Origin of the sequence: Legionella qingyii, from assembly GCF_003990155.1 — a bacterium.
Lineage (GTDB): Bacteria > Pseudomonadota > Gammaproteobacteria > Legionellales > Legionellaceae > Legionella > Legionella qingyii.
In genome coordinates this window covers 1-57,671 of the sequence record NZ_RZGX01000002.1, presented here as the reverse complement: position 1 = coordinate 57,671, position 57,671 = coordinate 1, and the positions used below count along the sequence as shown (strand labels likewise).

Sequence of the window (57,671 nt, the reverse complement as noted above, 5' to 3'; positions counted from 1 at the left end):
GTCCTCCTACGGTTCCACCTGACATGGATACCGACATAGATGCTGGTTGAATAGTACCATTCCCGGGTTGGAGTTGGGTTGGCTCAGGAAGAGGTACCACTTTTGTATGGGCATTTGACCAGGAATAACCTCCGTTTATCCCCATATAAAAACCAGACCAGTTCGTAGGGGATAATTCCTTAATGCCAGATGTTCCTGCGATAGAAACCGAAGTAACACAGAGCAGGCTCAGCAGACTTAATGTTGGAAATTTTGGTACGTCGAATGAACCACGCTCCATGTTACTTATAATCATTGAATATCCTTTTCATAATTAGATTAATTCAGTTTTTGACAAACTTATCTAAAAATAATGGCTCTAATCAAAATATGCAATAGCAATTGCCAACCATAGGGAACTCCCTAAGGTTAAATGTTCATAAAAATCAAATGGGGTTAAATTGGAAGTCAAACTGCTTTGAAAAGAACCGAACACGGATTTATCCGCTGAGGCTCAAGCAAGTACTTTCTTGTTTGTTTAGTTAAATTTATTTACTATTTAGTGGCTCCAAGTTATCTCAAATGACTGAGATATGTATGGGAATTAATTTTTTAAGTCCCAATTATTAAGGATGATGATGAACAAGAAATTATTAGTTTTATTCGCAACCGGACTTTTTCTTAGCGGTTTTGCTTACTCCGAAGAAGATTTTGGGTATACGTTAAATGAATCGACAGAACAGGAAGAAAATGGCGTTTATCTATCGGATGAACAAAAACTTTTAGCCAAGGTAAATCAGGTTTATGCGAATTACAGTCAATTGCATCCAAATTGCGGCTATCAACCTAAACCTTCTATTCATTCCTATCCTCAACAAATGCATACGCTCACCAATCCTTATATACATGGTGCTAATGAGCTCAATGCGATTAATTTTAAAATTAGAAACTTTGTGCTCGATAGTCCTGTTCGTGATAACAATGATCCCTTTTGTGGTAAATTAAGCATAAAATGCGCCTCATTGGTGACCATTGTAAACTCCGCAAATTTTTATTGTGAACGGATTCACAATGGGGCAAGTTCGGATCCAGTTTTGTTAGCAGATCCAAGATACAACAATTATCTAGCCTACCAGACGATATATAACCTCTCTGTCATGCCTAGGGCCAAAAAGAATTTTGGCTTATTGAAACAGTTTTATAATTTAGACGCATTTCCACCCTATTCCAGCTCACAAATTCCCAATCCCAGTTACGAGTACAATGCTGTAGTATATTCCACATTCACATATCCTGCCCCAACAAATCCGCCGACTCCAAATTACTCCAATGGGAATTATGGTTTCTTGTTCCTTGGTTCAGCAGAAAATTTAGTATCAGTTTGCAAAACCATTCAATACCAAAATTTGTCACGAGAAAATGCTGCAGTTCGATTTAGTCAGTATTTTGGTATACCACCTGATTCACCGGATTCAGTAAGAACATTTACTTTTTTTAAGTTAAGAAATAATCCTCATATACCTGGTAAAAGGGATGGCAATATGTTTCGGCCATGCCCTGCTGATGGCAATATTGAGACAACTTCCTGCTCCGCTTCGGCTCTAGTGATTCCCCATAATTGCAATAATCCTCCACCCCCTTATGATGGCACAACGGTCAGCTCATTTTTGGCAAACCAGTTTTATTCTGCTTATTGTAATACGGTCCCAAATAGAAACTCAGGTATGCCAATCTATTTTCCATGGACAGGGCAAGGTTTTACCTATGATTGGTATCCATGGCATATAAGTTTAAAAAATGTTCAAGGATCTTCAGAGTATGTTCCGGCTACTAATAGTGGTAGCGCTAATATAGAAGTAGTAAATAATAAATCAATAGAGGACTTTTTATTAACATGTGATTTCAGCTAAGAATAACTATCGTTCTTATTATTGGATTGGCTGAAAATCAAATAGCCTATCTGATTTATAGTGCAAGGGATTACTCATAAAATGGTCGTGCCCAATCATCCTCGTGACACGTTATGGCCACTTTTGCTCGATGTGATAAAGAATCATCGAGCGATTGAGTATAATAGTGTTCTTTAAATAGATTATCAGATGTCATAATCGCTTCATCTTTCATCAAGATGGATTTAGCGTGTTGAGGATTTAATTGGAAAAAATATTCCATAAATTCTGGATGGAGCGCAACGAGTTCCTGAAGGGGTTTATTAAATGGATTATCGATCCCACTGTATTTATCATAAAACTGAAGGTAGATGCTAACATATTCCTGAAGCGCCAATTTTTCTTTATTATCGTCCAGTTTCTGTGTGTATTTATTTCTTAAAAGTGAGACAAGCTGACAGTAGATAGCATTGAAGGCGTGTATCACTTCTTGATTATCGCTAGAAATAGCTAAATAAAAAGGATTATTCACTACCTTATTTATTTTTAATTGTTATTTTTTTTATGCTGCAATAGGGCACAGCTAAGGCCACATGTTCTGCTTCTCGCTCCATCCGACCGGGGAGGTTGAGATTATTTTTACGATATGTTGCATGAATATCTACAGCAAAATTACTAAAAAGAGTGGGGAAACCAAAAATGACGGACTGTAATTATCAACACCTCGATACAAATCAGAGGTTGCTGGTGATGTTTTTATAACATTAGAAAACTGAATACTAGAAGGTGATTTTTCTTTCTCACTCTGGAAAAATTGGGGATATTTACTGTACATTAGGAATGACTTTATGATTAGGGTTTTGCGCAAAACAATAACATGCTTTCTTGTATTTGAGCAATCCAGGGCCTGCTTGATCTCTCAAAATACAAGATATACCAAACATGGCTTTCCCCAAGATTTCCAACTTGTGGCCAAGAGAATGAATGAATTCAAACCGGCTATTTCGCAGTCAGATCCTGGTTTGATTGGTTTGGCATTTCTTCAAAAATTTTATGTACTAAATAATTCATTTGTGCTGATTCGGCTTTCTTCCTAAACAGCATATTAACAAAATCTGCTGCTTCAGTCGGCCAATGGTTTTCAGAGTTTGGTTCATTATTATTTTCTTCATTGATAAGGTCATTATTTTCTTTTAAAAAGGCATTTACGGCGTCTTCATCGTACGCTACAAGGGCTCCAGAACGAATACTTGAAAAGCCTCCTTTGGGAATTACCTTGTATTCCTTTTTATCTGCGATATGTACGTATAGATTTTTAGTAGGGTTAAAGGCATACAATTCTTCAGGAGTAGGATTAGGAATAACAAAAAACTTTACTCCCCTTTTTTTCAATAACTGAGTTACCTGAAATAGTTCAAATCCGGAACCACGGATAAGCTCTAATGGCAAATAACCCAAAGATTTTGTTTGTCCTACTTGCGCTAAATCACTCATTTTGGGATGTGAAAAAAAATCATGGGTAGGTTGTGTGGGCGCAAACAGGGGCTTATCATTACTGACAGGTTGTTCATCGGGAGACTTAATGACTGTTGCATCAGAAGAAGTTGATTTATTTTGGTTCCCGGCGCTTATCTTTTTAAAAAGTTCCTTAAGTGATTTCATGATGATTAAATAAAGTCGAGTTTGCATAAATTATATGCAATATATCGGGATTCATCAAAGCAAGTAACCGGTAGGTTGAATCATTTAGAGCCAAAAACTTGTAGTGAAGTTATATTTTTTGAATTTAGCTATGTGTATAGAAGATTGATTATCCTTTCAGATTTTTGTTGGAATTACTCTATACTCTTAGATAAGTAAAATAGGAGGTCATAAAATATGGAATATGGACGACCTGAATCTGAAGCAATTGATGATGCTACCTTAAAAACTCTAAATTCATTATTAGAGCTGGAGATGGCGGGTGTTGTACGTTATACCCATTACTCCCTTATGGTCTTTGGCTATAATCGTATCCCTATTTGTAAATGGATGCGTGAGCAGGCTCAAGAAAGCTTAAACCATGCTCATTTAATCGGTGAGCTTATTACCCATTTTTCGCACCATCCCTCACTTAAAATTGGCAAATTATTAGAAACCCATGAACATAACATTGGGAATATTTTAGAAGAGGCTCTTGAGCATGAAAAGCAAGGTTTGCATTTGTATTATCAATTATTACAACATGCAGAAAGAAAATCGGTGTTAGTCGAAGAGTTTGCAAGAAAAATGATTCAGGAAGAAGAAATGCATATTGGCGAAATACAAAAAATGTTGATTCCTCCTGGGATATTGAAAACTTAGAATGTTTATCGAGATTAAGCGGTTCTTTTTATACTCCATCAAGTAGTGACCCAACTGTGTAACGTTGGGCCTAAAGAATCAACCTATCTTGTTCCAAGCAGATGGCTACGAAATGACTAACTTATGGAGGTGATGACTCATCGCGAGGGAGGGGGCGAAAGGTCTTGTTGTTCTTCCAACGCTAGAGCTAATTTCTTTTGATGAGCCCTTCTAAAGAACGATTGCAATGTACATGCATGGCGATAGATGCTCTTGGCTTCAAAATGACTAGGGTTTCCTTCTTGATCCATCTGCAAAAGATACCCTTTTTCTTTAGCTTCCTGTGCTTTCATAAACGATACAATACATTTATTAGTCAATTCAGAAAGTTCAAATACCGCAGCATTATGCCAAGGAGTACCTCCTTCAGGGTGATCTTCATGTAGCCATAAGCCAATTTTATCAGAAGCTACTGTTTTAGGGTGACATGATATGCGTAATGCGTCAGGTTCAATTATTGAGAGATATTCGCTAAGTGCGGCACTCATGCGAGCTACGCCACGAGCAATAATTTCAGCTTCTTTCTTAATTTTTGATCCTGACTTTTCCGGGTAACCCATCTTTAGTTCTGTTGTAAAAAACTGAATTTGCCCTCTGTATAAATTGATGCTATTTCTATCTTCATCATTTTGAGGTGTTTTTAGCCGTTGTCTGAAATGTTCTTCAGTTTCTGCATATTGGTTTAAGTCAACTTGCCCCGCTAAGTTGATAATTTTGATGTTCTTTAAATCGTTTTTTTCTATCATACCCTGTAATTTTGTGAGATAGTTTTCACGCTTTTCTTTTGAGTGAATATCGGGAAATACATCTGCAAATGCAAATCCATCCGTATAAATAACAACTTCAGCTCCAGGACCATAAACTGATTCTATTTTTTTACAGAGATTATTTAAGTGTTCTAAAGATAGGAGCTCAGCCATATCAGGAGAATCACTAAGAGTCTTTCCACGAACAGGAGCTTTTTCTGGAAACGCAGGGGCTACAATTCGTATTTTTTCTCCTTTGGTGACCATGCTATCAATTTTCTTGATTACTTTATCTGAAAACTCAGCGACACTATGATCGATTTTTTCATCTTCAGGAATTCTTCTATGTTCTGAAAGTAGATTCAAAATTTTATTTGTAATAAGAAGATACGGCATAAATACTCCAATCAAATTTTAAAACTTTCAATTCAATCCGCTGATTTTTAGGTTGATAAAAGAACAATAAATAACAACATAAAACAATAAGATTAAAATCGGATCGAGAATGTTACATTGTAAACATTAAGAAAACATTAAGAGCTATTGGGTTGGTTTGGGGGCAGTTTGTTCTTATATGAAATGAATTGATTAGCATTGTTTTCTGATTAAAGATGACGGCAACACAACCGAGATTTATGCTGGGGCGTATAGATAATTTGCCTAGCTTAATCCGAAACCATCTCTTCAGCATTAGTCTGTCGTATATTTGGTTTTATCCAAGACATTAAAGTCCTTTATTCATTGCTGGTTTTTAGGGGAGTTTATGAGCAACAAGATTTATCCTACACTTAAATAATCTATAAAAATCAGATGACTTTGCTGCACAATTCAGCTGCCAAAGGTAAAGAAAGGTGAGACGACGCCAATTCATTTAACTTTTTACAGTTAATTTGGTCACATTTTATTACTGGTAACTTATTATCCTGGCGTTGGCTTTGAACCACATTCATCGCATTTGTTGCTTGTAGTATTTCAGTAATTATACATGCCTCCCTCTGCGTCGGGACTTCAAGCACAGCGACTAAACCGCTATTTTGATTCAATTTCCAATTTTTTTTGCCGCTTAACTGTTCCAGATTGACGAGTAACTGTTGTTTCTCTGCCTCATGAAGGGGGAGGGCCAGAGAGAATCTTGCTTTTTCTTGAGTGTTTTTCTCCTTTTGGTTTTCTTCCGCTAAGCTACCCAGCTTCGTTCTGCACACCCGAATTGCCGCATAGTAAAAGTGAAAATAAGGATCTTGCATTGCGTATTTATCATCAGCAATACCTTCATAGGCGTTATCCAGCTTTTCTAATAATTCGGGTAGGGTGCCCTTAAGGTCAGTTAAATAGGGGCCATGATATTGTTGTGGTACAACAATCTCCCATTCATCGCCGTTCTGTACCCATTCAATGTCTAACTCCCTTATCAAAACATCTATAGGCACTCTATTGATTAAGTCCGTGAAGGCAAGCAGACTTTTTTTATTCAGCGTATCATACTCTTCTTCATAGGCCTTTTTTAGATGGATTCCAAATTTTTGGCGGTTCACTTCATAATAGGAATTGACTTGTTTACCCTGACGCTCCATCAATCGACGATGCATTTCTTGGTGGTAATTTTCATTTTTCTTATTGAACGTATTTTTATCTGCCACTAATTCTTCTTTAATACGTTGTTCTGGCCGGGACGCAGATTGGATAATTTTTGGCAATCCAGTATAAACAGGGCATTTGCCCCAAGGGATAACTCTGAATCCTTCCCTTTCTATTTTATGGTATTCGTGTATTTTCTTTAAATCATTAAACAATTCCCTTTTTTTTAGTGCCGCAGCAGAGAGTCTTTCGGAAATATATAAAGCGAAAATATCACACCCGGTATTCGTAAATTGCATTTGTATATCTGTGGTGTACAGTATGGCTTCAGGTTCATGTTTATGAATGATTGCCCCCACTTCAGCATTATACAATTGAGTATTAGAATCATCATGTCCCAATGTATCTACCCAAAAGACGTTTACTTGTCCGTGCTCATCATAATTCAACTGCCCATTAGCCACATGGTTACTCATTGAACCTCGCGGACTCATTATAAACTGGGTTTGAAACGGTTGTTTTGTCGCTTCAAAACGCATTTTTGCAAATTCAAGAAATGATTCGAGTTGTTCTTTGCCATAAAATACGGTGCAATCATGGTCAGATTGCTTTGCTGCCCTTCGTTCCTTTTTCAATGTCACGAGTAATGCTAGAGTTTCCCAGGTAGGACTACAATCAGCAGCCATGGTCCAGGGCGCAAAAGGCAGAGAGGCATTGAAGAGAGCAATTGCTTTTTCTATTTCCCCAGGTGAACTTTCTTTCCATTGGTGGTGAAAATGTTTTTTGATGGTTGGCATCAGTTTTGACTCGATATTATTGTCAATAACAACGTCAAAAAAAGTCAGGCCATCGCAGCCTCGCTTTGTTGGGTCAGCGCCATTTTCAATTAAAAGAAGCATCAACTCATTGAGATTTTTGATGTTCTTTTCACTAGCATTATTTAATTTTAAGGCTAAATGATTGAGTAATGGAATTAACTCAACAACTCCTAGATTACCAATAATACAATTTGGATCGGCTCCTCGTTCAAGCAACAAACGAACCATATCCATATCCATAGTTTTTACCAGGCCAATAGCACAAGCTAAAGATAAGGCTGACTGAAAGTGATTGCAATCATGAGAAGTATAATTAATATCAACACTTTGAACATCTAAGGCCAATTTTGCTAGCTTTAGAGCGACATCATTATAAGGCAATGCCACAATAAGCTGTAAAATGGTCTCTCCAGCACCATTGGCTGTATTAATAATTTTTTTATTATCAGGATGTTTCAATAGCATTTCTGCTACCATGTACTGTCTATACAATAAAGAAAAATGTACTGCTGTTGATTTGTGATATTTTGTACCCTGTCTTTGCTGGGGGTTGCGGTACGTATATAGCTCTGGTTGCGCATTGAGAATTTTTTCAACTTCTTCTAAATCACCGCAGCTTGTAGCTATGAGTAAGTCGTTCCCTTCATAAGACCTGCTAATTTTTTCTAAATCTTTAGAATACACTGCGGTTATTCCTTATATTAACGTCGATTATAGATAAGAAATTATCTCTGAAGAGTGCAATTTTTGAAAGGATGATGAGTAATTAAAGAAAAACCGGCCAAGCTTTACACCCAGCCTGTGTTCGCTAGATTGAACTTAATTTCATTGACGTTAAAGTTGGCTCTTCCAGCTTGGTTTCTTCTTTCTTTAAACTTAAGAGCTGTTTTCCTAATTCATCTTGTTTGACTTTATTGTTCCAAATAAGCAGATGAGTTTTGCTGGCTATTTCTTCTTTAATCGTAGCAATTTGTTTCGGAGTAAGTTCCTGTGTATGACGATAGTAAGCATAAAGCTGGGCGCATATTTCCTCGATTATTGCTTCCTCACTTAGGCCCTCACTCTCTGGTTTTAGGTGAAAATCGATCACCGAACACAGTGTGGCGCGTACATTGTTCATGTGAAACGCAGACATAAATGCACGATAATAAGAGTTGTTGCGAACAAATAAAGGAATGATTGGATTTTGCAAACTCCAGAAACCATCAAGTCTGATAACATGAATAGGTGTTTTATTCATCAATGCAAGCCTCGCTGCACCGGTGTAAACTCTAGGCGGTTCTTGATTTAATCGTGCAAAATTCCCTTGTGGGAATAGTGCGACGCAGCCATTTTCACTAAGTGCTTTACTTGCTTGCTCTAACGCGCCGGCATTAGCAGAGCGTCCATTCTCACTTTTAGTTGCTTTTGATTCTACCGGTATTGCTTTAAACATCTTCAGAAAAGAAGAAACGCCGGGTACAGAATTATAAGCATCTGTGGCAAAAAAACGTGGTGGTGTGCCTTTTATTTTTGAAGCAACAACAACTGCTTCCCAGCCCGTTCGATGTGGGCCTACTGCAATTATTTGTTTTTCTGTATTGGTAAGCTCTAAATCCCCGCCCTTCGTATGCATCATCCGCGTTATTAGCAATAAAAGGCCGGCTATTATACGAGCAAAACGATTATCATAGTTTAGGTGATTGTTAGACTCTGCGAATCGTGCAATCGCAAACGTTGCTATTGCAAGACCAGTAAGCAGGAACAATATGTTATAAGCACTTGATGCAGACTCATCATGATTAAGTTGCTCTAAATTGGAATACATGTTGATTACTCCTTGTAAAGACTAGATAGATTAAGCGCTAGCCATCCAAAATCTGTTATAGTACCTTTAAAATGGATGTTGTCAATTAAATACCCAAAAAGAAAGGCTGAAATGTCCCTGAGTTACAATTCATTGATTGGGGGGATGAGATTATGAATTTATCCTGGTTTATGTTATCACCCTGTCGTCAACATACCACAAGAAATGCCTGTGACCGTTTTTCTTAAAAGAGGTAAATCATTTCTTTTCATGGCCTCAATCTGGATAAGATTCAAAGGATGAATCAAGGTTGATCTTAATTGAATGCTTTCCCCAAGCCAGGGTTGATGAAAACAAAAATCACTCTCACCGGTTATTTGATAGAAGAAGAGGATAGTTGATTCCAATTCTGATTGAAAAGGCTTGAGATATTCATTGGAGCCAGTTAATTGGTACACGTATTGTTCCCAGATTGGAAGGTACACTTTGGAAAGAGTTACTCCTAATTGTTTTATAAAAGCAGCAAAAAGAGTATTTTCCTTGTAGAGAACCCTAAGCTTATTTTTTTCAAGGTCATTGAGCTCTGACCAAGCAGAACCAAGACCCCACCACGTTGGGAAAAGAAGCCGTGTTTGAGTCCAGCATAAGATCCAGGGGATAGCCCGAAGCTTTCTTTGATCTGGCCCTGATTTGCGTTTGGTTGGACGAGAGCCAATCTTTAGCTCTGTCAAGAAATGATAGGGCGAGGCCTGTTCAATTGTGGGCCAAAACCATTCGCTTTGGATCAGTGCTTTATATTTCTGACTAACTTGCGTGGCAAATAATACCAGCTCCTCAGGATAACCCTTATCAGTGTCGTTATCTTTATGTGAATAGATATCAAGAAATTTGTCAATCTGACTTTTGAGTATGGAACTCGAACCAAAGAGCCTTGCAACCATTTCCCCCTGAACAGTCACTTTATAATTAGTCATCATTTCCTTAGACCAGGAAGCAGTTTGTTCTTTGATATCCCCACCTCCACGTTCTATACTGCCCCCCGACCCATGAAAAAAAATAGGCCGAAGGTTTTTATTTTCTAGTGTAGACTGAATATTTTTTAAACTGTTCGCAATCATCAGTCGAGAGGGCAATACACCATTTTCTTTAGATGAGTCAGAATAACCCAGCATGACCTCATAATTTCCATCCCACTGTTTTAGATGCTTCTGTCTAATATCCTCAGTGATTGAATGATTTAAAATTGTATCCGCAGTGGTGAGCGCAAGTTGATTTTCAAACAAGGGCACAACGGGTAGGGCGTAGCTTTTAAAAACGTGTTTTACCAGGTTAATTCCATTTTTTATATCCTCAGCAGATTCAACCATACTGAGGATAAAACCGCGTATATAATTTTTGGGATCAGTCCCATGGGTTATAGAATAGACTTTTTCCAACATCTTGGTAATTGTTGTTTTTTTTATGCTCGTTAAACTCTCCTTTACAACGGCTGAATCTTCTCTGAGCTCGATGGGTATGACCAGAGTGGGATAGAGCTGAAAAATGCTGGAGATGATAGCGAATTGTTCGGGTTCGAAATTTAAAAACTTTAGGGTATTTATCTGTATTGCAGCTAATTCTTTTTTGAATGCAGATACTTTTTCATGATCCTTGGCTTGTATCTTTCTCAGACCACGCGCTTTTTTAGCAAGCTGATTGAGCTGATTCGCTAATATTCTGTTTTCATTCAATGCAGTTGAAAGTCTGACAATTTCCAGTACTTCTTTGATGCACTCTTGAATGTAGGCAATAAAACAAGATCGAGAAAGTTCGAGACTTCTAACCATGATTTTTTCATTAACACCTGAGTGCCCATCTTTATCACCTCCTACCCAAGTGCGTAATTGGATGGGAATACCTTTGGTTAAAAAGAAGTGATAAAGTTTCATGTTGAGGGCATTGAGGGCGAACTGATAGATGTATCGTGCCTCGTCTTCTACGCTTGGTTTTTCATGATTGGAAATATTAATTTGAAGTGAGATTTTAAGCATTTGATCAAGATGAGTTTCATTCATCAGATATGGGGATTTAAGAACATCGACAAGATAGTCCCGAATTGATTTAAACAGCTTTAAGAATTCATTTGTGCGCGCTTCTGTTGGATGTGCTGTTAAGACATAATGAATCCCTTGAGGTCTTTCAGAATAGAATTTTTCTTTTCTTTGATTGATACGAAAAATGCGGTAGGCGCTCTCACAGGCATTAATAAGTTCCATCATGAGAGAAAACCCATGCGCAATTTGACAAAGCTGATTTCTATCTAGTTTGGAAAGCTCAACTTGCAGACTGTGAAGGGCTTTTTTAAGTGCGATCGTTTCACTCCCAATCGTGTCTTGCATGGATAGTCGAATGTGCTCAATTCGTTCAAAGGTTTCTTTTCCATAGACTTCTGCAATAGATTTCCCTAAACGAGTAAGAGACCAGGAAACCATATGGCTTAATTCCCTTGGCAGATGTGAGACATTTTGTTTCATCCAAAACTCCGATTTCTAAAAGGGTGTCCGGAACGTCCATTTTGCGGATCTCCTTCCACTCGTGATCTAATCACGATTTAGTAGTCCTTAATATGAACTTCTTCAGTTGATTTTCAAATGGCTCAGGTTCAACCCAGTGAAGAAGATCTTTGTTCAATTGAATATATTTATACTGGAAAATACTTTGTTTTGCTAATTCTCTTGTAGCCTGACACAAGTGCTCTTATTAATTTTCAGGATTTGTATTTATTTTTAAATTATGTTTATCAATAAAAGAGGTTGCAATTTTTTCTGATAAAGCTTTTTCACAAAAATAGTTCAAAAGTAAATTAATTTTTTGTTCATCTGCTATGGACTTTGGGGAAATTGCATAAAGATTAATATCAGGTGACGACTCGTGAGGTAATACTTGAATTAGTTTCTCATTTTTTATTTCTTCATAAACTGAAAAATAAGGCGCCCACAAAAGCCCTACATTTGCAACAGCAGCCTGTTTTAAGACACCTGCATTATTGCTTTTAAAATTTCCCGAGACATGAATGATTTTTTTATTAAAAACCCATTTATTTTGCAGGCCATAAAGCGAATTAATCAAACAATTATGTTTTGGTAACTCGTCGATTGTCTGAGGAAGTCCATGTTGGGCAATATAACCTGGTGAGGCAAAGACATTTCTTTGGATCGAGAATAATTTTTTGCAAACCAATTTTGAATGCTTCAGATCTTCGAATGAAATAGCCAGATCAAAGGCAGAAGAATACAGCTCCTTTGTATCAGAGCCCACATTAATATCCAGATAAATCTTAGGATATTGTCGCATAAACTCAATACATAATGAGGTTAAATAGGGAATGGCCGGGGTAACGGTAAGATAGAGTTTAATTGTACCTTTTAATTCAACTTGATCAGGTGTTGCAATTTTCTTGATTAATTCTAATTGCTCGAAAAGCCGTAATGCCTTTTCATACAGCCGATGCCCTGATTCAGTCACAATCAATCGTGTTGTAGAGCGGATAAATAAGGTAACTTTTAGTTCTCCCTCCAACCAAGTTATTTGTTTGCTCAATTTAGAGGGTGATATATATAATTTTTGAGAGGCTTTTGAGAAGCTTTTACAATCAACTGTTGCAATAAAGCCTTTCAAACAAGATAACATATTCATATTTGAATTTTCTTAATTTAACTCTTTTTAAAGTGTATAGACCTATATGACTGTTTTGTAAATCTATATCAAATGATCCACTTATAGTGACAACTGCCATTACAAGTTGTGGGGGGGTGAAATTTAGAGGAGCTAATCCTCCAAGTTTAATAGCTCAGCCTGCATCTGCTCTATTTATATTCCAATGCCCCAACCTCCTTACTGAAGATGTCCCAAAAAATTAGTTCTTGAGGTATAAAATCATTGATGAAAACTTAATTCCCACATGGTTGGTAATCACGATTTTTCTGTTTACAATTCAAAGTCATATAATTATTTATCGCTACTGCGATTCTGATTATTTGTTCGCCTTACATCAAAACCATAAGGACATGGGAAAAATCAGATGAATAAAAAATTAAGTCCCCTGAGTTTACTTTGGATTTCAATTACCAGCATGGTGGGTTCAGGCTGGTTATTTGGTTCTTTATACTCCGCGCAATTTGCTGGCCCGGCAGCCATTATAGCTTGGCCACTTTCAGGTTTTTTACTACTATCTGTTGCCTTATCCTATGCCGAATTAGGTACGATGTTTCCCCAGTCCGATAGTCTGGCTTGCTTACCTTTATATACTCATGGACGTTTAACAAGCGCGATGATGAGCAGCATGACCTGGTTTTCCTTAGCCATCCTCCCAGTAATTGAAACTCAAGGCGTCATTCAATACGCCAGTAATTATATTCCCAACCTGGTAACCCATCATGGTGTGTACTATAGAAATACACCTTTAGGGTATGTACTGTCTTTAGTGGTGTTAATGAGTTTTGTATTGTTCAATTATTTCGGTATTGGTTTATTTGCCCGCATTAATGCAGCATTTACTGCTTGGAAGATAATCATTCCCGCGCTTACCATTGCATGCTTGGTAACCATGAGTTATCACCCAGATAATTTTTTTCAATATGGTGGTTTTATGCCCTATGGTTGGCAGGGGATTATGACCGCCATGTCAAGTGGCGGTGTACTGTTCTCCTTATTGGGATTTAGGCAAGTGATTATCATGATGGGGGAACTTGAAAAACCAGGGCAATACATTCCTCTGATTTTGTGTGGTTCATTATTTTTTACCACATTACTTTACACAGGATTACAATGGTCCTTTATTGGTAGTGTCAGTGAACATTCGCTCGCAAAGGGCTGGGTGAATTTATCGTTTATCGGCGACGCAGGACCATTTGCAGCTCTAGTTGCATTAGCCGGTATGCTTTGGTTAAGTGTTTTATTATACGTCGATGCGTTTATATCGCCCTATTCAACTGGTTTGGTTTATTCAACGACAGCATCTCATATGCTAAGCAGTATGGGCTCAGTTGTTTGCACACCAAAAATTCTTGCCAAACGAAATAAGTACCAAGTGCCCTGGGTTAGTTTAGGAGTAAATTTTTTACTCGCTGCTACAATGTCGCTTGTGCTACATGGATGGCAGGAAATGTCCGCTTTTCTCGTGGCAATATTAATGGTTAGCTACTCCATAGGACCGATAGCACTTGTTTGTTTACGCAAGCAATTACCAAACTATAAAAGGCCGTTTCGTTTGCAAGGTTGTAATCTTATTGCCTTTATCGGATTTTATGTTTGCACGGTTGGCGTTTATTGGGCGGGTTTCCACAGTGTGCGAAAGCTCTTGGTGATTACTATCCTGGGATTAGGGGGAACCATTCTTTATTGCTATATAAAAAACACACATCAAGAACTTGATAGCAAACATGCACTTTGGTTTATATTGTATCTTTTGGGTCTTGGTACTTTCTCTTATTTGGGTAATTATGGTGGCAAACATATCTTGCCTCAATATTGGGACTTAGTGTATTTATTTCTGTTTAGCCTGTTTTTATTTGGTTTCGCTATATTTTCTAGAAAGCCCAGTGCTTTTACCCAAAAATTGGTTATAGAAAATGCGTCCCAATCAGGAAAAAACTAAGACTAAAATCGACTCAGTAATTGTTTCATCGGTTTCAGAGGAACGTATGCTGATTATCTGATCTTGCTCTTAAAAAATGCACTCCGAATGGTCTCAAATTTTTAGATGTGTGTTTACGTATAAATCAGGGTGTTCAATCAAAGTGTGGTCGTCGGGCGAAGCGCCCGACCTTATATGCCTAAGGCTTTTGCCAAATTGGGGCCCCAGTATGTCTATTAAGGCAGGTAATATAAGTTTTTGTTCCTTTACGGTCTTTGGAAAAAATAAAAACATAATCACCTGCAATTTGCCATGATAATATTTTAGCGTGAAAAGGAACATTCCATAAACGGACTCCAGCATATGTGTATGCGGTAACATGATCTTGACTATCAAATGTCGAAATAACCATTACAGAATCAGGGGTTAACTTCATTCGCTCTTGTTGGAAATCATAATCTTCTGTCGGAGCAGCCGAAGCTTGAGTGATTAGGGCCGTGGAAAGTAGTAAGCCAAGCAACATCATTCGAAACAATTTCATATTAAAAACCTCTTGAATGTAAATAAAGGTATACGCTTTCTGATCAACTTTTACATCGGGCGTATAGGATAATTCGATTCAATTCGCGTATCGTAAGAATCCCGGCGGAAAATACAATTATTCTATATTTTTGTAAACTGTTTGAGATGCGAAGCTGGCCGTTTTAAATCGTTAAATAATTATTTGTTGCACTATTCCTAATTTCGAAACAATTACTTTCCAAATTTCTATATTCTCAAAAAAATCAAAATGAATAAAATATGGCACAATAGGGATCTATTTGAATAATAATATGAAAAATAGAACAAAGACACTAAATTTTCTTATTCGAGTGAAACAATTAAGTAGTGCCTCATCTGAGGATAAATAAATTTAGCTTTTCAGGCGTCAGATAAGTATGAAACTTTCCTAAGTTTCTCGGTTTATAAATACCCAATTTGATTTTAAAAGAGGGAATTATTATGTATCAGCCATATGAGTATGTTGTACCTTCCTCTGATCAAACAAAAGACAACAAATACAAAAAATTTGTGCGGAATATAACAGGAAATCCAAAAAATGGGGCGCCAGGCCCTTTTGACGAAAAATTAAATGCTTTTTATTCTGCTTCTGAGAGTAAAAGCTCAATACCATTTGGCACTCTTCCTGATTTGTTAAAAACAAATTTTATTGTAGGGGAAGATCATACTGATAATGCGCCTAAGAATTTTTTAATTCAAAATATGCACAAATTGAAAGAGGCAGGTTATACCACCTTATTCTTGGAACATTTGTATTACGATGACCAGCAAGAGCTTGACGATTATGATCCTGACTCTTCATGGAACGCAAAGAAACAGCAAAAGATGGAAACTCGTATATCTCGTTTAGACATATGCTTTAAACACTGTAATGCTCATGATCTGTATTGCCTATGCAATAAATGTAGTTATTCGACAAAGAATAGTTATTTAGAGTTGGTAAAGGCAGCCAAACACTGTGGTATACGTGTGGTAGGAATTGATACAGAATACACCTATTCCGAACAATATTCCAGAGTCCATATGGAGTATGTTGGTGCCCCAACAGCAAGGACTAAGGACACATTTCGCCTCAAAAGCATGAATTATACTGCCAGTGAAATTATAGAAAATGAAACAAAAGAGCATCCTGGAAAATGGTTTGCTTTAATTGGAGTCAATCACTGCTCTTCATCGGAAGGTGTGATAGCTGTACCGCAGTTAACAGGAGCAGCAACCGTAATTGTGCGCTCCAAAGAAAATCGGTATAAAGCAAAAGTTGAGTTCAATGGAGTGGAGTCCTTTCAAGAACCAATATCATTCGACGAGAAAGAAAAGCGAACTGTAAGTATTCCCTATGCTGTCCGAATTGAGGCTCCTGTTAATCGGTCTACACCTGTTATTCAAGGAACAGTAGGGAAGGCTAAGTATCTCCAAACTCAGTCAAACTTTAGTCAAGGGAAGAGGAACAGTGAGGAAGAGAAAGAACAGTTTATAAAGGAACTTCCTAGGCGCTGTGAAACTCAAATTAAGCGTTTAAATTCCTTAGCTAAAATATGTAACAATCCCGATGCTATGGAGAAAAAGAGAGTTCTGGAAGAAGCACAAAAAATCTTGAATGACGAGGAATTAAGCATAAGCCATAGATTAAGTGAATTTCGTACAATTATTAATGACAACAGAGCTATTTTGACAAAGCCTCATAGCACTATCCCCAAAGATATTATGAAAGGACTGCTGGTTTTTGTTGCGTCTATCCTTTTTGTAGTTCCTGGAATTTTGTTTGGTATACGTTTTTTTAGTCCCCATAGATTAACTACTACAGAGGAGCAAATAGTAAAACCATTAGATGAGTTGATGCCATAAGCAGAATATCCGTATGAGGTATTATTTTGAGCTTTTAATATCTGAATTCAACTCTAATCATTTGAGTAATGATCCATGAATCCACATGTTTTTTTAAATTTTTAGAGGAGCGGGGTGAAAAGGAGGCATTCCTACGCGAGCTGTCAAAATCTAAACCAAGCAGTCAAGCGCTCTTTCATCGATGGCTGAATGGAACGATACGAAAATTGCCAATTGAAGAAAGGCAACATGTGTTTCAATTCCTGACAAAACAGGACTTAGTCACGGTTTGCAAATCCAAATTTAAATGGAGTAGGTATTTTCATGAGTAGTTATTTCATCTGAGTCCTCTTTTGGTGATGGCAGGAATAACATTTGCTTGGAATGGGCTTGAGTATAAATTTTCGGAGCAGGGGGTAAGTATCGCCCAGGCATAGCAAAATACCGAGTAATTTCGGCAAAAAGCTTCTCGTTGCGTGTTGAGGATTCCTGCAATGATTGATTTGCCTCTTCATAAAGAACGATATTTAAACCTATATCTAGATTTTTCACGGCGCTGATTTCTATATAATTATCGTTCACAATTTTCGCAATTTCTTCGATTTTAAAGTTATTTTTTAATAAAATGTCTATCGCCTTCTGAATATTTGAGTGCGAAGAGCACTTATGTATGAAAAGACGCAGTTTATTAAGTGCTTTAAAAGAATTGAATATATTGTCTAATTGGTCTTTCAATTCCTCTTGCTGTAGGCTCTGTTGATTAAATTGATCAATAAGAGTGCTGAATTTGATATTATTTGTCTGAATAATTGCATCATACTCTTTCTTGTTCGGATCCATTAATTGACAAAACACATCATGCATTAAAAAAAGTAACTCTAATCTTTGAGTCAGAATAATAATCGTTTGGGGATCCATCAATTGCAGTTGTCGAATCGCGGTATCATTTGCGGTCTGACTTAAAGTTGACTGTGATAAAGCAGGAAGCACATTATACATAAAAGTTAAAGTGCCCCTATCCTTCACATATCTATTGAGTAATGCAATCATGGTGTGATAATAAGAAAAATACTTCTCATAGTTTTCAGGAAATTTCCCTTGCATGGCATTATTAAGGATATCATTAGTCCAATTAATAGATTGCTGTCGAAGAGCATTGTTCCAAGAGAAATGCGGAGCCAATTGTTTAGTCAATGCATTTAACTGAATAAGACAGTAAGATTGATTATTAAACAATTGCGCAAATTGAGGTAATTGTTGGTACCAAACTTTAGGATTCAACTGCAATTGTTTTTCTAGCTCCTGACGCATTACTTTGACTAGTTCAAGATCAGACTCATTGCTTTCTAACGCTAGTAACGCAGCAATATTTTGTTTGAGAAGTCCTATTTGTGTACATGCTATAGCCTGACTCTGCGTCAATTGTAACGGAATTATCTGCCCCAGCATTTGAAAGCGTATTTGCCAAAGGCCAGGAAGCTTAGGATAATGCTTTCTTAAAGCGGCAGTGAGTTGTTCATGACGTAAGATGAGACGAATACACGCATCAGTGTTGTACTCTTCAAACAACTTAAAATGTAACAGATCGAAAATAAAAGTGCTTTTGATATCCAGACTTTTGATGTTAGACAGCATCATTTTGAATCGTTGGTTTTCTTCGGTGCTTGCAGCAGAACGTAATTCGTTAAATTGATTAAGCCATATTTTCAGCGTTGTCTTTCTTGGTTGTCTATTTTCTTCTTCTGTATCTTGTTCCTTTTTCCTAACTATCTCATCGAGTGGTTGCTCTATCCATTTTTTTAAGTCCTCCGCTGTTTTCTGGTCTGTCTTTTGCTTTTTGGTTGGTGTTTCAAAGAGGGGGGCAGCTGTATTTTCGCGAACTGCATGTAATGCATTTTGAAAAATTGCTAAAGCTTGTTCAGGCTTCATTCTTTGCATTTTATTAGGATGAAGTGTACTTCTAAGTGTATCTGTTAATTGATCTTCGAGTGTTGGCTCAAAATCCATATCGCTGAAGATACCTGTAAAATCAGGACTTTCTGCATGTTCGAGTGCTTTTCTACCATCTCGATGTGGTGCTCCTGCTAGCTCAGCGATACTGACAAATAATGCATATAAATCACTTTGAATATCATAGTGCTTAGGTATTCCATTCATACTCGCAAGTAGCATATCTCTATCCCATACCATTCGATTGCCATAATTTTGTAAGGTCGAGTATTGCTCATCTTTCTTTATTGTTTTGGCTAAGCCCATGTCAATTACGGTGATTGTCCATTCACTATGCCCATCATCTTCATTTTTATTTAATTGAGCCATAATGTTTTCTGGCTTTAGATCACAATGAATTATAGTTCGACCTTCACGTTTTCCGACAGTAACTATTCGATGAATTTGTTTAGGAACCTCCTCTATCAAAGTGCAAGCAAGACTTAGAAACTCCTCACCAGAGAGTTGATCCACATAAAAATCAAGAGTACGTCCAGGAGCACGATTCATATGCAGGTAAGAAAATTGTTCAGTTTTAATTAAGCCATAGCGTATTCCCAAAGTCGGATGTTGACTTCCTAGATATTGTTCTTTATTCGCTACGCGAACCAACCAGTTCGGTTTGTTGGGTTTATCACTCAATGCATTTTGATTAGTATGCATTTGTTTTACTACATAAGAGCCTGATTCATCAAAAACACCTCTGTCTCCTTGAGGAATGATTGACTTGATAACTGGGAAAACGTTGCCAAAGCAGCCTTTATCATCAGAACTAGGTTCAAAAATATCTAAACGTCTAGGTGGTACAATAGAGCGTACTAATGGATCGGCAACGAATTGAAGAACTGGGAGAGTGAGTACATAACGTGATTCTTCCCCAGCTGTTGTCGGTAAAGAATAGACTTCATAAGCGTCTAATGACCCTGGATTAGCTCCATATACTGAATTTATAAGTGCAATAACAATAGGGATATTTTCAGATAAAGTTGGATTAATATAACGAATAGGGTTAGGCATAGCTTTACGCTCAAGAATACATATAAAAACAAGTGATGGTCATGATTATATCATAATGTTTTTATTTAATCTGTTTTGTCTATCTCTTTACCTTAAATTGATCAAAAAAAGACCTTGGATAAAAACTCTGAGAACTAAAGAGAACTTTATGCAAAGGAAAAAGGCGCTTGAGAAAATAAAAGTTAATGACGAAGAACATACGGATGTTGACACTCCAAAATACAACTGATTTTACATGCATAGGTTGGGCCTTGGGCCAACAATTTCTTATAAAATTATAAAAAAATCCGATGTACTCTGGCATGAGTCTTATGTTTGTCGGGCAAGGCCCGACGATTGGGTGGTATATGATAAGAGAAAAAAGCCTCAAATCGGTTTTGTGGCAGGGGCGACATTGTAATGCAGTGAGCAAATGTTACTAATTAGCTATTTTTTGTTATGAACTATTACTTATTTGTGCTCAAACGTTATCATAGAGTATGTTTCAGCTGTGTAATATGGTTCTTGATCCACTTTGTATTCTTTGGCTAACTCGGCTGCTGTTTTATGATCAATGCATTGTATTCCAAGTTTTTGGCATAGAAGAACGATCTCATTTGGTTCAAAAAATGTTTTGAAAGGAGATTTTTTAGTAGCAAACTCATCTAAAGTTTTTTCTAAACAGTTTTCTTTCGCAGATGAGTCTAATTGCTGTGCCCCTGTTTGCATCAGAGTATGCATGTAGTCGAAGGAAATGATTAAATGGCTAAACTTGCTTGATAACTCACGTAAAATTCTTATTACATCCTCTTTTTCGAGGTAGAATGTATTTCCTTCCCATAAAATTAAAGTTGGCTTTGTGAAATCAATGTCATTGTTTGTCAATTCGGCAATTAAATCACCCTTAACATAGTCCAGGCCGATATAAGTGGCATTTTTGTTAATATTTTGTTCGGAATAAATCTGTTCCTTACATTTTAAAATGTGCGGTTGATCTATTTCAAAAAAACGTGCTCCAAATTGCTGGGTATATTTCATTTTACGCACCGGCAGGGTATCAAAGCCGCTACCTAAAATGACGATCTGCTTTACATCTTTGTTTTTGACCGCATCTGATACGGTACGTCTAAAAAAACGGGTTCTAGTCGCTAATGGCAACCACATTCTTTTATCTAGCCTTTGTTCGGCTTCTTCTTTAACTTGCTCATTAGCAAAATTCTGCATTAGGGGATCTTTAAATAAATCCTTTTCTCTTGTACCCTGCTTTTGTGTTAATGTCGGCCAATTTTCTTTAGATTTAGACTCTTTTTTCCAATAATTTGCTAATAAGGAAGTGGTTGCAACATTATTCTCTTTTAAAATTTTTTCACGCATAAAAGCAAGTTCTCTTATTTTAATAGTTCATCTACAATTTGCCTCACACCTGAATAATAAGCGGCATGATCGGCATCTAAATATACAATATTATCGGTAACTTCTCTACTCATACGCAGCTGATCACTTAGGAGTAAGGCCTTATCATACCGGCAAACTAAAGAGCGTTTCGAAATACGAGTAAATTGTTTGCCAATATTGACTGTTTCGGTAAATGGCCGTAAGGGTTGAGGTTGTAATCGAGCCATCGCTTTTTGAGCATCCTTTAGGCTGCAACAGTTAAAAAGAATATTGGCTAAATCCGATGAGGATTGAAGGCGAATTTCTTGCAATGTTTCATCGATGATTAAAAAGGGTGTAAGGTTGTTCGATTCGGATTCTTGTGCTAATGAAAACAGCGATTTCTGGTCTTTCGGAACATAGGCTGCAACAAAAATTAGTTCACGAATCGCATCAGGAATAACCTCAGCAGCTGCCGCGATAACTAAACCAGCCATGCTATGGCCAACTAATGTAACCTGTTCGGGTTGTTGCTTAATTAATTCAACAACACTTTGCACGTAGTCATTAAAACAAATTGAGCTGCTTATTTGATTTTGTACGCCATGACCAGGCAAATTGGGCATGAGTACTTTATGTCCTTTCAAGGAAAGCTCTTTTGCAATAGGCCTCCAACACCAAGAGGCATGCCATGCACCGTGAATTAAGATAAATGTTTGAGCGCTTTGCATAGAATTCCTTAGCGGTATCAGGCTATTAATAATAATTTAATGTTCAATTGGTATAATAGAATTGTAGCGATAAATCTCCTAGGTTATAAATCACATTTTATCGCTACATTACACGTTCTCATCTGCCAATCAATCCTGAACATAGTCTTATTTGACTCCATTTATGGCCACAATTATTTATTACACAATTCATTTGTACCATTTAACAAGCTAACTGTATAATTTGCGCCTAATTGGTTATTTATAGAAGTTTATAAGCTATGTTAGACGGGTTTCAACAACAAGAATTAGAGAAAATTAAAAATGATCCTATGCTTATCAAGGATGCTCCTGAAGAGCTAAAGGCGAATGAAGAATTTATGCTAGAGGTAATACGATTAAGTGCTTTCGCAATGGCTCATGTCGCCCCTGAGCTACAAAATAAAAAAAGTTTCGTGCTAGCCGCTATTGCGCTCAATGGTTGGGCTTATAACTATACGTTAGATAAATGGAGAGACAATGAAAGTGTAACCCGTTTTGCAGTAAGAAAAGATCCCGTTTTTCTTTTTGCTGCTTCAGAGCGATTAATGGCCGATGAGGATTTTAAAACCAATGCACTGAAAATCAACAGCTGGTACCCATGGATAAGACTAAATAAATTTATAAAAAATAATTTTTTTGAAGGGCTTGGCGATACTTTTGCAATAATGTACGGGAATTATGGGATTTTAGAAAAATTGGATGGAAAAGAGTTCGATCCTAATATTTTGAAACATGGATTAATTGATATTACCCTGATCCCGCAATTATCTAACTTTCTAATTAATTACGGAGCACCTACGAAGCCGTGCTACGGCAATCCGTTCAGATATGCCGCAGATAATGAAAAAAGGAAGGATGCCACAATTATTAGAAACATATCCCTTGCTATAGGATTTGGTTTGCAATTTTTAAGATTCGCAATGGCCGCTGCTGCCACTGTAATGGTCCTTCCTATCGTTGCTTTGGTACATATGCTAAAATTTCCTTATACCTATTATTACCAACGCAATTTACTTCAGCTTGAGGGAGTAATCTACGATGCTAGAAACAATGAACCTGCCTCCGAAAAGACGACTTTAGCAGAGTTTATTTCAAGGACTAATTCCAGTTTAAATGATTTATGTGGTTATAAATCCTCGAATATCACCTCTTATTCTTATAAAAATACAGAAGTAGAAACATATGGTTCGGTGCATAGCTCTAGCCCGCTCTTGTTTTTTAAGCCGTTAAATAGTACGAAACCTTCTCAGGTTCGTGCTAAAGAAATAGCGACTGCACTTGAAATAGATGAACAATATGACCCTAATAATTCAAGGGCACGTGCTATTGGCCGATCATTTTACTAATCAATATAAATCAAGCAGTTGGGTCGTTTTGACCCAACAAACAATCTCGGAAAATTCTACAATCGCTCTAGGTAGGTCAAATCTCAGTCAACAAAGTACAAGATAATGCTATTTTGATTAATGATTGCGCTTCAGATTGCTAAAAAATCAGGCAACACCATGGATCCTGCAGTTAAATTACAACACGGGAAATTTTTAGACATATTTGACATGCTCATGGCTATAGAGTTTTCTAACCTGGAAGGAATAGTCATCGAAGATTTTAGTGTCTTTCAAAATAAATCGAAACTTGCTCGCTTAAAGGTTGTGCTAGCGATAAGCTAGTTAGTTTTCGTAGCAGGCTAGAAGCCTTTTCAAATATCACTTTGAATGTTGGGGGAAGTCCTGCTTCATCACCTCAACCAGAAAAAATGAGCTTTAAGTTCTTCAAACGACCAACATCTAGGCATGATGAACGCGATACCAATTTTTTCGGAACGAGGTACAGCTCGCCATATAATTAGAGTGTTGTATGAAATGCCGGTAATACAGGCGCTTTATGTATATGATATTGCAACCGAGAAGAGGCATGGCTGTTGGACGGCATTGATAGACCGGATTTAGGGGGCAGAGAATCTCAGTTAAGCTGCATGTTTGATTCTTCTTGCTTTTGTGGCATTTGAAAATCTTTCTGCTCCGGGAGACTCTTTAATTCTTCCGCCGACGGAAATAATGAACCGCCGGTAAACTCTTGTTTGCTACCATCTGGCCCTGGTTTATAAAGTTTTCCATCACCGTTGGAAAAAGCAATGACTTTATTGGTTTTTTCATCAACCATCAGAAAACTGTTTCCTTCTTTGGCGTGGTCTTGAAAAAATTCGGTCATATCCTTATCTGATTTAAAAGTCATACTTAAATTACCGTCTTTATCTTTCTTGGGAGGGTTTTGTTTGTACCAATCGTCTGAACCCAATTTTTTATCGAACGCTTTAAGAAGTTCATCAGTATTCTCGCTCTGAATTTTTGCAGATCGTTTCTGAGTCTCTGCCAACTGATCCAAAGCAGCACCTATTTTTTTGGCGGGATTTGTTACACTTCCAGACGGTGCTGATAAACTTGGACTATCCTCCATGTTCCTTTGTGCCTCTTGAGCAGATTGTACTTTCTTCTTGTTGTTTTCACAGATTTCTTTGTAGTCTCTATAGGCTTTTTTGCTTGCTTCATCGTTTTCTTCCTTGCTCGCTTTATACTTTTCATAGGTGCGCTCATGGTTTTCGATATACTCTTGGTGACGTTTGTCGTATTCTTCTTCGCTGATCTCTCCTTGTTGATACAGTTCACCATCTTCTTTATGTTTTTCTCTCAGAGCTTCCTGGGTTTTTAGACACTCTTCGTAAGCTTCATCTGATTTGGCATTGTTACTGTCATATGTATTTATATAAGCATCATAGGCAGCTTTATTGGCCGCTTCAAGCGCACTATGAAGTTTTTGAAGGTTGGTGGGCAACTTCATCGCTGTTTTTAATTTTTCTTCAAGCTCCCATTGTAATATTTCATATTCTGCTAAAGATTTTTTACGAAGCTCTTCGTCTTTTTCTAATGTCATGATTTATATCGAATGTGATTTACATGATAGAATTATAGACAATAATTTTGTGTAATACGTGCCTCAGATTGGTCTTATTTAAGTATTCATCGCGACATTAAATCAGGACTTTTATCGATAAAGTGGGCATCTGAACATGATTTTAGCAACAAAAAACTTGGCGAATGAGTAGAATTCAATTTGTTGGGTCAGAATGACCCAACCTACCTGCTAGGGCGTTGTAGGGGATAAGAGCTAAAGATTAAAAAGCCCGAAGACCCCTAACACTACTGTCTACGTTTTACATTGTATTCACTAGAGGTTGGGATGTCGGGGCATCATAATCATAAATGCCTCTATCTTTTAATGCGGTAGATGCTCCCCGTGTTAACATTACCACAGCAGATATTGGTAATAAGATAAGATCTATTATTACTTGACAAAAGTCTTGAACCATATAGTTTGTTGCATCAAAAGCCCAGGAGGATAGGGAATCAGAGCCAGTTATCTTGCCAATGTTTTCTACACCCACTAATATTGCAACCACTCCTAATACGATCGTCGGTATAGTTACAATTAGCATAGGATCAAATATAATCATTCCGAGGAAAGCTGCAGATATAAAGGTATGACGAGCACAATACATATACTCTGCAGGCGACTCATAAGGCTTGAAAAACATTTGTCCCCATGTATAAGGACTTTGTGGAACGAGAGTATCTGAGAGTAGATGATTCTTAATCGCTTTTTGTGAACCGGTCAGATACCCTATAGAAATTTTATTGAACACTTTTTTTCCTCATTATTTCTACACGGTGGGCCGTTTTACATTATTTTAAAACTCTTATCAAGACATTGTAGCGAGAGGTGGCGGAAGAATTTCCATCTTTTAGGGCGTCTGGTCTACACCTACATGTTCAACACCCCCGTATTTTTTGCTTCATCATGTTCAGGTCTTTTTTTAGGAGCTTGAAAAATGCTGTTTCTCGGTTTACTCAAAGTCAGTCTGGTAGGTAATTCTGTTTTAGAGCTGTCTAGTGTGGTGAAAATATTAGCGGCTCGAATCTGTGCAAATTCTTTAAACAATTGAGTATTAATAAAGACCATAGCCCTTTTTTCAACGAGAGGATATTCTTTCTTAAATTCGATAGCACCTCGTAGCATTAAGTTTAGAGTTTCTCTTTTATAAATACTAAAATAAATTTTTTTAATTGTATTGTGGCTCTCGTAGATCTGGACACATGCATGATTAAAATCAACGATAGCCTTGGGGATTTTATTATTTTTTCTGAGTCTTTTATATTGTTTTTTTGTGGGTACAATACTTTGTTCTGTGAGTATTTTCAAAGCATAGGCATAATTGATTTGTTCACTACCTGAGTATTTTTTAGGAGGAGCGTTTGGGGGTTGATTTCCTCGATGCAATAATAGTTGTCGAAGATGTTTTTCCAGTGTACGCAAAGTGGGTCTATGTTCTGGCTTTGGGGCTAAACATAATTGAATAAGACGGTTGATATCCGCTGAAGGCTTTAATACAGATCGCATCATAGAACCCAAAGCGTAAACATCCATACTTTTTTGGGCAGATATCGGCGTTTGTGACCAGCATTCTGGTGCAATTTGTGTATATTTTTTTCTTTTTGCTATGAGCTCTTCGTTAGTGTTTACAACAAAGATATCTGGGTTGAGTAGCCTATCTTTCTTTACAGAAATACCTCCATCAAGTAAATAACTTTTACCCGAGTTGATGTCATAATGGATATTATCCGCTTTTAGATCCAGAACAATATATCCCTTATTATGACAATCTTTTAATGCTTCAATTGCAGAAATAAAAAGTTTTATTTGTTGCCTTTTGTTCGTTAAACGCAGCGCCTCATAGGGTACGCCAACAATATAGGGAAGAACCAGGCGATAAGTATCCTCTCGTTCTATTAATTCAATATTTTGTTTCGGATAAAGAGTCTTGAAAAATTTATATTTATTATAAACTTCAATAAAATCAATATCATCCTTATTTTTAGGCTTTAGAACCACAAGTGAGCTATGACCCTCAGCAGATTTAAATTTTCGTGCTTTGGCGTATGTTCCTGAGCCAATGCTTTTTTCTGGATAATATTGTGTTTCCCCTTCACTTTCGTAACACGATTCCTCAGAGTTATCATCATCATGAAATTTATAATTTTTTGGCATAATCCTTGCCCTATCATCCCTGAATACCCTAAATCAATTTTGCTTATTTTATAGGGTAAAGTCCATTAAGTGATAAAAAAATTATTATTCAAATTAAAGCATTAATGAGCTATGAAGCTCTGGAACCCCACTGTCTTTTGGGGATTTATTTTGATTAAATAATGTTGCTCTATTTCCACTAACCACATGGATTTTCTTCAGAACACTCTCTAAAGAAGATGATCCAATGTCTTTAGTCATCGAGAAACATCCTCCTGCATAATGCATGACGGAATCATCACTACTGACTTTTGGAGGAATACCCGCATGCGCTTCATTTCCAGGAAATGATAAAGAATCCCCACAAATATGTGTTGCAAAATGTTTTTCGGGTTGTACGGCTAATGGAGCCCCAACACAGGTGTTAATCTCAATAGTCCTTTCATGCACATTGAGCGTTTTAGTTTTACTTACATGGCCGATCAATAAAGCATACTCGCGATCCTCAGGATTACTAAACTCATCAAGTGCGGAAGGAAAATTCATAAGATTAATTTTTTTAATTTTAGGTAAATCAAGTTCAGTCAGTGTTTCTTCCAGGGCTGCATAAAAAGTGCGTTCCATTGGATATAATAATTCTTGAATTGCAAATGCACCCAAACTCATTCCTTTAACCGTAAGTGTTCCTTCTTCGCCTAAACTGAGATCAGCAAGAAGAAATAATTGACGAAGATTATGCTTTAAACGGTTTTTATAAGCATCAATATAAAAAATACCTTTACCAAAGACAGGGCTATGAAAGGTTATTATATTAGAGTGAGAAGTATTTAAACCTGATAATGCATGGTCTTCACCATAAACAGAAGAAAGAATAGAATTAAATCCGGGTTGTTGAACTGCCATTGCTTGGCGCTCCGCAAAATGGATTGCCTCACCATCCGAACTTTCGAATCGGACGCAAGCTAATACATCATATTGTAAACTGAGACAATTCCGGAACTCTGGTGCTGCAAGATAACTTATTGATACAGGGTAGGGATGGGCGTTATTCCATTCATCAAATAGACTTCCTCTTTGTAAATTCATGCCATGAAGAATGGGAGAGAACTCTGCTCGCCTTCCATCTGAGAGAGGTAAAAAATAAGCTTGTGGTACAATTAAAGGACTTACTGCCGCTTCTTCCAATGATAAATACTCTTTATAGATTAAATCATCCTCAGTAGTGCCAATTGCTTCTAAGAATATTCTAGAGGATTTATATTTATCTTTTTTTTGCTGATATGCTTTAGCGAATTCCTCATTATGTTCACGTGGCATAATGAGTCGGCCATCAGAATAAGCGGCCTTAAATTTTTTGGTTACTAATCGAGACAAAAATCCAAGATAGTCCATTTCTTTATACAAATTACCAAGAGGTGAGTTTTCCTTCTGCTTTGCTGAAAAAAATCGTTTTAGGAGTTGATTGTGATCTTCAAGGATAAAAAATTTGTTTGAGTCCTGTAGTTGCTGAATTAAATTTAATTCATCTTCTTCAATGTTCATGGCACTGAGTTGAGTCTTTGTTAAGGAGCTTTGCATCACTGGAGCTAGAGGATGTTGGAGCGGTGAAAAGGGAAAAAATTTTTGTATGGTTTGAGGAATGCCTTTTATCATCCTAAGGTTTATCCCCATTTTTGTTCTTAACGATAAAACAGTATTAAATTTAGTGCGCATAAACTCTATCCTTGTTGTGTATAAAGTTGGGTTGTTATTTTAACACAGTGGAAATATTTTTATTAAATTTAAAAAATAAAAGCCTTGAACGAGTCAAGGCTTTAAGCAAAAATTGCAGTAATTAAATCACCATCGTCATTGTTGGATTTTCTTCTTCCATAACGCATTGTTTTAAGCTATTTTGGCAAATTAAATCTTTATTTTTCCTAATGGCACATTCAGTTAGATAATTCAAAGCACAAGGAACAATACCATTTTTTACCTGATCTAATGTTAGGGAGGGATCTTTTTCAAATAATGGAGCAAGACAGATTATTGCTTCTATATCCGAGAGATTTATTATGAGTACACCACCACTTTTTGCTGGCACTTCAATAGTAAAACCATCTTTATGAGCAGAAATACACGTATAATTTTGATGGGCCACTTCACTTGCCACATTCACCCATAGATCTCTTTCATAAAACGGTAAATCCACTAAAGCAGCTTGTTTTTTCAAAATGCTTTTATAATTCTCATACAATTCAGCTGCTTTCAAGTGTTTTATTTCTATGGGATCAGTACTTTGGCTGAAGTAGGTAGCAAAATCATCAAAAGCAATTACCTTATCAATTTCTAATTGCTGATAAATTTTCATCTTCTCCGCTGAGCTAATGGTGCGTTCAAATGTCGATGGCCCAATAACATCAAATCGTTTTGCTTGAGTTAAATCATCAAGGTGAACAATACCCGGTGTCTTCTGGTTGATAACAACGCATTGGTTAATAGGGGAAATAAGATGAGGCACGATTGTTTCGCATTGGTATGAAAACATAGAAGTACCACAATCTTCTCCCTCCATGTTAGTTGGATCATATTCTACATCCCAGGCTTGTAGGTCGCAGACCTTGTATACCGCGCCGATTAATGTAATGCCTGGAAAATTTGATTTTTTTGCTGCATCAAGCCCAAAACCCATGGCAACACTAGGACAATAGGTAAATGAATGGGCTATTTTTGTGTTTCCCTTTGTTAGAGAGTAACCATTAACATGCAAGTCCATGAGCTCCTTCTTCTCTGATGGACTTAAATCTTCAGCACAGGTAAGCCCTTTAGCTTTTAAAAAACGGGCTAAGCCAGGTCGCATTGCACTTATCCCTAATCCTGGGCGGTCCAAACAACCAAGGCAATGTTCCACTGATAGCCCTCTGTATATAATATTATCGGTTGCATCAAACAAGTTAATACTATGTTTTTGCTTAAAACTCTGTAAAGCTGAAACATTGTGAGGCTCATAAGCGGCCCCCCTGATTTGAATACTATTTCGGACAGATGCATGGGTAACGAATTTAAAAAAATTCCAGGCTTTCGCTCTCATCTTAAAAACCTCTTAAGTATAAATTTGCAATCTGAATATCTAAATTCAATCAAAATTAATACATAAACCAGACAAACCATACATATAGTATATAAAATGAACATTAAGAGAGAATTAAAGTGCGACTTATTTTTATGGGGGGATATAAATAAATTAATGGGAGCTAATAAATCCCCTTTGCAAGTAAACGAGTTACCTATGCCAAAAACAATTTTCATTGGGGGAATTAGTGCGACTAGCGGTTAACTCCTTGGTTATAATGACTACCCGGTAAAGTCTTTAGCCGTTTGTAGCGCGATATACGCCAAGTTCAGGTTTATAGAAATTTTCAATTAAATCAATATACTCGCGGGTTTTATTACCTAATCGAGATGTGGTGAGTGCGCTAAATTCTTTGTTGTTTAATGGTTCTGTATCCGGTTTATGTTCAAGAAGGTCTATTAAATGATGAGCAGCCTTTATTTTTTCTTCAGCGCTAGAGTCAAGTTTGAATCCAATTAGCTTGGTTTTAAAATATTTGGATGCCTCAACTTCTTCCTCCAGATCAGCTTCTCTTTAACTCTTTAATGAACTTGGGATGATAATAATCAGTATAATTGTTGTGTGAAAAATGCTCAAACAAAGGTGTTGTGAGAGAAACCGGTACGTTGTGATAACCATCCAGGTAAGTAAATTGATAGGTTCCTCCCTGTAATTTTTCTAATATCCCAGTCTTAATGCCATTCACTGATATGTATGCTGTTCTCAAGAATTATTATCCGTTGTCTGAGGAAAAGGTTTCATAGTAGACTTTCTTATTATTAATGATATGAATTTATGACGAATTATTTAGTTATTGCAGCGAGCAGCTCTATTGGGTAAGCAGACATTTTTTTTACTACATAATGAATTTAGTACTAATCCCCTAAAGCGAGCATCAATTGATAAAAAAGAAAATTATCATTTCGAGTCTGGGCAATACCATAGAATGGTTTGATTTTGGACTTTTTATTTTCATGGCGCCGATAATCGGTGCTAAATTTTTTCCGCAAGGACTGGCTGGCAATGCAACCATTGAGGCTTTAATCGTATTTGCAGCTGGTTTTCTTTGTCGACCATTAGGCGGTATTTTTTTTGGCTATTTCGGAGATACTCGCGGTCGTGCAAAAACATTAAGAATTTCTATCTTAATTATCACCATGTCAACTTTCTTAGTTGGTGTGATTCCGTCTTATGAAGCGATAGGATTAACTGCCCCAATCCTATTTATCTTACTTCGTTTGATACAAGGTGTATCTATTGGTGGCGAATACAGTGGAATAATGATCTATCTTGCTGAATCAGCACCGCATGGCAAACGTGGTTTTATTACCAGTTTTGCAGCAATAGGTGCGAATTTAGGTTTTTTATTAGCTACAGTCACATTGATGCTGCTTCATTTGTTTTTTACTGACGAAGCTATTACAAATTGGGCATGGAGGGTACCCTTTCTTCTTATAGGGTTACCTGGCTCATTAATCATTTACTATCGTTTTAAATTATCTGAAACACCCGTGTACTCTCAGTTGCAAAAAAATCATCGAATTGAGTCCATTCCATTTATTGCAGCTATTAAATTCGCGCCCTACCAATTGCTGAAAATTTTAGGTCTTACTTGTATGGGCTCAACATTTTATTATGTGTTTTTTGGATATATGCCCACTTATTTAGAACACTACATTGGATTTTCCTTCGCGGACGCGTTAACCATTGAGAGCTCAATGTTAATTGTAATGCTGTTTACTGTGCCTTTGTCTGGCATGTGCGGTGATTATTTTACCCGAAGAAAAATGCTGATAAGTACTTCAATAGCTATCATATTTTTGGTTTTACCCTGTTTTTATTTACTGCAGTTCAAATCCATATTATTAGCGCTATTATCTTTAGGTACAGCCACTATCCTAAGTTCTTTGGAACAAGGAAATACTCTAACAACTATTGTAGAAAACTGCCCTGAGAATGTTCGTTACAGTGGCATAGCCTTTTCTTATAACTTGGGGAATGCTTTATTCGGCGGCAGTACGCCGTTGGTTGTGGCTTTACTGACAGAAAAAATAGGCCTTACCCTACCGGCTTATTACCTGATTTTTATGTCAGGTATCACTTTAATTACCGCAACAACCTTACTCAGCAACAATCAGTCTCTAGGCCCTTTGCTCGACCCTAAGCGCTCTAGAATATAAATGGATTTGCAATAAATCCAACATAAAGCCAATGAAGGTTTTCGATGGGATTTGAATGGATACTTATCCCGCTTCCTTTTCAGATTTAGGCATAAACAGCAGAGGAATAATGAGCAATATGATGAGGATTATCAAAATAAATCTAAATTTATCCGCATAAATTTTTTTCGCATAATTTCGAATAATTTGAATCATTCTATTCCTTTAATTCTATAGTGCTAAGTGCATTTCACATCGATTAAATTTCTTTATCGGCTTGAGCACAGGAGCATTTTCCTTTGCTCATTTTTAGAATGTTTCTGAACATTCTAGTGTATAGAAACAGTAAAAACGGGTGCTATACTTTAATAATTAACTGGTTGCGATATTAAGTGAGAGGAAAGTAAATGGATTTTTTTAGGAGAAAAAAAGGATTGCTTTTCATCATCGCAGTACTCATTTTTTTAGGCTTAATTTTAATTCCAAAAAAATTAGCAAAACCTAAAATGCTCCCACAAACTAAAAACACAATTGGCTTAGAGTTGCCTCAACCAGTCTACTCTAGTCCAGTTTCAATTGAGGAGGCACTTAAAAAGCGTCGCTCAGTAAGGCAGTATAAAAATCAAGCGCTAACACTTCGGCAAATTTCTCAATTACTCTGGGCCGCGCAAGGAATAACTTCTGATATGGGCTTTCGAACAGCTCCTTCAGCAGGGGCTCTCTATCCATTGGAGATTTATTTAATTGCAAGGAATGTTAAAAATTTAACTTCTGGTGTTTATCATTATAAGCCCCAAAAACACACATTAACAAAACTAAAAGAAGGGGATGTTTCGTTACAATTAACAAAAGCTGCATTCGGACAGGAGGCAGTAAAATCAAGTGCTGCTAATATTGTGATAACGGCGGTTTTTTCTCGAACGGTAAAAAAATACGGTAAAATGGGCAAGCGTTTTGTATTCATGGAAGCAGGGCATGCCGCACAAAATATTTACCTGCAAACGGTGTCTTTAAATCTAGCAACTGTATCAATAGGTGCATTCGATAATATTCAAGTGAGAAAAGCTTTAGGATTTGTTGATGAAGAACCTTTGTATGTTTTACCAATAGGGGAGGAATTATAAATATGTGGGAAACACATATGCTTATAGTATTGATTGTTTCGGGCTTTTCGTAAGTCCTGTGAGATTTACTTACCTCATTTCAAGACAAGTTAGAAACCCCAAAAGTAAAGAATAACAATTACATCTTTATTTATTTTTAATCATCTTATAAAGCTCGGGTATCAGAAAAATGGGAAGTGCACAGAATAAAATGACCCCCCAGTGTATTATGGATAAAGGTACTGTATGTAACACGCGCTGCAATCCATGGGTATAAATGGCCATGATTTGTAACCCTAGCATGCTGAAAATAGCAATTAAAATCCATTTATTTGAGAGCCATCCTATTTCGGTAATTGGTTTATAGAAGCTTCTAAAATTTAGTGTATGGACATTCGACATAACGACCAGGGTTGTAAAAGCAATAGTATTGGCTAACGCATAGGACTGAGGTAAATAGAACTGATATAGCAAGAACGTTATGATACCGATATAAGAACCAAACAGAATGAGTAGGGTAAGTGACATTCGATCAAAAATTGGTTGATCAGCTTGCCGTGGTGGCCTATTCATCACACCCTTTTCGGCGCGTTCTACACTCAAAGAGAGTGCTGTTGCACTATCCGTAACCAAGTTTATCCAAAGAATTTGCACTGGAATTACAATCAATCCACCGCTTAGCATAAGATTAATAAGGATAGCTAATACTTCACCTAAATTTGAGGAAGCAAGATAAAGCACGAATTTTCGAATGTTTGCATATTGACGCCTACCTTCTTTTACAGCATCAATGATAGAGGCAAAATTATCATCTAATAAAACGATATCAGCGACACTTCGCGCAACATCCGTTCCTCTTATGCCCATAGCAATCCCAATATCAGCTTGTTTCAGTGCTGGTGCATCATTGACGCCATCTCCAGTCATGGCGACTAGTTGGCCTTGATTCTGTAAGAGTCTCACAATACGAAACTTATCCTCAGGCATTGTTCTTGCAAATAAAGCATTTTGCTGTAATAAATTCTTTAATGTTTTATCACTCATTATGTTTAATTCACTGCTTGTTATCACGTGATCTATGCTCAAGCCAATTTGATTGGCAATTGCTTTTGCCGTCACAGGCGAATCACCAGTTATCATAATGACTTTTATGCCTGCGTTTTTCGCGATTTCTAATGCTTTAGGTACTTCTTCTCTTGGAGGATCCACTAAACCAATAATTCCAAGAAACACTAAATGACTCTCCGCTTCATTCACTGATAAATGAAGTTGTTTTTGAGTGGTTTTCCTTGCTAAGGCTAAGGTGCGAAGCCCATTCTGAGCAAAATCAATATAAGCCGCTTCTATTTTATTTCGTGATTCAGTGTTTAGTTCGTACTCCTTATCTTCATGTACATAATAGTCACATAAAGGCAAAATAACTTCTGGTGCTCCTTTGATATGAATAATCTGACAATCTTCTGTTTCTTCAATGACCGTCATTCGTTTTCTGATAGAGTCGAATGTAAATTCATTGATAATGTGGCTTTGAGGGACTTCACTTAATCCTGATTTAGCGGCTGCCACAATCAAGGCTGCTTCATCTGGGGAACCAATGATTTTCCATTCCTCTCCTTCTTGAATGACTCGTGCATGATTGCATTTGCGTCCCGTATCCAACAATAGGATTAATCCGGGGATGGATTGAGGGTTTATCGCTTGGTCATCGACTACAAATGTTCCATGTGGATTATAACCAACCCCGGTGATCTCTATTATTTTTCCAAATAACCAAATATTTTGAACGTTCATCTCATTTTTAGTGAGTGTTCCTGTCTTATCTGTGCAAATGATAGATACAGCACCTAAGGTTTCTGCTGCTTGAAGATGGCGAAGCAAAGCCTTTTTTTTAGCCATGGCTCTGGCACCCAATGCAAGGGCGATAGTAACTACAGCAGGAAGTCCCTCTGGAATGGCAGACACAGCAAGAGATATTCCTGTCATTAACATCCGAATTAAATCCAGACCGGCCAATACTCCAATTAAAATAACGACAGCAGAAATGGTAAGCGCTAAAAAACCCAGTTGTTTGCCAATGACAGAAAGTTGCTTCTGAAGGGCAGTCTTTTCTTCGATAATGCTTTCTGTAAGCTCAGCTATGCGGCCAAATTCTGTATTCATACCAATAGCAACAACAAGGCCTTGTCCCTGTCCACTTATAATATGAGTTCCCATGAAGGCCATATTTTTTCTATCTGTAACCAAAGTTTCTTCGGGTAAACGTTCTGTTGTTTTGGTTATGGGCTCAGATTCACCAGTTAAAGTCGCTTCATTCATCATGAGGTCTACTACTGTTGTGAGTCGGATATCAGCAGGAACAATATTACCGGCATTCAATAGCACATAATCACCTGGAATCAGTGTTTTCACGTCAATAACTTGCTCTAGCCCATTACGGATAACACGACATTTTGTGGTAAGCATGTTTTTTAAATTTTTAATGGCAGTTTGAGCCTTCCATTCTTGGATAAATCCTAATAAACCATTAAAGAGGACGATAGCAAGAATAGCCATCGCATCAACAATATCACCTAAAAAGAAAGAGAGAAGCGTTGCTAATAGGAGAACCAGAATTAAAATATTAGTGAACTGACGTAGCAGTATGACATACCAGTTTGAAGATTCTACATCCTTGATTTCATTGACATCAAAATTTTTATGTTGCTTTGCAAGAACACTTTTTGTTTCTTCGATGGTTAAAGCATGCCATTGCTTCATCTTTCTCCTCAGACTCTATTCGCTTTTAATCCCACAAAAGTAATTTCAGACTTAAGACAGAGAAACTCTTAGTATGCATAGTATGCATCTGAAATTATTTTTGCGGCAAAATCGATAAATACAGTTCGTATTGACCATTGGCATTGGATAGTAAAAATTTTTGAGTTGTATTTATAGGCCAATTCATTGGTGCTGATTTTTGATTAGGCCTACTCCATTGCAAATGTAAATTCCCTTTTTCATTTTTTAGTTCAACACGAATCAAGCCAATAACATCATCTGGATTGAACGGTTTTGAGTCTTGATCCATCAGAGATACAATCAAAATAACTTTTTCTCCACTCCTGATGGGTTCAGACCATAAAAGAGTTGGCTGAAGAGTATTGATTTTTGATGATGGCAAATGAAGAGGAAATTCTGGGATTCGAATATATTGTGTTGGCTGTTTGATACGTAATACGCTTATATCAAAATATAAATCATCGCCAAGCAACTCTCCCTCTTTGATCATTTTTATTTGGTTTAAGATAAGCTTAGGAGAAAGTTCCTGATTATTAACTGCGAAAGCCATGGATGAGAAACAAAATACAACAACTACACACCAATGTGGCCATTTCATTTTCTGACTCCTTTCAATACTTTTTTGCAATGTCCTAATTTTTTGCAAGGACAGCTCATATTCAGTATGGCATAAACCAGTAATAATGCCTATCAAGCAATATAATCTAATTGGAAGTAATCGCATTATCCATATAAATCAGGACTTACTAAAAAACCCAATCTCTTCGTTAAAAAATGTTTCTAATTCGGTCATTTAGTTTATCTAAACTCCCTCATTAAAAAAATTTTTTGCCTCGACCTTGGAGTTTTTCATAAGTCCTGTAAATATAAAGGCAGATGTTAATTAAATACTCATATGTGTTCTGTTCGATTCGTACACATGTTTCCTCCTTAACCAAATGTTGGTGTGATCTTTCAATTGGTCTATACTCAGAATCATAAATGGATGAATATTTCACAAATTGATTAACATTGGATATTTGTGTGAAAAATACGGCGTTGATATGCACAAAAAATAATAGATTAGCTTCTTTAGTCGCACCGATATGTCAATCTTGCGACTACAAGGATTTGTGGGTTAAAAACGCCAGAGAAATTTCGAATACCATTGAAACGGAACCTATTAAGTTAATTATTCTTGATACAGCGTTACAAGAGCCATGTATCATTGATGTTCTATATATTTTATCCAATGTGAAGTGTGGAATACCTATCATTGTTCTTGGTGACTGTGAAGATAAAGTTCTTTTATCCATAAAAAGAATTGGTGAATTAAAAGAGTTATATATTTACACCTTGCAGTTAAATTCTTTTTCGGAAGAAGCATTCCGAGAAATCTTGCACCTCATTGATAAAAAGAGCCAAATCATTAATGAAGAGACAATTGCTTTGGCTTTAGAGAAAAAACAATTCTTTATGAATTATCAACCCAAAATTGAATTAAGCACTTATAAATTAGTCGGCGTCGAAGCCTTAATTCGATGGCAAAGGCCTAATCATGGCCTTGTGCAACCGGATTTATTTATCCCGATCGCAGAAAAAACCGGATTGATCATTCCCATGACCTACTGGGTGATTCAAGAAGTTTTTCGACAATATGCAGCATGGAAGAGAAAAGGCATTCAGTTAAAATTTGCTATCAATTTATCAGCGAATATATTAACTAATATAATTTTGCCAGACGAACTTGGTAAATTAATGAAAGAATATAAGGTCTGTCCAGAAGACATCTGCTTTGAAATTACCGAAGCGGCAGCGATGCATTGGCCTGATATCGTATTGGAAGTATTGACTCGCATTCGCTTAAAAGGATTTTCTCTTTCAATCGATGATTTTGGAACCGGTTATTCATCTTTAGTTGAGTTGCAACGATTGCCTTTCACAGAGCTTAAAATTGATAGGTCATTTATTGGTGATGTGGCGTATAATAAGTCCAATATGCATATTGTTGGTTCAATTATCGGTTTGGGAAAAAATATGAATCTAACCCTGATTGCTGAAGGTGTTGAAACAAAAGAGGCGGCTGATAAATTATTAGCCATGGGGTGCGAAAGTATACAGGGATATCTTGTTTCTAAGCCTTTATCGGAAAGTGAGTTCTTGAGTTGGTATCGAAACAAGATAGATAAAAATGGGGTTTTCACTGGATAAGGATCTGCTATGAGAGCCATTACTATGCAAGGATCAAAGCCAACCATTTTAATTGCGGATGATGACTTATCAACACGAATGTTGCTTAGAGCTACAATTTCACAATGGGATTATCCAGTAGTTGAGGCAAGTGATGGCAATGAGGCTTGGGAAATTCTAAAACATGATGATGGACCTCAAATTGCAACTGTAGATTGGATGATGCCCAAGATCGACGGTTTGGAACTATGTCGCCGCGCAAAACATTTACCCAAACCACCTTATATGATTCTGTTGACGAGTATTTCTGGGGCTTCTAATGTGGTGAATGCTTTGGATTCCGGGGCAGATGATTTTTTAACGAAGCCATTTAATTTTATCGAATTACGAAGCCGATTACATGTAGGACAACGAATCATCAATTATACGAATCGACTTAATGAACAAAAAGCCCATGACGGTCTATCAGAACATTTGCCAATTACACTTGACCGACTAAATGATATGAGCAAAAAAATTCTGGATGAATGGGGGCGGCTTCAAAATATACTGCATTTATTGGATGCCTTAGAAAAAGAAAATCATATTAAATTTAAAAATCAGATACTCGATATTTATGATCGCCAAAAAGAATTGATTGAAGAAATAAAAAGCTTGGAAACATTGTTGGGCCATAGATCTTCCAAACGTAAAACAACAGAAGTGAAAGCAAAAAAGACTAAAAAATTGGCTAAAAAATGAGGTTAATCTATTTGAACGGATTGTGCCATGACAACAAAAAAAGCGAATATCAACAAACATGATCTACTTCAAATTCTGAGATCAGTTCCAGATTTATATCTCATATTGAGTCCAAAGTTTGAAATTATAGATGCCAGTGATGCTTACATCAAAGCTACTATGGTTAATAGAAAAGATGTGATTGGAAGAAATCTCTTTGAGGTTTTCCCTGATAATCCGAACGATCTGAATGCGACTGGATCCCGAAATCTGCACAATTCATTAGAAAATGTTCTAAAAAATAAAGTGTCTGATGCGATGGCTGTGCAAAAATATGATATTCCCTGTGATAATCTAGATGCGAATAGCTTCGAGGTGCGTTATTGGAGCCCTATAAATACACCAGTCTTTGATGAGAATCAGCAAATAAAGTACATCATTCATCGAGTTGAAGATGTTACAGACTTTATTCATCTTAAAGAACTTGGAACGAAACAGAAAGAGCTTAATGACATATTGAAATCTCGTGCTGGAAAAATGGAGCAAGAGATTTATCAAAGAGCGCAAGAAATTCAAGAAACTAATAAAGAACTACGTTTGGCAAAGGAATTAGCAGAACAGGCCAATCAAGCAAAAAGTGCCTTTTTGGCGACCATGAGTCATGAAATTCGAACCCCTCTAAATGGTGTAATAGGGATGACTAGCTTGCTTGAAGATACCCCTTTATCTGAAGAGCAAATAGAGTATGTAAAATCCATTCGAATATCCGGGGAGACTTTGTTAAATCTCATTAATGATATTCTTGATTTTTCTAAAATTGAATCAGGTTATTTTGAGCTCGATTACGTAGACTTTGATATCAGGCAAGTGATTGAAGATACTTTAGAGATTGTGGCATACAAGGCTCATGCGAAAAATTTAGCAGTAGGAGCTTTAATTGATAAAGATGTTCCCTCTTGGGTTAATACAGATTCCTCTCGTTTAACTCAGATATTAATCAATTTATTAAGTAATGCCATCAAATTTACCCAGCAAGGACAAATTGAGGTAAACGTAACACGTAAAAAAAATAAAGATAAGAAATCTAAAGACTATATAACGTTACTATTTGAAGTAAAAGACACGGGACTTGGGATTGCTCCTGAGGTGATGGGGCGTCTTTTTAAATCATTTTCTCAAGGTGATCCCTCTGTTTCACGTAAATATGGAGGTACTGGTTTAGGTTTGGTTATATCCAAACGTTTGTCTGAATTTCTAGGGGGGGAGATTGGAGTAGAGAGTAGGCCCGGAAAAGGGAGTTGCTTTTGGTTTACTATAAAAGTTAAGGAAGTCGTTTCAAATTCACCCAAAGTTATGGAATATTTTCTCCCTCGACTCAAAGGAATGCATATGTTGGTTGTGGATGATAATGAAATCAATCGCAATATATTTAAAGCGCAATTGGAAGCATGGGGAATAAGTTGTGATGTTGTAAATGATGGTTTTGAGGCTCTTAACAAACTCACCTCTGTTAAAAATAAAGTGAATCCTTATCAAATGATATTGCTGGACTATAATATGCCTGGCATGGATGGCTTGGAGTTGGCTTCAAAAATTTTAGAAATAAAGGAATTTGCAGAAACACCTATGCTGTTAGCGACTTCTTTAGGATTGCCAATTGCGAGAGAGCGTTTAGATGAGCTGAATATTAGTGCATGTATATCTAAACCAGTCCGACAATCCAAATTATATGAGGTGATCATATCTGTATTGAAGAATACATCGAAGACCGAAAAACTTGAATCCGTAGTTAAGATGGATAAGCCAACCGTTATCGAGAAAAACGCCTCGATCTTGTTAGTTGAGGATCATTCAATAAATCAAAAAGTTGCGATACATGTATTTGAGCGCCTCGGTTATAAACGGATTGATCTGGCCAATAATGGTTTAGAAGCTTTAGCGGCGTTTAATACGAAAACGTACGATTTAATTTTTATGGACTGTCAAATGCCAGAAATGGACGGGTATACAGCAACGGGTAGAATTCGAAATATAGAACAATCTAAAGGATTAAATCGTGTACCAATAATTGCAATGACCGCTCATGCACTAAAAGGAGATAGAGAAGTATGCTTAAAAGCAGGCATGGATGATTATCTTGCAAAGCCTATAAGTCTTCCAGAGTTAGAGCGAATTATGCTTCGGTGGTTGGCCAATAAGCCATCAAAAATTTCTATGAATACATCAGCTAGTAATTATGATAATGGATTTGATATTGAACGTCTGCAACTTATATTTGGAGGTGATAACGCGGCAATCGAAGGATTTATTGATGTTTTTTTTGTGCAAGCAAAAATACTTTTAAATGATTTATTGGTTGTATTAGAAGCAAGAGATTATCTTTCCTCCAAAGAAACCTGTCATCGGTTAAAAGGTATGTGTGGGAATGCCGGTGCTATTAAGTTGTATCAGTTGTCTATAGAACAAGAGAAAATGATATTAAACAATCAGTGGTCAGAGGCAATTGCCTTGCATCAAGAATTGATTCTGAGCTTAGAGGCTCTAAAATTCAAAAAAAAACACAGTGAATGATCATAAGTGCAAAAAACGGAACCAGCATCAATCCGCTAACCGAGTTCGCTGCGGTTGATGCTAGCTTGAAAAAACTTCATTACAACAATGCTAACAATACATTGATGTGACGTGTTTTTTTAAGTTAATCGAACTAATATTATCTTAAATATCAGATGAATTGATATTTAAGAACTTATTGTTCAAGGAATTGCTCATTATGTTAGAAGAATTACTTTTTTTTACCATCTCATTATTGATTGGTTTACTAATTGGCATTGAACGAGAACGTGGCCACCCTGAAGGAAGGCAATTTATTGGAGTTAGAAATTTTACATTATTATCGATGCTGGGCACTTTGGTTGCTGTATTGCAACAGACGACTCTTACTATAGCAGTAAGTTTTTTTGTTATAGGTATTTTGTTGCTAAATTATTATCAATCGATTATTAATCAGAAAAAAAGCAATAGTATTGAAATTTTAACTCAAATTACAGCATGTTTCATTTTTTGTTTGGGTTATATGGTCCCAACATCTCCTTTTCTGGCAATTACATTGAGTGCGATTATTTTTCTTGTGCTCATTGAACGGCAACGGCTGCATATTTTGGCACGAGAAAAATTCAAACCTCATGAAATTGAAACAGTTATTATCTTGGTTATTTTTACTTTAGGGATTTTACCACTTCTTCCTGATCGCACATTTGATCCTTGGCATCTATTCAACCCCAAAGAGTTTGGCTTATTAATTGCAACAGTTGCAGCAATTCAATTAGGAGGTTATATCGCAATCCATTTATTTGGTGAGCGCCTAGGAATTCCACTGACAGGATTTTTGGGGGGATTAGTTTCAAGTACTGCTGTTTTTGCTCAATTGAATAATACATTAAAACGATATCCCGGATCCTGGAATGCTATTCTAGCTTCGGGACTGTTAGCCACGATTGCAATGTTAGTAGATGTACTCATTATCATTTTGGTTGCGTCCCCAGATTTATTTATTTTTATTATTTGGCCTATAGTAGCAATGATTTGTAGCGGAGGGCTGCTTGCAGTTATTTTGCTTCATTTTCAAAAAAAACGAGTAAGAGAGAGAATATTATTAGCTACTCCTCTCAATTTATTATCCATAGTCCGTACTTCTATTATTATCGGACTATTATTGCTAATTATTGCCATGGCGAAGCGAATTATTTTTGCTAAAGGCATTTTATTGATTTCATTTTTGGGTGGGCTTGTTGAAATTCACGGTGTTTCATTGGCAACAGCTTTGCTTTATTTAGCAAATCAAATCCATATAGATGATGCACGCTTCATGGTATACATCGCTATTTTTGCTAGTTATATATCAAAAATAACTTTAGTCTGGTGTTTCACGCCTGCTCGCTTTGCTTTTTACGCCTCTATGTTGTTACTTGGAATGTTAGCCTGTGGTGTTATCATCTATTGCATTGGTCTTTAATTCAAGTAATAAGCCCATTTTCTAATAACCTAGTTTAATACAGTCCAAATCCAAATGATAATTCTGTACTATCCGGCCGGACTCTCTGGTGCAATGAATTACGTAAGCAAGTTAACTGAATATATTTATGTCGTGGGCAAACATCTAAGAATAACCCGGAAGAAATTGTAAAGAGAGGCTGCAAGTTGGTTGTTTAATAAGTATCGATTGATTTTACTCATTTCCAGAATTAATCAATCGATACGTACCGCGTTGATTCAAAAACCTCCTCATTTATAGCGAGGATGTCAAAACTGTTCTTCTCTCTAAAGTAGAGTCAGAATTGTTCTCTTCACCCAACCCCGTTTCAAAAAATCTTAACCCAGCTTGCCTAATTTTAGAGTTATTAGGTTTGGGATAATTTTCTGATGCTGGTAATAGAGTATTATTTTGAACTGCATCAGAAGTATGGCTTTGACTCATTTTGTCTATCAGTGGCTCCATCTGTGTAGGATGTTGAGTCGATTTTTTGCTATTAAAAACGCTAGGCCAAGTAAAAGCTATCGATACGAATACTAAAATGACTGGAGACAATATTGCCATGGTAATGGTTAATGCAAGTTTTGCCCCTATTGCTTCTCCCATAGTTTCACCAACATGAATTCCGCTTCGTATTCCTCCGGCAACAGAATAAGCAAGAGAGTCACCTACCAAAGCACATAATTTGAGTATATTGATGGCCCCATACTTTATTTTTTGTGCTTTTGTTTGGCCTTCTTCCAGTGGTTGATATATTGATTCAAATTTTTCTTTGAGATCGACATACGTTTTCGGGTTAAAGACTTTATATACTTGTGAAAAAGTATTAACAACCATGGTTGTCGAAGTACATATCATAGCGATAACATGTGCTAAATGAGTATCCGGAGTAGCACCTAAAGCATTAAATAGCTTATTAACCCCTGATACAGTAGTAAACCAAGTGAGCGTCGCATAAACAGCTAAAAAGATTGTACTTACGAATCCTAATAAGACACATCGCAAAAGACCATAGGGTTTTTTATAATCCTCAATAAAAAGATTTTTAAATTTTGCATAATTTTCACGTATGCCTACAGCTTGAAACGAATAAAAAGAAATCGCTGCAATCAGGGCTAACCCAATCGTAACTGCCAAAACCAGAGGGTTGGCGGCGAGCATACCTGCCCCCAAAAAATTGAGAAGTCCTACGAGACCGGCATATCCAGAAATGCCGGCAGAAATACATGCCAACAAGGTCACGATACCAAAAAATAATTTCTGACCTCTATCGAAAACCGTTTTTTCTTTTATATTTTCCTCAAGGGTCTTAAACGTTTTTTGTTTTTGAGGCTGAAAGCCAGCGCTATCAAGCATGGCTTGCCCACGACTTAATAAGCAAACTATTCCATTACATAAGGAAAGTATTATCGCTAAGCCGAGGCTAATGCCAAAGGGAGCTCCTAAAGTACTTAATAATCCCAGGCAAAATACCATACAAAGGGCCATGGAGGTAACGACTTTGCCAATGACTAATGGCACTCCCTTTAAGAGCCTATTTCTATTTTGAGTTGGGGTTCTCGTAAATTCTTGGTTATTGCAAGAACAGGTGGCAATTTGTAAGACCTCTTGCTTAGATAATCTTTTTCCACCCGAAAGTATCTCTCCCCACTTAAATGTAAGGAAACTCCAAAAATGGTGGGAAAACGGACGTTCTAGAAGATCTGTTATTCGAAGATCCCCATTGAGAATGGCTTGTTGGACCTTTTGTGATTCTTTTTCAGTAAATTGATATTGGTTAAACGAAGCAATAATCCAATCTTTTTGAGTACGAAATTTTCTTCTTAAAACCATTATAACTTCAGGACGTTTATAATTAGTAAAATCGATTTGCTCTTGTTCTAATAAACTAACTACTTTTTCCATTACGATAAATCCCTTCTTAATGCAAAGCATGTAGCTTATTTATAATTTCACAAGAATTCCATTTAAATTTTTAAAAAATTAATTATCAAAGGTAGGATATCGAAATTATTTTGATTAGAAAGATTTGACATACTTTGCGAGTTACATTCTAATCGTATTTTTTTACATGATATGGACAATCATGGCATTTTTGAATTTTCTAAAACCAGCTCCTTTTCTTAATGAAATTCAGGATAAAACCGTTGTTAAACAACAATATCGTTATTGGCGTATTCGCACCTTTTATGCCATGTATATAGGGTATGTTTTGTTTTATTTTACGCGAAAAAGTTTTACCTTCGCCATGCCGGCATTACAAAGCTCCTTGGGAATGTCCAAAACTGAACTGGGAATGATTGCGAGCATTTTGAGTTTAAGTTATGGCATCAGCAAATTTTTGAGTGGGATTCTTGGCGATAAGTCAAATCCTCGTTATTTAATGGCGATTGGGCTAATTTTGACGGGTGTTGCCAATATTTTGTTTGGATTGTCTTCCACCTGGTGGTTATTCGCTATTTTTTGGGGATTGAATGGTTGGTTTCAAGGATGGGGGTGGCCAGGATGTACTAAATTATTAACACATTGGTATTCTCAATCCGAACGTGGGCGCTGGTGGAGTATTTGGAATACATCTCATAATGTTGGTGGTGCATTAATTCCATTGATTGTTGCTATGTGCGCGCAGTATTACGGCTGGCGTTCAGCGATGTTTGTGCCTGGGATCATCTGCATTTTAGGAGGAATTTTTTTAATTAATCGTTTAAGAGATACTCCGCAATCGCTTGGTTTACCTGCGATAGAGCAATATCGAGGGGATTTTTCTGGTTTATCCAATCATCACCAAGAAAAAACAGAACTCTCAGTCAAAGAAATTCTTTGGAATTATGTGTTAAGCAACCCATATATTTGGATACTGTCCATTTCTTATTTGTTTATTTATATTGTGCGAACGGCCATTAATGATTGGAGCATGCTGTACTTAACAGAAGTGAAGGAGTATTCCTTAATCACAGCAGGGAGTTGTGTCATATGGTTTGAGGTTGGTGGTTTTTTTGGAAGTCTGGCTGCCGGCTGGCTTTCTGATAAAATATTTCATGGTAAACGCAACCCAATCAATGTACTCTTTACTGCTGGTGTATTTGTCACTTTATTGCTATTTACGTTGACTAGGGGATATACACCATTCCTCGATTCTTTGTTTCTTTTTTTCTTTGGTTTTTTTATCTTTGGACCCCAAATGATGATTGGTATGGCGTGTGCGGAGTTGGCTCATAAAAAAGCAGCCGCGACTGCAACTGGCTTTGCCGGGTTTTTTGCGTATTGTTTAGGTGCTGTTATGGCTGGGGCTCCCTTGGGTGCAATTATCAAAAATTACGGCTGGGATAATTTCTTCCTTACTTTGTTTATTTGCTGCTTGATTCCATTTCTTTTGATGCTGCCAATTTGGCATGTAAAAGCTCATCCAAGGTATCGTAAATCAGAATTTTCAGGCAAATCTGAGTTTGCTTCGTGATTGGCTCCTCTAGCTGAGCCAGTACAAATAAAGGGTGGTGCTATTAATGAAGTCGCCAGAATGTGGCGACTTAGCAAATCTAATGGAATAACGAAAGGGAAATATAATCTCAATTGAGATTAGACAATCGGTCCTGAAGTTCTTTTACACTATAAATAGCCGTCAAAATGCTGTAGGGGTAGAGTCAAGTAAGTGTCCGCTAACCGGGCTAATTCTTGTTGCGATGAACCGCTTTTTTTGCAGTAGTAATGGACTAAATTGGCAATTTGTTCAAATGGAATTAAATTCAGCAATTGAAGGCTGCATTTGTAGACATATTAAAAATGCCTGGGACCAAGGGGACAAGTAGGGCATCCATGCCATAACAGGTTAGCCACGTCCCCACCTTGTTTTGCAACCTTGGGACGTATGGGACACAGATAATCCCTGCACTTAGTTAATAACTCTAAAAGTTATCATTGATTCGCAGTTCGCAATTCGCGAATTGCGAATTTGTGCCTAGGTATTCGCCAAAGGTATGATGGTTTGAACTACTACAGATAATAAGATACGTTGAGTTTGCATTTAAAAATGCATGATATTTGCATCCCCCAAGAGCAATTATATTTATTACTCAATCGAGTACGAAAAGTGCGCATTATTGACGCTAATGATCATTTCTTTGAATTTCTTGAGGCTCCCCCTTTAGAACTTATTCCTGTGTACCAAGCTCTAAAAATCAAGTGGCATAAAAAATTTCAGCATCGTTCTAATTTGTAGTGCCTCAATTTTAGCAATTTGTTGTTTTATATAAATATTTTTGAATTTCTTTCCGAAGTCGAGACAGATTCAGTAATGCCCACTCTGCGCAACCAACGTATTGTTCTAATCCAATGTTGAGCCATATACGCTTGGTGTCCTCGGTTAAAACTCCATTGACGCGAGATGTTTAGGCAGTCTTAGCGTTTTACTAAACGATGTTCTGGAGGCCTCAGTTGCTTTTTGGGCCTCGAGTGCTTCTCTTTGCACCTGGATATCCTGTTTAATATAATTAATAGGCTGTTCGTCACTATCATAGTTTACTTCAATTTCAGCATAGTCCAGCTCTAATTTTTCTTGGATTACGAACAAGATACGATATAGATCGCCGTCTTCAGCAAGACGTTTCTTACCCAAATTTTTTTTAAGTTTCTGTAGTAAATCCATTACCTTTGCTTTTGGTGAAGGTTCAACGTCTGCTTGAAGTATAGATCCATAAGATCCATAGTATTTATCAAAGCTTTGGTTGTGCACACTAGCTAGCGCATTTTGCACTTCATCGCCATGGTTAGTTGCCCATCTGAATGAAAAAAAACGTCCTATGGAGCCGCCCCAGACATAGGGTCGGCAAAATATTGATGAATAAGCTCCGGAGTATTTAAATAGCAATTTTTTGGCTATTTCAAACTCGTCATTTTCTTTTTCTAATCTCTTCCATACAGTGCACCAATATTGAATCGATTGACCGGACATTTTTCACCTTGACCATTAATTTGCCTTCGAATTGTACGGTTAAATTAAAAAATTGTCAAATGTGGGTTCTACTCCAAATAAGCACATCATTACTCATAAGTATCAATAACTTCTATTCAGCTCAATAATTTGTATACTACCCACTCCAAATATCAGGATGATGAATATGAGTTGGGCAGCAGACGAGATGAAAACGGTTAATTTAGGAGACAAAAGACTTCATAGTCGCTTACTTTCTTTATTTGATAAATTAGGAAATTCGCCTAATTTAAGTATTCCTGCAGCGTGCGGAGGCTGGCACGAAACAAAAGCAGCCTATCGTTTTTTCGACCATGAGGAAGTGACTACAGAAAGCATTTTAAAACCCCATATAGAATCGACTTTTTCTCGAATGAAACAACACTCCATTGTGCTTTTATTGCAAGATACCACAACGCTTAACTTCACGGGACAAAAAGAACGGGAAGATATTGGCCCCATTAATCATGAAAAGCATTTAGGCTTACTACTTCACCCCATTTTAGCGGTTACGCCAGAAAGGCTGTGCTTAGGTGTTTTGGATACTTATCATTGGGCAAGGGAAAAAGTACGGCATCGAACTACTCGAGAAAAAGCCGTGATAATCATAAAGTTCCTTTGGAAGAGAAAGAGAGCTATGTTCTCCAAATAATTATAGCCTTTTAAAAATTATAACTTTATAAATGGGTATTACTCGTGCAATTGTTTGTAAAATTCATCAAACTGGCTTTTTGTTTCTTTACTAAGTCGTTTAATTTCTTTTTGATTTTCCCATAATTTTTTTATGGCATTTTTTAACATGTTATCTTTTTGTCCAACTTTTAATGAAATAGCCCATAAGTCTATGGCTTCGCAGGGTGTTGTTTGCAACTCAAAGCTATTTAGAGCTATTTTGAATATTTTTCGAGCATCATTGCTTAATTTACTCTGTTTACGATCAGACTGAAGTTGTCGTTGTTTTATTTGATAACAGATTTCATTATGAAAATATAGGGAATCTTTACGATGCCTTTTATATTGTGTGAAAACGGATTTAAATTTAACTATATAACATAAAGAACTTGAGTGGGTATCGAACTCATGAAAAATAGAATTTAAACTTTCTTTTATATCCCTCGCATCGACACAAATCGGATTAATAATTATTTTGTAATTTTTATCAATTAACATATATCATATCAAAGGATTTTCTTTATTTGGTACCCAATATACTGAAGCAATATTCATTTGTGACTCGTCCATGAGTTTGTTTAATTATAGCATAGGTAATGCATTTGGATTCTTATGAAAAATTGAGTAATTACCTTCTGGGGGTTCTGGTTCATGACAAAATCCTAAAAGCTAAAAAAGCTACTAATTAAGCAGGTATATTTGAAAGCTTCAATGTTCTTAATGCACGGTTAAAAGTTGGAATGCCTTCATCAGATGAAAGATTTGCACCATCATTTTCTAACTTTTCTCTGGCTTCTCCATAATCCAGCCAATTTACTGACGAGGTATAAGCTTGAGCTTGATCCATTACTTTCACATAAGTTCTGAAATTTTTATCTCGCGATGCCAGTCTCAAACCATTAAGATAATTATCTCGGTGAACGTTAGGTATAATAATTTTGTATTGCGATTGAGATACTAATTCAGCATTCATCATGATTCTTGATAGTCTTCCATTCCCATCATCAAAAGGGTGTACTTCGCTAATTAAAAACTGCATAAAAAGTGCTTTTTCTATGCCTGATTTAAGTAATATGTAGCGCTCAAATCCCTGATATAATGTACCAAGTACATCTTCTGGCGATACAAATAAAGTATTGCCCGCTTTATTTTCTTTTATCTTAAACTCACCAGGACGTTTTTCAGGGCGTTCTTTCATTAAGATGGCATGTCTTCTTTGTAATATCTCAATTAACTCATCTGGAGTATCGGGGGTAATACTCATCTCAGAATAATCATTTGTAATGATGAAGTTAGATAGTACGTCATGACTATCCGCATGACGGTTATTTACTTCTATCCCTTTAAATACGATATCTTCTGCTTCATCAATAATAAATTCTGTACCTTCAATAAAGTTGGAAAAATAGGATTCATAGAAACTTAGGTTTTTAAATGAAATGGCAGTGTATTCATATTCTCTAGTAAGTAGGGTGCATTGGTTAAGATAAACTGTCAACTCATCAAAAAATTGTACTCTATGCTCATCATAAGGTTTTTTCTGAGCTACAGCTTTCGCATAATTTGAGAACAATATATTTTCATGAGTGTGGGTGGACAGTAAAGCACTAATAATCTGATTCAGTTTTTGGTACTCCTTTTGATAACCCAATTCTTTGGCAATATCTTTGGCTTCATCTCTGATCTGATTAATACTTTCTTCTCCTCGTGTGCGCAATTCTTTTGCAAGAATTTTTTCGACACCTTCAACACCAATTGTTTTAATACCTATATAAGATGATCCTCTTACCGTAGAGAGATTTTCGAGCAAGGTACGAGGCATATTGCTCTTGAATAAATTAGGTAATATTTGATCAATGAAATCATGATTGTTGCCCTTATACACTTTAATCGTTAAGCCTGGTAAGTTAATGGTTTTTACATAAGAGCTAATCACAAAGATAATCGCTTCGTTTCCTAATCTTTTAGGCTTTAAGTCTGAGGCTGTACTGAAGGCAAGTATTCCTTCTGATACGATATGAGGAATTATTTTCATCCAATTTTGAATAACAATTTTGTTAATCTCAGATTTTAAGTCATCAGTATAGATACCGTGATATATCCTGCGTAGCTTACCTTCTAGATACTCTTTAGATAATTGCTTGGCTTGTTCAGTAGTATTTGCAATCTTAATCATAGTTTTCTCTAGTGAATTTAAGGTAATTAATATGAGAATTATGGAATATAATAAACAAGAAATGTGAATGTTGGAATATTATAATAATAAAAAGAGAATTTAAGGGTAGTTTGATTGGGTTAATTGAATTTCGGAATAATTTTTTATAGATATTTAATGATTGATTTTACTGACTTTAATTGGTGGGCCCACTAGGACTTGAACCTAGGACCAACGGATTATGAGCCCTGATCTTTTAAAATAACTCGTTGATTTTAAAGTAATAATATGTCACGGGACACCACTACAAATGTCGTACAGAGTATAACAATGTCGTACTCAAACACGCAAATCTCACGCAAGGATATTTTAGCTAATTTAATGGCATTTTTCTGGGAAAGACATTCGGTTTTTATGAAAATGGCTATTTGTAATGACTACATGATGAGTAAGCTATATTAGTTCACTCTCCAGCTCATCAGAATTTGCCAATGTAATTCCGGCATAAATTGCTTCTTGTTTATCCTTTAAAAATGCCCATAAGCGATCGCCATATGAAAAATGCCACCACTCATGTAGATAATTAACAAAATCATGCTTGTACATTATATCTAGAAGGATTTTTCTATTCTGGAATACTTCAGCTGAAATATTCTGAGAATAGGTTTCACAAATATCTGGATCGACTTTGTACCAATCTTTAATTGCCATGCCAAAATCAATTAAATTTCCATTGGGGTCAATAACTTCAAGATCTACTGCGCCGCCAGAACTATGAGGAGGTATATTCGGTGCTCCTTTAAAAAAGCTTACAGGGGCAATTAATAAACTGGCTTCTTTGAAAAGTTCTTCCTCAGATTTATTGGGGTTTTTTAATCTCAAATTGTTATAGTGTTCATCAAATAGAATTTTTTGAACTTCTAAGCTTCGTAATCCTTCATATATTCTGAATTTCCAACCATGAGGAAGTTGCTTTTGAGCAAGACATAGTTTTTCATAGACGGTTTTTCTTAATTTAGTGTAATCATTTTGGGTTAAAGGTGTATCTGGAGGAGGGCCATAAGCAAGCTCTTGCTGTTCTTTTAGATCGACTAGAGGTTCATTATTTTCACGAATAAAAATACTACTAATTTTTTTTTCGTTAATAACAGGACCTTTTTTCATTATTTCTAACTTGGTCGTCGAATTTTGAGAATTATAGTTTTTTTAAATTCAAGGCTCAATAGACGTAATAGTATGGACCCCGCCACCTATCGAAAGGCTTCTATTTGAGCCAGAATGAAGATGTTAATAGTCATTCAATCAAGCAGGGGGAGTCATACTATCACGTCAAACCTCGGGTGCTTTCACTATTCCATACTTTTAATTAATTCAAAATAGTATGGGGATGTTGTTTGTCGATGTATATCGCTTGGATTGGATTTAATCCCTTGTTGCGTGTATTTATAACGAACTTCCTTTAAATAATCCATTACAATTTGTTTTGATTCAGGTTCAAGTAAGTTTTTGCCTGAATTTTTATATGCAATAGACAATGGGCCAAATAAATAACCGTCTAAATCAGAATCATTTGTCTGCTTTAATTCATCTATTAATGATTTCATATAAATTTTCTGTAACTCTTTTGATTTAAAAGTTAATGCGTATTTCAACATAACAGAAGAATTATGTGTAACATGTTTTAACCATTCATTTATTTTTTCTGATTTATTGCTTATTTCATCTGCTGTATGCGTATCAATAAACCCTCTTACTCCTGTATCAGCCATATGTTGCGTTAATGAATTACTATCTAAAAGTGTTTCAAAGAAATCTTTAACCATGGGCAGTTCATGGGCAATATATTTTTTATCGTTACTATGTTGTTGGTTATAAAGCATGATGTTTTCTATAATTTTGCTTTTTATTTCTTCGCGATCAGTTTCATTATAAATAGTCAGTAACTTTTTAATTAAATCAGGCTCTTCTGACCTTGAAACTAATCTGTCTATCATAATACCACGTTTAACGTCATTTAATTCGTTATTGGCTGCTAATTGCATTTGAACAACAGATGGTGAAGTAACATAGTGAGCTGGAGGAGCATCCATGATCATTTGAAATTCCTCATAAGGCATTGAGTTAAGTTCTTGTGCTGATACATTTTCAAGAGTTCTGTTGCTTTGGATTGTTGTCTGAGTAAATTGTTCATTCTTTATTTTTTCGTCATTAAAATAAGGGAAATAATTAAATAAATTTCTTGGTAACCAAACACGACCTGGCATAGTATCATAACCTTGGCTATAAAATGCCCACCAAACATATGTGTCACATCTCCATCTTCCGCATTCAATTGCTTGGCCAGTTGGAGGATTTCCTGTGCCTATATGATAATCAGTATCAGAAGTATAAACTGGACACCACCAGCGCTGATGATTTGCTTCGACAAGAACATTGTATCCTCTCGTTCCTCTATCGGCTACCCCGTATTTACTGCCCCAATAAGGCGAACGTGCTTTAAAATTTATAATTGTATTTATTTGTCCTACAATTGGTTCGTTTAGTATCTCTATAACTAGGGTTGCAATTGAATTCATCCCACTTGGGTCATACATTGTTGCGGTTGCTATGCCAACGTGCCCTAGCCAACCAAGACCTGGATAGTTTAAGTCTCTTGCCACAATCTCAGCGGGATACATTTTCTTAGCGTATATTGTTGGTGATATTCCCGCGATTGTGATTATTGCGATTGATGTTACTAACTTTTTACATCTCATTATTTAGCCTTATTATTTCAAAACTTTAAAATTAAGAAGTGTTCTGATAATTTAGTAACTAACTGTATAGTAAGTTCATTATCAAAAACCTGAGATAGTGCCTTGAGGACTGTCCAATAAATTTAAATCACATTCTGTATTTGAACGGTTTTTATCTTCATTTAAGAGGCTATTCTTTGCTTTCAAAATCTTGCATTTTATGCGTCCTTGATTAAATTTTTTAAAAGTAACTCTGTTATTTTATTAACAGACCATGATTCAAAATTCCGTTTAAGATTAAAAACTGTAATTTTGATGGGGGGATTTAATCATTGATTTTTATGAAATTATACTGACAATTTATCTCTACTATTGGTAGAATAAATTTGCTTTTTTGATTAGAATAAGCGCACAATTGTTTAATTGTTGTTAGGGATGTTAGAAATAAAAAAAATTTTTTGGAGTGACGTCAGAAATATCATAAAGACTATAAATCCTGTTTTTTTTGAATTCGTAGATAAACTTTCCCCCGACAGTAAATTTCCGATGTATCTTGTAGATTATGGTTATGGAGATTTGGTTGGTGATGATGATGGCATATTTTTACCAACCCAAACCGGCCAATATGTTCGTCTTGATTCAGAGTATATACCTCGCGATATGTTGAATGACTTGGTTTACGGTTTGACTAACAGCCAAAACCATCGTTGATAAACTCGAACATATCCCCGGTAAAACTCAAAGGTTTTATCGTGATCATGATTTAAAAGGCTTTGCTTTAAGAATTACCTCAGGTGGTGTCAAAAGTTTCATCATTGAAACCAGAATCAATGGTAAGGTTAAAAGAGTGACCTTAGGCAAATACGGCAACTTGACGGTTGAAGAAGCCAGAAAGCAAGCCAAAAGTCTTTTGGGCAGTGTGGCCAGAGGTGATGATCCGATAGCGGAAAAGAAAACCAAAAGAGTTCACGCCATGACCTTACAGCAGGTGTTGAATGATTACCTCAAAGCAAGAAAAGATTTAAAACCACGCACCTTAAACGATTATCAATGTGTATTGCATGAAGTAGTACCTGACTGGCTTGATAAACCGCTGGTAAATATCACCCGAGAGATGATAGCCAAACGACATACCAAGCATGGCCAGGCAAATAGTAAAGCACGTGCCAATAATGCTATGAGGGTATTAAGAGCCATTTTTAATTACGCCATGTATGAATATCAAGATGGCAATGGTCATCCAATTATTACTATTAACCCAGTTAAATACCTATCACACACACGGGCATGGTATCGAGTAGACCGAAAACAAACAGTCATCAAACCGCATCAATTAGCTGACTGGTACAAAGCAGTCATTGTCTTGGTGGAGACAGACAACTACCGCAATGCCTTACTGTGGCATGATTATTTTTTATTACTCTTATTCACCGGCATGCGAAAAATGGAAGCTGCCTCTTTGCGTTGGGAGGATATAGATCTCAAATCCAAAACTATCACCCTTCAAGACACCAAAAACCATGAGATACATACACTACCCATGTCTGATTTTGTCTATGAGCTAATGGAACGCAGAAGCCGGAATAAAACCAGTGAATTTGTATTCCCAGCTGAAAGTAAAACTGGTTATATCTATGAACCTAAAAAAGCGGTGAATAGGGTGGTGGAATTATCCGGTGTTTCATTTACCTTACACGACTTGAGAAGAACTTTTGCGACCATAGCTGATAGCCTTGATTTGCCTGCTTATGCTTTGAAGCGGTTACTCAACCATAAAATGAACAATGACGTTACAGCAGGGTATATCATGAAAGACGTTGAGCGATTAAGAAAACCCATGGAACAAGTAGCTAATTTTATACTTAAGCATATGATGGAGGCTGCGGATATTAGTTAATCAAAAAAATTTAATCGCTTGCACCGTTGCTCTAGCAATTCGAGATATTTTTCCTGCATCGGTTGAGATAAAAAACTCAAACCAATCAGCTCTCGCCATTCTGGTATTACCTGATGGAACTCTTGTACGATCCCATCGATGACGTTCTGGTTTAATCCTAATTTTTCAATGGCAAAATATTTAAGAAAATCACTCTTTGTTAAATTATTTTTTTTTCCTTTTAGAGGTAAAGCCAGTTCTTCTTTGGTATTTTTTTGAGCGATGGTTGAGTTAAGTAAATCGTAGGCTGGTGATATGGAAATTTTTCTATCCTTCGTAATTAAGGAAAAATTTTTTAGATGCATATCTTCATTGCCGACCAGGAAGTTAAACAACGTCAGCTTAAATAATTTCACGAATTCAATTTTTGGGAATGTACAAAACTGCTGTATGACTGCAATTACCTTTTCCATAGAACTTTTATATTTCGTATGTCGATCTTCACCTGATAGCTGTGCAAAATCTTCTAAAGCTAACTTTTTATTATGGCCTATTCTATCAAAGCGTTTAATGAAGTAGGTCAAACTGTTGTCTTTAGAATAAACCAAACCATGAACCGGAACTTCGAGGCCAATGGCCTTTGCAAGGGTCATAGTAATGGCTTCATTTTCCGGCAATTCTGGGTAAATATCACTTTGTGGTTTTAAAATGTACTGACCCCTTTGATCAACGATTTCAAAACCTCCCTCCTTAATCTTTAGTTTGGCACTTAGTTTCTTTTGGACGCCTTGAATAGACATCTTTCCTACACGAGCAATTGCTTCCTGTCGCTGCTCATCAGCACTTAAATCTAATGGGCTAAGGTTTTTTAATTGAGGGGAAAGTAAATGCAATCCACGTTGAGAATAGTTTTCTTGGTCACTAATTAAGTCATAAGTAATAGGGCAGCGTTTCATCTTAGTTCCTCAATCGTCACTGCACCTACGACATCTTGGCCAACTATTATCAATTGACCAAAATAATCATTTTTATCGATTTTATATTTGCGTAATAATGCTTCAAGCATAATACCTTCAGGTAGCAATCCTTCAAAAAAAGGGGGAAATACGTCAAAATCATAGATCTTATTGGTTAACGGCATGGTGAGAGAAACAGGTGCTCCCTGATAATCATTAAGGTAAGTAAATTGATATTTTTTACCTTCTAACTCCTCTAATATTCCAGCTCTAATGCCATTCACTGATATGTATGCTTTTCTCATTAATTATTATCCCTTGTTTGAGGAAAAGGCGTTTCAAATTTCATTTGAATATTTAACACATCTAATACTTTTAGCAATGTATTTAGCCGCACCGATTCTTTCCCTTTTTCAATATCATAGATAACCGTCTTACCGACCCCAGCTAACCGAGCTAATTCCTGTTGCGATAAGCCGCTGTGTTTGCGGTAGTAATGGACTAAATTGGCAATTTCGTGTGTGGGCATGGAACACCAAAAATTAATTATATATTACTGTTATAGCAGTAAAAATGATAAAAATAAATTTATTATTGCATTTCTTTGCATTAATTCACCATAAATTACTGTTATGGCGGTAAATTTAATTGATTTCCTGATTTTCCCATATTTATTTATTATAAATTCCTAAAAATTACTGTTATCGCGGTAAATTTGAGGAGGGGGGGAATAACAAAAATTCATGTTCTGCTTATGCACTGAAGCAATTACTGGCTCTACCCCAAAAAAGGGGGCATTTTAATCAAGTTAGTCTAGACTAACCCATTGATTTGACGGTCAAAAGGAAGATTAAAATGCCCAAGAAAGATTGTATCCTAAATTTACCGGGATAT

Annotated in this window: 45 protein-coding genes (1 of these 45 running past the window's edge); 16 read left to right on the top strand and 29 right to left on the bottom strand. The window is 36.5% G+C overall.

The genetic code is table 11. The annotated features are described in order from the left end of the window. On the bottom strand, positions 1 to 295 hold the beginning of the coding sequence (locus ELY20_RS01610; protein WP_110141114.1) for an outer membrane protein. Its footprint begins 536 nt before the window's first position; the window shows 295 of its 831 coding nt (coding positions 1-295); its start codon is at positions 293 to 295; its stop codon lies beyond the left edge, outside the window. Positions 296 to 617: 322 nt separating this feature from the next. On the opposite strand from ELY20_RS01610, the gene ELY20_RS01605 reads away from it, so the two are divergent. Then, on the top strand, positions 618 to 1,889 hold the full coding sequence (locus tag ELY20_RS01605) for a hypothetical protein (RefSeq protein WP_110141115.1): 1,272 nt from the start codon (positions 618 to 620) through the stop codon (positions 1,887 to 1,889). 70 nt (positions 1,890 to 1,959) lie between these two features. Here ELY20_RS01605 and ELY20_RS16945 read toward each other — a convergent pair whose 3' ends face one another. Both ELY20_RS16945 and ELY20_RS01595 read right to left on the bottom strand, forming a co-directional pair. Continuing rightward, positions 1,960 to 2,400, bottom strand: coding sequence for a hypothetical protein (locus ELY20_RS16945; protein ID WP_233590469.1), 441 nt, complete (start codon positions 2,398 to 2,400; stop codon positions 1,960 to 1,962). Between the two features lie 467 nt (positions 2,401 to 2,867). Continuing rightward, positions 2,868 to 3,557 (bottom strand): hypothetical protein, encoded by a 690-nt coding sequence (locus tag ELY20_RS01595; protein WP_233590468.1) that lies wholly within the window; start codon positions 3,555 to 3,557, stop codon positions 2,868 to 2,870. A gap of 189 nt (positions 3,558 to 3,746) precedes the next feature. Here ELY20_RS01595 and ELY20_RS01590 point away from each other — a divergent pair, with 189 nt between their 5' ends. After that, a complete protein-coding gene (locus tag ELY20_RS01590) occupies positions 3,747 to 4,211 on the top strand; it encodes a ferritin-like domain-containing protein (protein WP_110141116.1) in 465 nt (154 codons plus the stop codon). Between the two features lie 137 nt (positions 4,212 to 4,348). On the opposite strand, the gene ELY20_RS01585 is transcribed toward ELY20_RS01590, so the two are convergent. The 5 genes from ELY20_RS01585 to ELY20_RS01565 form a co-directional block, all read right to left on the bottom strand. After that, positions 4,349 to 5,392 carry an L-tyrosine/L-tryptophan isonitrile synthase family protein gene (locus tag ELY20_RS01585; RefSeq protein WP_110141117.1) on the bottom strand — a complete coding sequence of 348 codons (1,044 nt, stop codon included), beginning with the start codon at positions 5,390 to 5,392 and terminating at the stop codon, positions 4,349 to 4,351. A gap of 410 nt (positions 5,393 to 5,802) precedes the next feature. Then, a complete protein-coding gene (locus ELY20_RS01580; protein WP_110141118.1) occupies positions 5,803 to 8,073 on the bottom strand; it encodes an ankyrin repeat domain-containing protein in 2,271 nt (756 codons plus the stop codon). A gap of 124 nt (positions 8,074 to 8,197) precedes the next feature. After that, on the bottom strand, positions 8,198 to 9,196 hold the full coding sequence (locus ELY20_RS01575; RefSeq protein WP_110141119.1) for a lysophospholipid acyltransferase family protein: 999 nt from the start codon (positions 9,194 to 9,196) through the stop codon (positions 8,198 to 8,200). Positions 9,197 to 9,372: 176 nt separating this feature from the next. Next, complete coding sequence (locus ELY20_RS01570; protein ID WP_110141120.1) at positions 9,373 to 11,688, bottom strand: phosphoenolpyruvate carboxylase; 2,316 nt, start codon at positions 11,686 to 11,688, stop codon at positions 9,373 to 9,375. 226 nt (positions 11,689 to 11,914) lie between these two features. Then, positions 11,915 to 12,850: a LysR family transcriptional regulator gene (locus ELY20_RS01565; RefSeq protein ID WP_110141121.1), complete on the bottom strand. Its 936-nt coding sequence runs from the start codon at positions 12,848 to 12,850 to the stop codon at positions 11,915 to 11,917. A gap of 385 nt (positions 12,851 to 13,235) precedes the next feature. Between ELY20_RS01565 and ELY20_RS01560 the strand changes: the two genes are divergently transcribed. After that, entirely contained in the window at positions 13,236 to 14,810 is a 1,575-nt protein-coding gene (locus tag ELY20_RS01560) for an APC family permease (protein WP_110141122.1), read from the top strand. A gap of 178 nt (positions 14,811 to 14,988) precedes the next feature. Here ELY20_RS01560 and ELY20_RS01555 read toward each other — a convergent pair whose 3' ends face one another. After that, the gene (locus ELY20_RS01555) at positions 14,989 to 15,330 is read right to left on the bottom strand and encodes a hypothetical protein (RefSeq protein ID WP_110141123.1); all 342 of its coding nucleotides are present in this window, start codon (positions 15,328 to 15,330) and stop codon (positions 14,989 to 14,991) included. A 461-nt stretch (positions 15,331 to 15,791) separates the two neighbouring features. Here ELY20_RS01555 and ELY20_RS01550 point away from each other — a divergent pair, with 461 nt between their 5' ends. Then, positions 15,792 to 17,195, top strand: coding sequence for a membrane-targeted effector domain-containing toxin (locus ELY20_RS01550; RefSeq protein ID WP_110141124.1), 1,404 nt, complete (start codon positions 15,792 to 15,794; stop codon positions 17,193 to 17,195). Between the two features lie 282 nt (positions 17,196 to 17,477). Here ELY20_RS01550 and ELY20_RS01545 read toward each other — a convergent pair whose 3' ends face one another. From ELY20_RS01545 to ELY20_RS01535, 3 genes are all read right to left on the bottom strand, one after another. Continuing rightward, the gene (locus ELY20_RS01545) at positions 17,478 to 20,180 is read right to left on the bottom strand and encodes a protein kinase domain-containing protein (protein ID WP_110141125.1); all 2,703 of its coding nucleotides are present in this window, start codon (positions 20,178 to 20,180) and stop codon (positions 17,478 to 17,480) included. A 450-nt stretch (positions 20,181 to 20,630) separates the two neighbouring features. After that, a complete protein-coding gene (locus ELY20_RS01540; protein WP_110141126.1) occupies positions 20,631 to 21,533 on the bottom strand; it encodes a class I SAM-dependent methyltransferase in 903 nt (300 codons plus the stop codon). A gap of 14 nt (positions 21,534 to 21,547) precedes the next feature. After that, on the bottom strand, positions 21,548 to 22,264 hold the full coding sequence (locus ELY20_RS01535) for an alpha/beta fold hydrolase (protein WP_110141127.1): 717 nt from the start codon (positions 22,262 to 22,264) through the stop codon (positions 21,548 to 21,550). Between the two features lie 260 nt (positions 22,265 to 22,524). Here ELY20_RS01535 and ELY20_RS01530 point away from each other — a divergent pair, with 260 nt between their 5' ends. After that, on the top strand, positions 22,525 to 23,631 hold the full coding sequence (locus tag ELY20_RS01530; RefSeq protein ID WP_110141128.1) for a DUF4116 domain-containing protein: 1,107 nt from the start codon (positions 22,525 to 22,527) through the stop codon (positions 23,629 to 23,631). Positions 23,632 to 23,751: 120 nt separating this feature from the next. After that, complete coding sequence (locus ELY20_RS01525; RefSeq protein ID WP_110141129.1) at positions 23,752 to 23,955, top strand: hypothetical protein; 204 nt, start codon at positions 23,752 to 23,754, stop codon at positions 23,953 to 23,955. A 292-nt stretch (positions 23,956 to 24,247) separates the two neighbouring features. Here ELY20_RS01525 and ELY20_RS01520 read toward each other — a convergent pair whose 3' ends face one another. From ELY20_RS01520 to ELY20_RS01490, 6 genes are all read right to left on the bottom strand, one after another. Beyond that, the gene (locus tag ELY20_RS01520; RefSeq protein WP_110141130.1) at positions 24,248 to 25,216 is read right to left on the bottom strand and encodes a hypothetical protein; all 969 of its coding nucleotides are present in this window, start codon (positions 25,214 to 25,216) and stop codon (positions 24,248 to 24,250) included. 280 nt (positions 25,217 to 25,496) lie between these two features. Further along, positions 25,497 to 25,985: a hypothetical protein gene (locus ELY20_RS01510; RefSeq protein WP_110141131.1), complete on the bottom strand. Its 489-nt coding sequence runs from the start codon at positions 25,983 to 25,985 to the stop codon at positions 25,497 to 25,499. A 119-nt stretch (positions 25,986 to 26,104) separates the two neighbouring features. Further along, on the bottom strand, positions 26,105 to 27,388 hold the full coding sequence (locus ELY20_RS01505) for a protein kinase domain-containing protein (protein ID WP_110141132.1): 1,284 nt from the start codon (positions 27,386 to 27,388) through the stop codon (positions 26,105 to 26,107). Between the two features lie 93 nt (positions 27,389 to 27,481). Beyond that, positions 27,482 to 29,080, bottom strand: a complete 1,599-nt coding sequence (locus ELY20_RS01500; protein ID WP_110141133.1) for a hypothetical protein — start codon at positions 29,078 to 29,080, stop codon at positions 27,482 to 27,484. A gap of 121 nt (positions 29,081 to 29,201) precedes the next feature. Then, positions 29,202 to 30,437, bottom strand: coding sequence for a hypothetical protein (locus ELY20_RS01495; RefSeq protein WP_110141134.1), 1,236 nt, complete (start codon positions 30,435 to 30,437; stop codon positions 29,202 to 29,204). A gap of 544 nt (positions 30,438 to 30,981) precedes the next feature. Next, the gene (locus ELY20_RS01490; protein ID WP_233590476.1) at positions 30,982 to 31,164 is read right to left on the bottom strand and encodes a hypothetical protein; all 183 of its coding nucleotides are present in this window, start codon (positions 31,162 to 31,164) and stop codon (positions 30,982 to 30,984) included. 193 nt (positions 31,165 to 31,357) lie between these two features. Here ELY20_RS01490 and ELY20_RS01485 point away from each other — a divergent pair, with 193 nt between their 5' ends. Together ELY20_RS01485 and ELY20_RS01480 are read left to right on the top strand one after the other, a co-directional pair. Further along, a complete protein-coding gene (locus ELY20_RS01485; RefSeq protein ID WP_110141136.1) occupies positions 31,358 to 32,638 on the top strand; it encodes an MFS transporter in 1,281 nt (426 codons plus the stop codon). A 386-nt stretch (positions 32,639 to 33,024) separates the two neighbouring features. Next, entirely contained in the window at positions 33,025 to 33,741 is a 717-nt protein-coding gene (locus tag ELY20_RS01480) for a SagB/ThcOx family dehydrogenase (RefSeq protein WP_110141137.1), read from the top strand. 126 nt (positions 33,742 to 33,867) lie between these two features. On the opposite strand, the gene ELY20_RS01475 is transcribed toward ELY20_RS01480, so the two are convergent. Together ELY20_RS01475 and ELY20_RS01470 are read right to left on the bottom strand one after the other, a co-directional pair. Then, the gene (locus ELY20_RS01475; protein ID WP_110141138.1) at positions 33,868 to 36,477 is read right to left on the bottom strand and encodes a cation-translocating P-type ATPase; all 2,610 of its coding nucleotides are present in this window, start codon (positions 36,475 to 36,477) and stop codon (positions 33,868 to 33,870) included. Between the two features lie 94 nt (positions 36,478 to 36,571). After that, entirely contained in the window at positions 36,572 to 37,096 is a 525-nt protein-coding gene (locus ELY20_RS01470; protein WP_110141139.1) for a hypothetical protein, read from the bottom strand. Positions 37,097 to 37,521: 425 nt separating this feature from the next. On the opposite strand from ELY20_RS01470, the gene ELY20_RS01465 reads away from it, so the two are divergent. From ELY20_RS01465 to ELY20_RS01450, 4 genes are all read left to right on the top strand, one after another. Further along, positions 37,522 to 38,688, top strand: coding sequence for a putative bifunctional diguanylate cyclase/phosphodiesterase (locus tag ELY20_RS01465; protein ID WP_110141140.1), 1,167 nt, complete (start codon positions 37,522 to 37,524; stop codon positions 38,686 to 38,688). 9 nt (positions 38,689 to 38,697) lie between these two features. Beyond that, positions 38,698 to 39,408 carry a response regulator gene (locus ELY20_RS01460; protein WP_110141141.1) on the top strand — a complete coding sequence of 237 codons (711 nt, stop codon included), beginning with the start codon at positions 38,698 to 38,700 and terminating at the stop codon, positions 39,406 to 39,408. A gap of 27 nt (positions 39,409 to 39,435) precedes the next feature. Beyond that, positions 39,436 to 41,958 carry a response regulator gene (locus ELY20_RS01455; RefSeq protein ID WP_110141142.1) on the top strand — a complete coding sequence of 841 codons (2,523 nt, stop codon included), beginning with the start codon at positions 39,436 to 39,438 and terminating at the stop codon, positions 41,956 to 41,958. Between the two features lie 199 nt (positions 41,959 to 42,157). Continuing rightward, a complete protein-coding gene (locus tag ELY20_RS01450; protein ID WP_110141143.1) occupies positions 42,158 to 43,399 on the top strand; it encodes an MgtC/SapB family protein in 1,242 nt (413 codons plus the stop codon). Positions 43,400 to 43,672: 273 nt separating this feature from the next. Here ELY20_RS01450 and ELY20_RS01445 read toward each other — a convergent pair whose 3' ends face one another. After that, the gene (locus ELY20_RS01445) at positions 43,673 to 45,322 is read right to left on the bottom strand and encodes a hypothetical protein (RefSeq protein ID WP_110141144.1); all 1,650 of its coding nucleotides are present in this window, start codon (positions 45,320 to 45,322) and stop codon (positions 43,673 to 43,675) included. 181 nt (positions 45,323 to 45,503) lie between these two features. On the opposite strand from ELY20_RS01445, the gene pgtP reads away from it, so the two are divergent. Then, on the top strand, positions 45,504 to 46,874 hold the full coding sequence (gene pgtP / locus ELY20_RS01440; RefSeq protein WP_110141145.1) for an MFS transporter: 1,371 nt from the start codon (positions 45,504 to 45,506) through the stop codon (positions 46,872 to 46,874). A 903-nt stretch (positions 46,875 to 47,777) separates the two neighbouring features. Here the strand turns inward: pgtP and ELY20_RS01425 are convergent. After that, a complete protein-coding gene (locus ELY20_RS01425; protein ID WP_110141147.1) occupies positions 47,778 to 48,365 on the bottom strand; it encodes a hypothetical protein in 588 nt (195 codons plus the stop codon). A gap of 166 nt (positions 48,366 to 48,531) precedes the next feature. Between ELY20_RS01425 and ELY20_RS01420 the strand changes: the two genes are divergently transcribed. Then, complete coding sequence (locus ELY20_RS01420; RefSeq protein WP_158618852.1) at positions 48,532 to 49,035, top strand: IS4/Tn5 family transposase DNA-binding protein; 504 nt, start codon at positions 48,532 to 48,534, stop codon at positions 49,033 to 49,035. 38 nt (positions 49,036 to 49,073) lie between these two features. On the opposite strand, the gene ELY20_RS01415 is transcribed toward ELY20_RS01420, so the two are convergent. The 4 genes from ELY20_RS01415 to ELY20_RS01400 form a co-directional block, all read right to left on the bottom strand. Then, a complete protein-coding gene (locus ELY20_RS01415) occupies positions 49,074 to 49,553 on the bottom strand; it encodes a hypothetical protein (RefSeq protein WP_110141149.1) in 480 nt (159 codons plus the stop codon). Between the two features lie 187 nt (positions 49,554 to 49,740). Further along, on the bottom strand, positions 49,741 to 51,231 hold the full coding sequence (locus ELY20_RS01410) for a Fic family protein (protein ID WP_110141150.1): 1,491 nt from the start codon (positions 51,229 to 51,231) through the stop codon (positions 49,741 to 49,743). A 432-nt stretch (positions 51,232 to 51,663) separates the two neighbouring features. Next, a complete protein-coding gene (locus ELY20_RS01405) occupies positions 51,664 to 52,374 on the bottom strand; it encodes a M15 family metallopeptidase (protein ID WP_110141151.1) in 711 nt (236 codons plus the stop codon). A gap of 185 nt (positions 52,375 to 52,559) precedes the next feature. Further along, positions 52,560 to 53,966 carry a hypothetical protein gene (locus ELY20_RS01400; RefSeq protein WP_165831557.1) on the bottom strand — a complete coding sequence of 469 codons (1,407 nt, stop codon included), beginning with the start codon at positions 53,964 to 53,966 and terminating at the stop codon, positions 52,560 to 52,562. Between the two features lie 525 nt (positions 53,967 to 54,491). Here ELY20_RS01400 and ELY20_RS01395 point away from each other — a divergent pair. Both ELY20_RS01395 and ELY20_RS01390 read left to right on the top strand, forming a co-directional pair. After that, positions 54,492 to 54,656 (top strand): hypothetical protein, encoded by a 165-nt coding sequence (locus ELY20_RS01395; RefSeq protein WP_233590466.1) that lies wholly within the window; start codon positions 54,492 to 54,494, stop codon positions 54,654 to 54,656. After that, positions 54,649 to 55,842 carry a tyrosine-type recombinase/integrase gene (locus tag ELY20_RS01390; protein ID WP_110141152.1) on the top strand — a complete coding sequence of 398 codons (1,194 nt, stop codon included), beginning with the start codon at positions 54,649 to 54,651 and terminating at the stop codon, positions 55,840 to 55,842. The genes ELY20_RS01395 and ELY20_RS01390 overlap by 8 nt, the downstream gene beginning before the upstream one ends. On the opposite strand, the gene ELY20_RS01385 is transcribed toward ELY20_RS01390, so the two are convergent. From ELY20_RS01385 to ELY20_RS01375, 3 genes are read right to left on the bottom strand one after another with little or no spacing between them, the layout of a single operon-like run. Then, positions 55,839 to 56,777, bottom strand: a complete 939-nt coding sequence (locus ELY20_RS01385; protein ID WP_126955265.1) for a lpg2370 family Dot/Icm T4SS effector — start codon at positions 56,775 to 56,777, stop codon at positions 55,839 to 55,841. The two genes, ELY20_RS01390 and ELY20_RS01385, sit on opposite strands and share 4 nt — an antisense overlap. Then, positions 56,774 to 57,082 (bottom strand): HipA N-terminal domain-containing protein, encoded by a 309-nt coding sequence (locus ELY20_RS01380; RefSeq protein ID WP_011216258.1) that lies wholly within the window; start codon positions 57,080 to 57,082, stop codon positions 56,774 to 56,776. Before ELY20_RS01380 ends, ELY20_RS01385 begins: the two co-directional genes overlap by 4 nt. Continuing rightward, positions 57,082 to 57,306, bottom strand: a complete 225-nt coding sequence (locus ELY20_RS01375) for a helix-turn-helix transcriptional regulator (RefSeq protein WP_110141153.1) — start codon at positions 57,304 to 57,306, stop codon at positions 57,082 to 57,084. The genes ELY20_RS01380 and ELY20_RS01375 overlap by 1 nt, the downstream gene beginning before the upstream one ends. Between the last annotated feature and the right edge of the window lie 365 nt (positions 57,307 to 57,671).

Excerpts from the sequence above, each read along its gene's own strand:
- ELY20_RS01605 (WP_110141115.1), top strand. The coding sequence starts at position 618 with ATGAACAAGAAATTATTAGTTTTATTCGCAACCGGACTTTTTCTTAGC.
- ELY20_RS01595 (WP_233590468.1), bottom strand. The coding sequence starts at position 3,557 with ATGCAAACTCGACTTTATTTAATCATCATGAAATCACTTAAGGAACTT.
- ELY20_RS01590 (WP_110141116.1), top strand. The coding sequence starts at position 3,747 with ATGGAATATGGACGACCTGAATCTGAAGCAATTGATGATGCTACCTTA.
- ELY20_RS01585 (WP_110141117.1), bottom strand. The coding sequence starts at position 5,392 with ATGCCGTATCTTCTTATTACAAATAAAATTTTGAATCTACTTTCAGAA.
- ELY20_RS01575 (WP_110141119.1), bottom strand. The coding sequence starts at position 9,196 with ATGTATTCCAATTTAGAGCAACTTAATCATGATGAGTCTGCATCAAGT.
- ELY20_RS01570 (WP_110141120.1), bottom strand. The coding sequence starts at position 11,688 with ATGAAACAAAATGTCTCACATCTGCCAAGGGAATTAAGCCATATGGTT.
- ELY20_RS01565 (WP_110141121.1), bottom strand. The coding sequence starts at position 12,850 with ATGAATATGTTATCTTGTTTGAAAGGCTTTATTGCAACAGTTGATTGT.
- ELY20_RS01560 (WP_110141122.1), top strand. The coding sequence starts at position 13,236 with ATGAATAAAAAATTAAGTCCCCTGAGTTTACTTTGGATTTCAATTACC.
- ELY20_RS01555 (WP_110141123.1), bottom strand. The coding sequence starts at position 15,330 with ATGAAATTGTTTCGAATGATGTTGCTTGGCTTACTACTTTCCACGGCC.
- ELY20_RS01550 (WP_110141124.1), top strand. The coding sequence starts at position 15,792 with ATGTATCAGCCATATGAGTATGTTGTACCTTCCTCTGATCAAACAAAA.
- ELY20_RS01545 (WP_110141125.1), bottom strand. The coding sequence starts at position 20,180 with ATGCCTAACCCTATTCGTTATATTAATCCAACTTTATCTGAAAATATC.
- ELY20_RS01540 (WP_110141126.1), bottom strand. The coding sequence starts at position 21,533 with ATGCGTGAAAAAATTTTAAAAGAGAATAATGTTGCAACCACTTCCTTA.
- ELY20_RS01535 (WP_110141127.1), bottom strand. The coding sequence starts at position 22,264 with ATGCAAAGCGCTCAAACATTTATCTTAATTCACGGTGCATGGCATGCC.
- ELY20_RS01530 (WP_110141128.1), top strand. The coding sequence starts at position 22,525 with ATGTTAGACGGGTTTCAACAACAAGAATTAGAGAAAATTAAAAATGAT.
- ELY20_RS01525 (WP_110141129.1), top strand. The coding sequence starts at position 23,752 with ATGATTGCGCTTCAGATTGCTAAAAAATCAGGCAACACCATGGATCCT.
- ELY20_RS01520 (WP_110141130.1), bottom strand. The coding sequence starts at position 25,216 with ATGACATTAGAAAAAGACGAAGAGCTTCGTAAAAAATCTTTAGCAGAA.
- ELY20_RS01505 (WP_110141132.1), bottom strand. The coding sequence starts at position 27,388 with ATGCCAAAAAATTATAAATTTCATGATGATGATAACTCTGAGGAATCG.
- ELY20_RS01500 (WP_110141133.1), bottom strand. The coding sequence starts at position 29,080 with ATGCGCACTAAATTTAATACTGTTTTATCGTTAAGAACAAAAATGGGG.
- ELY20_RS01495 (WP_110141134.1), bottom strand. The coding sequence starts at position 30,437 with ATGAGAGCGAAAGCCTGGAATTTTTTTAAATTCGTTACCCATGCATCT.
- ELY20_RS01480 (WP_110141137.1), top strand. The coding sequence starts at position 33,025 with ATGGATTTTTTTAGGAGAAAAAAAGGATTGCTTTTCATCATCGCAGTA.
- ELY20_RS01475 (WP_110141138.1), bottom strand. The coding sequence starts at position 36,477 with ATGAAGCAATGGCATGCTTTAACCATCGAAGAAACAAAAAGTGTTCTT.
- ELY20_RS01470 (WP_110141139.1), bottom strand. The coding sequence starts at position 37,096 with ATGAAATGGCCACATTGGTGTGTAGTTGTTGTATTTTGTTTCTCATCC.
- ELY20_RS01460 (WP_110141141.1), top strand. The coding sequence starts at position 38,698 with ATGAGAGCCATTACTATGCAAGGATCAAAGCCAACCATTTTAATTGCG.
- ELY20_RS01455 (WP_110141142.1), top strand. The coding sequence starts at position 39,436 with ATGACAACAAAAAAAGCGAATATCAACAAACATGATCTACTTCAAATT.
- ELY20_RS01450 (WP_110141143.1), top strand. The coding sequence starts at position 42,158 with ATGTTAGAAGAATTACTTTTTTTTACCATCTCATTATTGATTGGTTTA.
- ELY20_RS01445 (WP_110141144.1), bottom strand. The coding sequence starts at position 45,322 with ATGGAAAAAGTAGTTAGTTTATTAGAACAAGAGCAAATCGATTTTACT.
- pgtP (WP_110141145.1), top strand. The coding sequence starts at position 45,504 with ATGGCATTTTTGAATTTTCTAAAACCAGCTCCTTTTCTTAATGAAATT.
- ELY20_RS01425 (WP_110141147.1), bottom strand. The coding sequence starts at position 48,365 with ATGTCCGGTCAATCGATTCAATATTGGTGCACTGTATGGAAGAGATTA.
- ELY20_RS01420 (WP_158618852.1), top strand. The coding sequence starts at position 48,532 with ATGAGTTGGGCAGCAGACGAGATGAAAACGGTTAATTTAGGAGACAAA.
- ELY20_RS01415 (WP_110141149.1), bottom strand. The coding sequence starts at position 49,553 with ATGTTAATTGATAAAAATTACAAAATAATTATTAATCCGATTTGTGTC.
- ELY20_RS01410 (WP_110141150.1), bottom strand. The coding sequence starts at position 51,231 with ATGATTAAGATTGCAAATACTACTGAACAAGCCAAGCAATTATCTAAA.
- ELY20_RS01405 (WP_110141151.1), bottom strand. The coding sequence starts at position 52,374 with ATGAAAAAAGGTCCTGTTATTAACGAAAAAAAAATTAGTAGTATTTTT.
- ELY20_RS01400 (WP_165831557.1), bottom strand. The coding sequence starts at position 53,966 with ATGAGATGTAAAAAGTTAGTAACATCAATCGCAATAATCACAATCGCG.
- ELY20_RS01395 (WP_233590466.1), top strand. The coding sequence starts at position 54,492 with ATGTATCTTGTAGATTATGGTTATGGAGATTTGGTTGGTGATGATGAT.
- ELY20_RS01385 (WP_126955265.1), bottom strand. The coding sequence starts at position 56,777 with ATGAAACGCTGCCCTATTACTTATGACTTAATTAGTGACCAAGAAAAC.
- ELY20_RS01380 (WP_011216258.1), bottom strand. The coding sequence starts at position 57,082 with ATGAGAAAAGCATACATATCAGTGAATGGCATTAGAGCTGGAATATTA.
- ELY20_RS01375 (WP_110141153.1), bottom strand. The coding sequence starts at position 57,306 with ATGCCCACACACGAAATTGCCAATTTAGTCCATTACTACCGCAAACAC.